The 57,671-nt window shown below is 55.7% G+C and carries 48 protein-coding genes, 1 pseudogene and 1 riboswitch (1 of these 50 running past the window's edge); of the genes and pseudogenes, 26 read left to right on the top strand and 23 right to left on the bottom strand.

The window, feature by feature from the left end; all coding sequences use genetic code 11:
• Positions 1 to 497, bottom strand: the 5' portion of a protein-coding gene (locus RMR24_RS06070) for an aminopeptidase P N-terminal domain-containing protein (RefSeq protein ID WP_310614187.1). 904 nt of this gene lie to the left of the window's left edge; 497 of the gene's 1,401 nt are visible here — the first part of the coding sequence; its start codon is at positions 495 to 497; the stop codon falls past the left edge of the window.
• Between the two features lie 16 nt (positions 498 to 513).
• Complete coding sequence (locus RMR24_RS06065) at positions 514 to 1,332, bottom strand: sugar phosphate nucleotidyltransferase (RefSeq protein WP_310614186.1); 819 nt, start codon at positions 1,330 to 1,332, stop codon at positions 514 to 516.
• A 127-nt stretch (positions 1,333 to 1,459) separates the two neighbouring features.
• Here RMR24_RS06065 and tkt point away from each other — a divergent pair, with 127 nt between their 5' ends.
• From tkt to gap (RMR24_RS06050), 3 genes are all read left to right on the top strand, one after another.
• The gene (gene tkt, locus RMR24_RS06060; protein WP_310614185.1) at positions 1,460 to 3,565 is read left to right on the top strand and encodes a transketolase; all 2,106 of its coding nucleotides are present in this window, start codon (positions 1,460 to 1,462) and stop codon (positions 3,563 to 3,565) included.
• Positions 3,566 to 3,602: 37 nt separating this feature from the next.
• Positions 3,603 to 4,610, top strand: a complete 1,008-nt coding sequence (gap, locus tag RMR24_RS06055; protein WP_310614184.1) for a type I glyceraldehyde-3-phosphate dehydrogenase — start codon at positions 3,603 to 3,605, stop codon at positions 4,608 to 4,610.
• A 118-nt stretch (positions 4,611 to 4,728) separates the two neighbouring features.
• The gene (gap, locus tag RMR24_RS06050) at positions 4,729 to 5,727 is read left to right on the top strand and encodes a type I glyceraldehyde-3-phosphate dehydrogenase (RefSeq protein ID WP_310614183.1); all 999 of its coding nucleotides are present in this window, start codon (positions 4,729 to 4,731) and stop codon (positions 5,725 to 5,727) included.
• A 1-nt stretch (position 5,728) separates the two neighbouring features.
• Here gap (RMR24_RS06050) and RMR24_RS06045 read toward each other — a convergent pair whose 3' ends face one another.
• On the bottom strand, positions 5,729 to 6,352 hold the full coding sequence (locus RMR24_RS06045; RefSeq protein WP_310614182.1) for a TMEM165/GDT1 family protein: 624 nt from the start codon (positions 6,350 to 6,352) through the stop codon (positions 5,729 to 5,731).
• 186 nt (positions 6,353 to 6,538) lie between these two features.
• Between RMR24_RS06045 and RMR24_RS06040 the strand changes: the two genes are divergently transcribed.
• On the top strand, positions 6,539 to 7,741 hold the full coding sequence (locus RMR24_RS06040) for an ammonium transporter (RefSeq protein WP_310614181.1): 1,203 nt from the start codon (positions 6,539 to 6,541) through the stop codon (positions 7,739 to 7,741).
• A gap of 193 nt (positions 7,742 to 7,934) precedes the next feature.
• Positions 7,935 to 8,441: an RNA-binding protein gene (locus RMR24_RS06035; RefSeq protein ID WP_310614180.1), complete on the top strand. Its 507-nt coding sequence runs from the start codon at positions 7,935 to 7,937 to the stop codon at positions 8,439 to 8,441.
• A 46-nt stretch (positions 8,442 to 8,487) separates the two neighbouring features.
• Here the strand turns inward: RMR24_RS06035 and lptC are convergent, their stop codons facing one another.
• The 8 genes from lptC to rpmH all read right to left on the bottom strand — a co-directional run bounded on the left by lptC (position 8,488) and on the right by rpmH (position 14,800).
• Entirely contained in the window at positions 8,488 to 9,144 is a 657-nt protein-coding gene (gene lptC, locus RMR24_RS06030) for an LPS export ABC transporter periplasmic protein LptC (RefSeq protein WP_310614179.1), read from the bottom strand.
• Entirely contained in the window at positions 9,141 to 9,689 is a 549-nt protein-coding gene (locus RMR24_RS06025; protein ID WP_310614178.1) for an HAD hydrolase family protein, read from the bottom strand. Before RMR24_RS06025 ends, lptC begins: the two co-directional genes overlap by 4 nt.
• Positions 9,689 to 10,702, bottom strand: a complete 1,014-nt coding sequence (locus tag RMR24_RS06020) for a KpsF/GutQ family sugar-phosphate isomerase (RefSeq protein WP_310614177.1) — start codon at positions 10,700 to 10,702, stop codon at positions 9,689 to 9,691. The genes RMR24_RS06025 and RMR24_RS06020 overlap by 1 nt, the downstream gene beginning before the upstream one ends.
• 26 nt (positions 10,703 to 10,728) lie before the next feature.
• Positions 10,729 to 12,192 (bottom strand): tRNA uridine-5-carboxymethylaminomethyl(34) synthesis GTPase MnmE, encoded by a 1,464-nt coding sequence (gene mnmE / locus RMR24_RS06015; protein WP_310614176.1) that lies wholly within the window; start codon positions 12,190 to 12,192, stop codon positions 10,729 to 10,731.
• A 69-nt stretch (positions 12,193 to 12,261) separates the two neighbouring features.
• Entirely contained in the window at positions 12,262 to 13,971 is a 1,710-nt protein-coding gene (yidC, locus tag RMR24_RS06010; protein WP_310614175.1) for a membrane protein insertase YidC, read from the bottom strand.
• Positions 13,968 to 14,231, bottom strand: a complete 264-nt coding sequence (gene yidD, locus RMR24_RS06005) for a membrane protein insertion efficiency factor YidD (protein ID WP_310614174.1) — start codon at positions 14,229 to 14,231, stop codon at positions 13,968 to 13,970. The genes yidC and yidD overlap by 4 nt, the downstream gene beginning before the upstream one ends.
• The gene (locus RMR24_RS06000) at positions 14,228 to 14,662 is read right to left on the bottom strand and encodes a ribonuclease P protein component (RefSeq protein WP_310614173.1); all 435 of its coding nucleotides are present in this window, start codon (positions 14,660 to 14,662) and stop codon (positions 14,228 to 14,230) included. The genes yidD and RMR24_RS06000 overlap by 4 nt, the downstream gene beginning before the upstream one ends.
• Before the next feature lie 3 nt (positions 14,663 to 14,665).
• Positions 14,666 to 14,800 (bottom strand): 50S ribosomal protein L34, encoded by a 135-nt coding sequence (rpmH, locus tag RMR24_RS05995; protein ID WP_005798102.1) that lies wholly within the window; start codon positions 14,798 to 14,800, stop codon positions 14,666 to 14,668.
• A 203-nt stretch (positions 14,801 to 15,003) separates the two neighbouring features.
• On the opposite strand from rpmH, the gene dnaA reads away from it, so the two are divergent.
• The 3 genes from dnaA to gyrB all read left to right on the top strand — a co-directional run bounded on the left by dnaA (position 15,004) and on the right by gyrB (position 20,389).
• Positions 15,004 to 16,416, top strand: a complete 1,413-nt coding sequence (dnaA, locus tag RMR24_RS05990; protein ID WP_310614172.1) for a chromosomal replication initiator protein DnaA — start codon at positions 15,004 to 15,006, stop codon at positions 16,414 to 16,416.
• A gap of 232 nt (positions 16,417 to 16,648) precedes the next feature.
• A complete protein-coding gene (gene dnaN, locus RMR24_RS05985) occupies positions 16,649 to 17,755 on the top strand; it encodes a DNA polymerase III subunit beta (RefSeq protein WP_108283649.1) in 1,107 nt (368 codons plus the stop codon).
• A 69-nt stretch (positions 17,756 to 17,824) separates the two neighbouring features.
• Positions 17,825 to 20,389 carry a DNA topoisomerase (ATP-hydrolyzing) subunit B gene (gene gyrB / locus RMR24_RS05980; RefSeq protein WP_310614171.1) on the top strand — a complete coding sequence of 855 codons (2,565 nt, stop codon included), beginning with the start codon at positions 17,825 to 17,827 and terminating at the stop codon, positions 20,387 to 20,389.
• An 11-nt stretch (positions 20,390 to 20,400) separates the two neighbouring features.
• Here gyrB and RMR24_RS05975 read toward each other — a convergent pair whose 3' ends face one another.
• On the bottom strand, positions 20,401 to 21,264 hold the full coding sequence (locus tag RMR24_RS05975) for a pirin family protein (RefSeq protein ID WP_310614170.1): 864 nt from the start codon (positions 21,262 to 21,264) through the stop codon (positions 20,401 to 20,403).
• Positions 21,261 to 21,455, bottom strand: a complete 195-nt coding sequence (locus RMR24_RS05970; RefSeq protein WP_310614169.1) for a cation transporter — start codon at positions 21,453 to 21,455, stop codon at positions 21,261 to 21,263. The genes RMR24_RS05975 and RMR24_RS05970 overlap by 4 nt, the downstream gene beginning before the upstream one ends.
• Before the next feature lie 33 nt (positions 21,456 to 21,488).
• Between RMR24_RS05970 and RMR24_RS05965 the strand changes: the two genes are divergently transcribed.
• Positions 21,489 to 23,768: a heavy metal translocating P-type ATPase gene (locus tag RMR24_RS05965; protein WP_310614168.1), complete on the top strand. Its 2,280-nt coding sequence runs from the start codon at positions 21,489 to 21,491 to the stop codon at positions 23,766 to 23,768.
• Positions 23,769 to 23,830: 62 nt separating this feature from the next.
• Here RMR24_RS05965 and RMR24_RS05960 read toward each other — a convergent pair whose 3' ends face one another.
• The gene (locus RMR24_RS05960) at positions 23,831 to 24,205 is read right to left on the bottom strand and encodes a c-type cytochrome (RefSeq protein ID WP_310614167.1); all 375 of its coding nucleotides are present in this window, start codon (positions 24,203 to 24,205) and stop codon (positions 23,831 to 23,833) included.
• A gap of 154 nt (positions 24,206 to 24,359) precedes the next feature.
• Between RMR24_RS05960 and mnmG the strand changes: the two genes are divergently transcribed.
• From mnmG to RMR24_RS05920, 8 genes are read left to right on the top strand one after another with little or no spacing between them, the layout of a single operon-like run.
• Complete coding sequence (gene mnmG / locus RMR24_RS05955) at positions 24,360 to 26,399, top strand: tRNA uridine-5-carboxymethylaminomethyl(34) synthesis enzyme MnmG (RefSeq protein WP_310614166.1); 2,040 nt, start codon at positions 24,360 to 24,362, stop codon at positions 26,397 to 26,399.
• Positions 26,399 to 27,109 carry a 16S rRNA (guanine(527)-N(7))-methyltransferase RsmG gene (gene rsmG / locus RMR24_RS05950; protein ID WP_310614165.1) on the top strand — a complete coding sequence of 237 codons (711 nt, stop codon included), beginning with the start codon at positions 26,399 to 26,401 and terminating at the stop codon, positions 27,107 to 27,109. Before mnmG ends, rsmG begins: the two co-directional genes overlap by 1 nt.
• 30 nt (positions 27,110 to 27,139) lie before the next feature.
• On the top strand, positions 27,140 to 27,751 hold the full coding sequence (locus tag RMR24_RS05945) for a LysE family transporter (RefSeq protein ID WP_310614164.1): 612 nt from the start codon (positions 27,140 to 27,142) through the stop codon (positions 27,749 to 27,751).
• A gap of 30 nt (positions 27,752 to 27,781) precedes the next feature.
• A complete protein-coding gene (locus tag RMR24_RS05940) occupies positions 27,782 to 28,579 on the top strand; it encodes an AAA family ATPase (protein ID WP_310614163.1) in 798 nt (265 codons plus the stop codon).
• Between the two features lie 8 nt (positions 28,580 to 28,587).
• Positions 28,588 to 29,139 (top strand): alpha/beta hydrolase, encoded by a 552-nt coding sequence (locus RMR24_RS05935; protein ID WP_310614162.1) that lies wholly within the window; start codon positions 28,588 to 28,590, stop codon positions 29,137 to 29,139.
• Positions 29,129 to 30,049 carry a ParB/RepB/Spo0J family partition protein gene (locus RMR24_RS05930; RefSeq protein WP_310614161.1) on the top strand — a complete coding sequence of 307 codons (921 nt, stop codon included), beginning with the start codon at positions 29,129 to 29,131 and terminating at the stop codon, positions 30,047 to 30,049. Before RMR24_RS05935 ends, RMR24_RS05930 begins: the two co-directional genes overlap by 11 nt.
• 7 nt (positions 30,050 to 30,056) lie before the next feature.
• The gene (locus RMR24_RS05925; protein WP_310614160.1) at positions 30,057 to 31,811 is read left to right on the top strand and encodes an ATP-binding protein; all 1,755 of its coding nucleotides are present in this window, start codon (positions 30,057 to 30,059) and stop codon (positions 31,809 to 31,811) included.
• Positions 31,812 to 31,819: 8 nt separating this feature from the next.
• Complete coding sequence (locus RMR24_RS05920; protein WP_310614159.1) at positions 31,820 to 33,571, top strand: ATP-binding protein; 1,752 nt, start codon at positions 31,820 to 31,822, stop codon at positions 33,569 to 33,571.
• Here the strand turns inward: RMR24_RS05920 and RMR24_RS05915 are convergent.
• On the bottom strand, positions 33,540 to 34,967 hold the full coding sequence (locus tag RMR24_RS05915; protein ID WP_310614158.1) for an FAD-linked oxidase C-terminal domain-containing protein: 1,428 nt from the start codon (positions 34,965 to 34,967) through the stop codon (positions 33,540 to 33,542). The genes RMR24_RS05920 and RMR24_RS05915 overlap by 32 nt on opposite strands.
• Before the next feature lie 105 nt (positions 34,968 to 35,072).
• On the opposite strand from RMR24_RS05915, the gene RMR24_RS05910 reads away from it, so the two are divergent.
• The 5 genes from RMR24_RS05910 (at position 35,073) to RMR24_RS05890 (ending at position 42,188) form a co-directional block, all read left to right on the top strand.
• Positions 35,073 to 35,651 carry a cob(I)yrinic acid a,c-diamide adenosyltransferase gene (locus tag RMR24_RS05910; RefSeq protein WP_310614157.1) on the top strand — a complete coding sequence of 193 codons (579 nt, stop codon included), beginning with the start codon at positions 35,073 to 35,075 and terminating at the stop codon, positions 35,649 to 35,651.
• Between the two features lie 194 nt (positions 35,652 to 35,845).
• Positions 35,846 to 37,138: a TolC family protein gene (locus tag RMR24_RS05905; protein WP_310614156.1), complete on the top strand. Its 1,293-nt coding sequence runs from the start codon at positions 35,846 to 35,848 to the stop codon at positions 37,136 to 37,138.
• A gap of 3 nt (positions 37,139 to 37,141) precedes the next feature.
• Entirely contained in the window at positions 37,142 to 39,295 is a 2,154-nt protein-coding gene (locus RMR24_RS05900) for a type I secretion system permease/ATPase (protein WP_310614155.1), read from the top strand.
• The gene (locus tag RMR24_RS05895) at positions 39,292 to 40,572 is read left to right on the top strand and encodes an HlyD family type I secretion periplasmic adaptor subunit (protein ID WP_310614154.1); all 1,281 of its coding nucleotides are present in this window, start codon (positions 39,292 to 39,294) and stop codon (positions 40,570 to 40,572) included. Before RMR24_RS05900 ends, RMR24_RS05895 begins: the two co-directional genes overlap by 4 nt.
• A gap of 59 nt (positions 40,573 to 40,631) precedes the next feature.
• Complete coding sequence (locus RMR24_RS05890) at positions 40,632 to 42,188, top strand: alkaline phosphatase D family protein (protein ID WP_310614153.1); 1,557 nt, start codon at positions 40,632 to 40,634, stop codon at positions 42,186 to 42,188.
• Positions 42,189 to 42,191: 3 nt separating this feature from the next.
• On the opposite strand, the gene RMR24_RS05885 is transcribed toward RMR24_RS05890, so the two are convergent.
• From RMR24_RS05885 to recQ, 6 genes are all read right to left on the bottom strand, one after another.
• On the bottom strand, positions 42,192 to 43,694 hold the full coding sequence (locus RMR24_RS05885; protein ID WP_310614152.1) for an ATP-binding cassette domain-containing protein: 1,503 nt from the start codon (positions 43,692 to 43,694) through the stop codon (positions 42,192 to 42,194).
• Positions 43,691 to 45,628 carry an ABC transporter permease gene (locus RMR24_RS05880; RefSeq protein ID WP_310614151.1) on the bottom strand — a complete coding sequence of 646 codons (1,938 nt, stop codon included), beginning with the start codon at positions 45,626 to 45,628 and terminating at the stop codon, positions 43,691 to 43,693. The genes RMR24_RS05885 and RMR24_RS05880 overlap by 4 nt, the downstream gene beginning before the upstream one ends.
• 68 nt (positions 45,629 to 45,696) lie before the next feature.
• On the bottom strand, positions 45,697 to 46,878 hold the full coding sequence (locus RMR24_RS05875; RefSeq protein WP_310614335.1) for an ABC transporter substrate-binding protein: 1,182 nt from the start codon (positions 46,876 to 46,878) through the stop codon (positions 45,697 to 45,699).
• A gap of 251 nt (positions 46,879 to 47,129) precedes the next feature.
• Positions 47,130 to 48,968, bottom strand: coding sequence for a phosphoenolpyruvate carboxykinase (GTP) (locus RMR24_RS05870; protein ID WP_310614150.1), 1,839 nt, complete (start codon positions 48,966 to 48,968; stop codon positions 47,130 to 47,132).
• A 294-nt stretch (positions 48,969 to 49,262) separates the two neighbouring features.
• Positions 49,263 to 49,400 carry a hypothetical protein gene (locus RMR24_RS05865; RefSeq protein ID WP_310614149.1) on the bottom strand — a complete coding sequence of 46 codons (138 nt, stop codon included), beginning with the start codon at positions 49,398 to 49,400 and terminating at the stop codon, positions 49,263 to 49,265.
• Positions 49,401 to 49,502: 102 nt separating this feature from the next.
• Positions 49,503 to 51,410 carry a DNA helicase RecQ gene (recQ, locus tag RMR24_RS05860; protein ID WP_310614148.1) on the bottom strand — a complete coding sequence of 636 codons (1,908 nt, stop codon included), beginning with the start codon at positions 51,408 to 51,410 and terminating at the stop codon, positions 49,503 to 49,505.
• A gap of 98 nt (positions 51,411 to 51,508) precedes the next feature.
• Here recQ and RMR24_RS05855 point away from each other — a divergent pair, with 98 nt between their 5' ends.
• The 4 genes from RMR24_RS05855 (at position 51,509) to metH (ending at position 57,289) form a co-directional block, all read left to right on the top strand.
• Positions 51,509 to 52,552 (top strand): homocysteine S-methyltransferase family protein, encoded by a 1,044-nt coding sequence (locus RMR24_RS05855; RefSeq protein WP_310614147.1) that lies wholly within the window; start codon positions 51,509 to 51,511, stop codon positions 52,550 to 52,552.
• A 50-nt stretch (positions 52,553 to 52,602) separates the two neighbouring features.
• Complete coding sequence (locus RMR24_RS05850) at positions 52,603 to 53,904, top strand: amidase (protein ID WP_310614146.1); 1,302 nt, start codon at positions 52,603 to 52,605, stop codon at positions 53,902 to 53,904.
• 122 nt (positions 53,905 to 54,026) lie between these two features.
• Positions 54,027 to 54,272, top strand: coding sequence for a hypothetical protein (locus RMR24_RS05845; protein ID WP_310614145.1), 246 nt, complete (start codon positions 54,027 to 54,029; stop codon positions 54,270 to 54,272).
• A gap of 150 nt (positions 54,273 to 54,422) precedes the next feature.
• Positions 54,423 to 54,515, top strand: a riboswitch (S-adenosyl-L-homocysteine riboswitch).
• 50 nt (positions 54,516 to 54,565) lie between these two features.
• Complete coding sequence (gene metH, locus RMR24_RS05840) at positions 54,566 to 57,289, top strand: methionine synthase (RefSeq protein ID WP_405023315.1); 2,724 nt, start codon at positions 54,566 to 54,568, stop codon at positions 57,287 to 57,289.
• Here metH and RMR24_RS05835 read toward each other — a convergent pair.
• Together RMR24_RS05835 and RMR24_RS05830 are read right to left on the bottom strand one after the other, a co-directional pair.
• Entirely contained in the window at positions 57,286 to 57,513 is a 228-nt protein-coding gene (locus RMR24_RS05835; protein ID WP_310614143.1) for a PsiF family protein, read from the bottom strand. The two genes, metH and RMR24_RS05835, sit on opposite strands and share 4 nt — an antisense overlap.
• 28 nt (positions 57,514 to 57,541) lie before the next feature.
• Positions 57,542 to 57,671: pseudogene (locus tag RMR24_RS05830) on the bottom strand (IS30 family transposase); the annotation flags it as partial.

The following is a 57,671-nucleotide window of genomic DNA, read 5'->3' as shown; positions in this document are numbered from 1 at the left end:
CCGCAGGCGTCGCGCTGCTGCGCAGGGCATTGCGCGCCGAATCGCACACGGGCGCGCACGGCATTGAGCCAGCCGTCCAGGCGTGTTTCTAAACCTTTATGAGTCGCAAACGGGTACCAAACGGTGTGTTGGTTCTCCAGCAATTTGGGCAACTGCTTGTCTAACTCAACCACCGAGACCGCAGCGGTCACGCCCAGCGCGGCCACGGCGGCGTCTGGCCCCAAACGAAAGCCATCCCAAATTTCGCGTTCCAAATCTTTGGGCTGGCAAAACAGCGTGCTGCGGCCTGTGGCGTCGAGCACCAACCACGCATTGGGCTCGGTAAAACCCGTCAGGTAATAAAAGTAGCTGTCATGGCGGTACGCAAAGTCGCTGTCACGGTTACGTGCATGTTCTGGTGCGGTGGGAATGATGGCCACGCCGCCATCGCCCAAGAGTGCGGCCAAACGCGCGCGACGTGCGGCGTAAATTTGGGCGTGTGCTATCGCTTGTGTCATGTCTTGCCTTGTGTGTTCAGGTGACGTTGAGTTGCGCCAAACGTTCGGGCGTGCCCACGTCGGTCCACGCGCCACTGTAGAGCGACGCACTCACCGCGCCATTGTCCATGGCGGCTCGCAACATGGCGGCCAGTGGGGCTTTCACGCCCGCTGGGTTACCGGCTGGTATGTCACACCAAGCGGCCTCGAAGAAGGCACGCTTGTAAAGCGCGATGGTGCTGAAGGTGTAACGCGGCGGCTCTTGATTTGCAGCGACGGCGGAAACATTCGTCGCATCAGCAACTGTTTCAACAACCAACTTCGGCAAGTTCAATGCCAAACCATCCGCCGACAAACCAAAGTCGCCGCTCAAATTGTGCTCAGGGTTGGGCACCAGCCAAATGTGGGCTAGTTGTGGGCTGGCATTGAATCGTTCATAAGCCTCGGGGGCAAACACAAAATCTGGCGCAAACACATCGCCCGCCGCGACCCAAAACACATCGGCCAACTGAGGCAATGCCCGCGCAATGCCCCCAGCGGTTTCTAAAGCGCCGCCAAAGTCCACGCCTTCTTGCGAGTAGTGCAGGTGCACGGGGACTTGGCCATCCGTTTCAAAGACAGCGCCAAATCGCTGAGGAATTTGTTCGCCCAGCCACGCCGTGTTGATGACCAAGTGAGAAACGCCGCCGCGCTGCAAGCCTTGCATGGCCCATTGCATCAGCGGCTGACCACGCACAGGCAACAGCGGTTTAGGCGTGCCATCCGTCAGCGGCCGCATGCGCTCGCCGCGACCTGCGGCCAAAAGCAGGGCCGTGGCAAGGGCGGGTGAGGAGGCAGAAATGAGGCGTTTTGTCATCACGTGTCAGTGTAGCTAGCCAGCGGTGCTGGCTATTTGCAAAACATCTGTCACGCGCGGTTAGCCAAAGGGGGGCTGGCTCGCTAAAATCGTGGTTTTCCCTCATTACCCACCGGAGCCGCCTGACATGGCAAACACCCAACAAATGGCCAGCGCAATTCGCGCCTTGGCAATGGACGCTGTACAACAAGCCAACTCAGGCCACCCCGGCGCGCCCATGGGCATGGCCGACATGGCTGTCGCTTTGTGGGGCGACCACCTGCGTCACAACCCCAAGAACCCCCATTGGTTGAACCGCGACCGTTTTGTGCTGTCCAACGGCCACGGCTCGATGTTGATTTACGCGCTGTTGCACCTCACCGGCTACGACTTGCCCATGAGCGAGTTGAAGAACTTCCGCGTGCTGCACAGCAAAACAGCAGGACACCCCGAAGTGGGCGTGACGCCTGGCGTCGAGACCACCACAGGCCCCTTGGGCCAAGGCATCACCAACGCGGTGGGCATGGCGTTGGCTGAAAAGCTGTTGGCCTCTGAGTTCAACCGCAAAGGCCACGACATCGTCGACCACCACACCTACGCCTTCATGGGCGACGGTTGTTTGATGGAAGGCATCAGCCACGAAGCGTGCTCGTTGGCCGGCGCATGGAAGCTGAACAAACTCATCGCTTTGTACGACGACAACGGCATTTCTATCGACGGCCAAGTGGCCCCTTGGTTTGCCGACAACACGCCCGAGCGCTTCAAGTCATACGGCTGGAACGTGATTGGCCCCATCAACGGCCACGACGCCGCAGTGGTCAGCCAAGCCATTGCATCCGCCAAACTGAGCACAAACAAGCCCACGCTGATTGTGTGCAAAACCAGCATCGGCAAAGGCAGCCCCAACCGCGCTGACACGGCCAAGGCCCACGGCGAACCTTTGGGTGCTGAAGAAATTGCACTCACACGCGCAGCCATCCATTGGAACCACGCGCCGTTTGAAATGCCCAAAGAGGTGTACGCCGATTGGAATGCCGCCGCTAAAGGCAAAGCCCAAGAAGCCGAGTGGAAAACTGCTTTCGCCGCCTACAAGGCCGCGCACCCCGCCTTGGCCAAAGAACTGCTGCGCCGCATGGCCGGCGAGTTGCCCAAGAACTTTGCACAAATCGTGGTCGACACCGTCATCGGTGCCCACACCAAAGCCGAAACCGTGGCCAGCCGCAAGGCCAGCCAATTGGCCTTGGAAGCCTTCACCGCCGCCTTGCCCGAACTCTTGGGTGGCAGCGCTGACTTGACCGGCTCTAACCTGACCAACACCAAATCCACCCCCAACCTGCGCTTTGACGCGGCAGGCCATGTATTGAAGAACGAAGCAGGCGTCGGTGGCCGTCACATCAACTACGGCGTGCGCGAATTCGGCATGGCCGCCATCATGAACGGCGTGGCTTTGCACGGCGGCTTCATCCCTTACGGCGGCACGTTCCTCACCTTCAGTGACTACTCGCGCAACGCCATTCGCATGGCCGCGCTGATGAAGCAACGCATCATCCATGTGTTCACCCACGACTCCATTGGTTTGGGCGAAGACGGCCCGACGCACCAGTCCATCGAACACGCTGCCTCGCTGCGCTTGATCCCCAACCTCGACGTGTGGCGCCCTGCAGACACAGCTGAAACCGCTGTGGCTTGGGCCGTGGCTTTGCAAAACAAAAACAAACCCACCGCTTTGTTGTTGAGCCGCCAAAACTTGCCTTACCTGCCTAAAGGTGACGCGCATAGTGATGCACGGGGCAAAGCCGTGCACAGCAAGGCCACCTTGGCCGCTGGCGACATCTCTGGCCTTGACGCCATCAACAAAGGGGCTTATGTGTTGGCAGAGCCAAGCGAGGTTGGCCTCAAGAAGAAGTCGCAAGCTGTCATCTTGGCCACTGGCTCTGAAGTGCAACTGGCCATGAAAGCCCAAGCTTTGTTGGCCGAGCGCCAGATTGCCGTTCGCGTGGTGTCTGTGCCCAGCACGACTACCTTTGACCGCCAAAGCATGGCCTACAAATCCGCTGTGCTGCCAGCTGGCCTGCCCCGCATTGCGGTGGAAATGGGCTCGACGGACGGCTGGTGGAAATACGGTGTGTCCGCCGTGGTCGGCATCGACACCTACGGCGAGTCAGCACCCGCACCCATTTTGTTCAAACACTTCGGATTCACGCCTGAGAACGTGGCCGACACGGTTGAAACAGCGCTGCAAAAGCAGGCTTGAACAACACAAGTTTTTAACTTCCTCCTCAAGGCTCCACATGACCATCAAATTAGGCATCAACGGTTTCGGCCGTATCGGTCGCTTGGCTTTGCGCGCTGCGCTCAAGCACGGCTATACCGACATCCAAATCGTCGGCATCAACGACCCCAAGCCCGCAGACTACTTGGCTTACATGCTCAAGTACGACAGCGTGCACGGCCGCTTTGATGGCACCGTGGAGCACACCGAAGACGCCCTGATCGTCAACGGCAAAAAAATCAAACTCACCCATGAGCGCGATGCACACAACTTGCAATGGGGCGCCTTAGGCGTGGACATCGTGTTGGAATGCACCGGCCACTATCTGACCGAACCCACCAGCCAAATGCACATCGCGGCAGGTGCCAAAAAAGTGGTCATTTCTGCTCCGTCCAAAGACAGTATTCCGATGTTTGTGTATGGCGTGAACCACAAGAAATACGCGGGCGAAGCCATCGTGTCCAACGCGTCTTGCACCACCAACTGCTTGGCTCCTGTAGTCAAGGTTTTGAACGACAAATGGGGCATCAAGCGTGGTTTGATGACGACCGTGCACGCCGCGACCGCAAGCCAAGCCACCGTGGACAGCTCGTCTCGCAAAGACTGGCGCGGCGGCCGCGGCATCTTAGAAAACATCATTCCTTCTAGCACTGGTGCTGCCAAAGCGGTGGGCGTGGTGATTCCGGAAATCAAGGGCAAGATCACTGGCATGGCCTTTCGCGTGCCCACGTCAGATGTGTCCGTGATTGACCTGACGGTGGAACTCACCAATGAGGCCAGCTATGCCGAGATTTGCGCCGAAATGAAAGCGCAAAGCGAAGGCGCCATGAAGGGCGTGCTGGGCTACACCGACGAAAAAGTGGTGTCCACCGATTTCCGCGGCGAGCCATGTGCCAGCGTATTTGACGCCACAGCAGGTATCGCTTTGGACAAAAACTTCGTCAAGATCGTCGCTTGGTACGACAACGAATGGGGCTATGCCAAGCAGTGCTTGGAGATGGTTCGTGTGGTGGCCAAGAAGAAATAAACCTCTTCGTTTCTCTACTGAATAGCGCCCACACGTTTGCAGTTGGTAAAAAAAATACACGTATTTTCGTTAAATCATGTAACAAAGTTTCATAGAATCAAGCATCAAGGAGACTGACATGACCATCAAAATTGGTATCAACGGTTTTGGCCGCATCGGACGCATGGTGTTTCGCGCCGCCATTCAAAACTTCCACGACATCGAAGTTGTCGGCATCAACGATCTGTTAGAGCCCGATTACTTGGCCTACATGCTCAAGTTCGACAGCGTGCATGGCCGCTTCCAAGGCGAGGTGTCGGTAGACAACGGACACTTGGTGGTCAACGGCAAGAAAATTCGCCTGAGCCAAGAGCGCGACCCCTCTGCTTTGAAGTGGAACGAAATAGGCGCAGAGGTGGTGGTGGAAGCCACAGGCCTATTCCTGGACCAAGCCACTGCTGAAAAACACTTGGCTGCCGGCGCTAAAAAAGTGCTGTTGTCAGCGCCGTCGAAAGACGACACGCCCATGTTTGTGTTTGGCGTCAACCACGACACCTATGCGGGTCAAGCCATCGTCTCGAACGCGTCTTGCACCACCAACTGCTTGGCTCCCATTGCCAAAGTGCTGAACGACAAGTGGGGCATCAAGCGCGGCCTGATGACCACCGTGCACGCCACCACGGCCACGCAAAAAACCGTGGACGGCCCAAGCAACAAAGACTGGCGTGGCGGTCGTGGCATTTTGGAAAACATCATCCCCTCCAGCACAGGCGCGGCTAAGGCTGTGGGCGTGGTGATTCCAGAAGTCAAGGGCAAGCTCACGGGCATGGCATTTCGCGTGCCCACCTCTGACGTCTCGGTCGTGGACTTGACGGTCGAGCTCAGCAGCGAAGCTACTTACAAAGAAATTTGCGCTGAGATGAAAGCGCAAAGCTTGGGCGCGTTGAAAGGCGTGCTGGGTTACACCGAAGAAAAAGTGGTGTCCACTGACTTCCGCGGCGAGCCCTGCACCTCGGTGTTTGACGCGGATGCGGGCTTGGCATTGGACAGCACCTTCATCAAAGTCGTCAGTTGGTATGACAACGAATGGGGCTACTCCAACAAGTGTTTGGAGATGGTGCGCGTGATCGCCAAATAACTCAGTTGGATGCAGCGGGTGCCGCCTGCTCGGCAGGCACGGACTCGTTCGGCGCCTGGGGTTCATTGCCGCCCAACAGCACCAGCAAGCCCAGCACCACAAACACCGCTGCGCTGATGCGGTGCACCCAAGTGAGCGGCACCAAGCGCGTGATGCGCTCGCCAAACCACACCACCGGCGCGTTGGCCAACATCATGCCCAGCGTAGTGCCTGCCACCACCCACAACCACGACTGGTATTCGGCGGCCAACATGACGGTGGCAATTTGTGTTTTGTCGCCCATCTCAGCCAAGAAGAAGGCGATGACGGTGGTGCCAAACACACCGAACTTCGGCGCCACATTGGCATCTTCATCGTCCAACTTGTCCGGTACCAACATCCATGCGGCCATAGCCAAAAACGAGACGCCTAGCACCCAGCGCAAAACCGTCGGGCCCATGAAATTTGTAATCCACGCGCCAAAACCACCGGCCAAGGCGTGGTTGGCCAATGTCGCCACCAAAATGCCCCACACGATGGGCCAAGGCTTGCGAAATCGCGCGGCCAAAACGAGCGATAAAAGTTGCGTCTTGTCGCCCATTTCAGCGAGGGCGACGATGCCCGTTGAGATCAAAAAAGCTTCCATGGGCGCATCCTACCGTGCACCCATTCAGACCCTGTGGTAATCCCTGATGTCATTCGAATTCACTGTGGGCCGTCCTCTGCTTTGGTTTCAATTTGATTTGGTGCATTTTTTGCTTACATCTGGTGCGATTCAAAAGAACTGCGTAAAAACGCACCAAAATAAAACAAACTTTCCAAGGGTACATATATGGATGCACACAAACAGGGCGCAGATGCTTTGTTCATTCTGTTGGGAGCCATCATGGTGCTTGCCATGCATGCGGGCTTCGCGTTTTTAGAACTGGGCACGGTTCGCCGTAAAAACCAAGTCAATGCACTGGTGAAAATTTTGGTCGACTTCTGCGTATCTACCCTCGCCTACTTTGTGGTGGGCTACGGCGTGGCGTATGGCGCAAGCTTCATGATCGGCGCAGAGTCCTTGGCAGATAAAAACGGCTACGAACTGGTGAAGTTTTTCTTCTTGTTGACCTTCGCCGCCGCTATTCCCGCCATCATCTCGGGCGGTATTGCTGAACGCGCCAAGTTTTGGCCGCAACTGATTGCCACGGCTGTGATCGTTGGCTTCGTTTACCCGTTCTTCGAGGGCATTGCCTGGAACCAACATTTCGGTTTTCAAGCATGGCTCAAAGAAGTAACCGGCGATGAGTTCCACGACTTCGCGGGCTCTGTCGTGGTTCATGCCGTAGGCGGCTGGATTGCGTTGCCTGCCGTCTTGCTACTGGGCGCACGAAGCAACCGCTACCGCAAAGACGGTGCCATTTCTGCGCACCCGCCTTCGAGCATTCCTTTCCTCGCTTTGGGCGCATGGATTTTGATCGTGGGCTGGTTTGGCTTCAATGTGATGAGTGCACAAACCCTCGACAAAATTTCTGGCCTCGTGGCTGTCAACTCGCTGATGGCGATGGTGGGCGGCACTTTGGTGGCGCTGATTGCTGGCAAAAATGACCCAGGCTTTGTGCACAACGGCCCTTTGGCTGGGTTAGTGGCGGTGTGCGCGGGATCTGACTTGATGCACCCCATGGGCGCGTTCGTGGTGGGCGCTGTGGCGGGGGGTATTTTCGTCGTGATGTTCACACTCACACAAAACAAGTGGCGCATTGACGACGTGTTGGGCGTATGGCCTTTGCACGGTCTGTGCGGCACTTGGGGCGGCATTGCGGCTGGTATTTTTGGCACGCAAGCGCTGGGCGGCATGGGTGGCATCAACCCCACGGCGCAATTAGCTGGAACCGCGCTGGGTGTGGTGTGGGCTTTGGTCGGTGGCTTTGTGGTCTATGGCGTCTTGAAAATGACGATGGGTTTGCGCATGAGCCAAGAAGAAGAGTTCGAAGGTGCCGATCTGACCATCCACAAAATCACATCCTCACCTGACCGCGAAGCAAGTTGGTAAGCCACACCAAGTGTGGTTTTTCGGCCATAAGTTACGTCATATACAGGTAAACGCTTGGATGTTTGGCAATCTCGTGCTCCATAATGATTGCGACTTTATAAATGCACGTCATTTAAAAGGTTGTGTTTGGTGATTGGTCAGTTTCGCTTCGGGACTCCATCGCTTTGTTTTTGTGTTTTAAGGAGTCCCTTTCATGGGCAATAAACTGTACGTCGGCAATTTGCCATATTCAGTGCGCGACAGCGATCTCGAGCAGTCATTTGGACAGTTCGGTACTGTGACCAGCGCTAAAGTCATGATGGAGCGTGACACGGGCCGCTCTAAAGGTTTTGGTTTTGTCGAGATGGGCAGCGATGCCGAAGCTCTGGCAGCAGTCGAAGGCATGAACGGCGCACCTTTGGGTGGTCGTAGCCTGGTGGTGAACGAAGCTCGCCCCATGGAGCCACGTCCTCCTCGCTCGGGCGGCTTCGGCGGCCGCGAAGGCGGTGGTGGTTATGGTGGTGGCCGTGAAGGTGGCGGCGGCGGATACGGTGGCGGTGGTCGCGAAGGCGGCGGTGGCGGCTACGGTGGTGGCGGTCGCGAAGGTGGCGGTGGTGGCTTTCGTAGCCCCTACGGTGGCGGCGGTGCTGGCGGTGGTCGTCGTGAAGGTGGCGGCGGCGGCGGTCGTGGCGGCTTCGGTGGCGGTGGCAATAGCTACTAACCGATCTGCTTCGCTGCACATCAAAAGGCTCCCTCGGGAGCCTTTTTCATTTCTTCTCTTTGTCTTTTGGCGGAAGCAAGGTTCCTCGCACGCGACCGGTGAGCTGCATGAGACGGTCTAAATTGTTGTAGTCCATGCCCTCTTGTGAGGTGAAGCGGTCACCCGCACCGCGCACCAAAACCACGGGCATGTGTGAGCGCACTTGTTCAGTGTTGGCAAACAAGTGCAAAAAGTCGCTGTGCATTTCACTGCGCGGCGTTTGCACTCCTTGTGCATTGATACTGGCTTCGCGAACCACGACCGCCTTGTCAAACAGCTGAGCTTCTGAACCATCCGCATTGATCAACCCACGCACAGCAACCGCTGTTGTCACGCGCCCTTCTGTACCTAAGATTCGAATTCGCGGCTGATCAACTTCCAACGTATCGGTGTCGGGATAGTGGCGTCCCTCTATGCCGACCATTTCACTTTTCAGACGACCGTCTTCGGCAAACACTTTGACCGAAAAGTCGCGCATGAAGTAATCGGGCACATGTCGCGGCGGCGCTTCTTGTTCGATCTCGCCCATCACCGGTGAATTGCGCACCAACCAATACGTGCCCATGGCCATGAGCCCCATGAGTAGCAAAGGCAGGTAAACCGCCAAGCGATCAAACACGCGCCGTACGCGCATCAACATGGACAGCGGCGCAACTGCGCTCATCTGACATAACCCCGCAACAACTCGGCATAACGGCCGCTGGCCACAAGCAGCAAATCACAAAACTCTCGAACGGCGCCGTGGCCACCTTCGCGCTCGGTCACGTAATGCGAGATGGCTTTGACCTCGATGTGTGCATTGCTGGGTGCGCACGCAATTGCAGTGCGCGTCATCACGGCCATGTCGGGCCAATCGTCACCCATGTGCGAAGCCTGTGACCAGTCAAGGCCCAACTCATTGAGTATTTCTTGGGCCGCAGGGGCTTTGTCTTCAGTTCCGTAGCGCACATGGGTAATGCCCAAGGCTTTAAGTCGAGCACGTAAAGGCGCACTGTCGCGACCCGTGATGACTGCAGGCGTGATGCCTGCTTTTTGCAGCATCTTCAAACCATGACCGTCGAGGGTACAAAAGCGTTTGATGGTTTCGCCACTCTCTGTAAACAAGAGGCCGCCATCGGTGAGCACGCCGTCGACATCGAAGAAAGCCACGCGCACGCCTTGTGCTTTCAGTAGTAAGGCGGGGTCAAAGTTCAAAGCGGGTGTGTGCATCAAATGACTTTCGCGCGCATGAGGTCGTTGGTGTTGATCGCGCCGCACAAAATGCCGTGTTCATCCACCACCAGAACACTGGTGATGCGATAGAGCTCCATCAACTCAGCCGCTTCGGCGGCCAAGGCGCTGGCGCGCACAGTGCGCGGATTGGCGTGCATCACTTGCTCAGCGCTGAGTTGGCGCATGTCGGTGCCGGTTTCGATGAGGCGACGCAAATCGCCGTCGGTGAAGATGCCCAGCACTTTTTGATTCGCGTCCACGATGGCTGATGCACCCAAGCCTTTGGCGCTCATCTCGCGCATCAAGTCACTAAAGCTGGCTGTAGGCAGAACGCTGGGCACGTCGTTGCCGCTGCGCATGACATCGCTCACATGCGTCAACAGTCGGCGGCCTAAAGAGCCGCCTGGGTGTGAGCGTGCAAAGTCCTCCGCCTTGAAGCCACGCGCATCCAGCAGGGCCACAGCCAAGGCATCGCCCATGGCCATTTGCGCGGTTGTGCTGGCAGTGGGCGCTAAGTTGAGTGGGCAGGCTTCTTTGAGCACGCCGGTGTTGAGCACGATGTCGGCATGCTTGGCCAGCGTCGATTGCGGGCCTCCTGTAAGCGCCACCAATGGCACGCCTTGGCGCTTGAGCACTGGCAAGATGGCGGCGAGTTCATCGCTCTCGCCACTGTTAGAAATAGCAATCACAAGGTCGGTGTCTTTGACCATACCTAGGTCACCATGGCTGGCTTCTGCAGGGTGCACAAACATGGCGGGGGTCCCCGTAGACGCCAAGGTGGCCGTGATCTTGCGGCCTACATGGCCGCTCTTGCCCATGCCCATCACGACGACGCGACCGGTGACTTTGAGAATGGCGTGCACCGCTTGCACAAAGCTCGGTGACAAACCGCTGCGCAAATGGCGCACGGCGTCGGCCTCGATCTCAAGGGTGTCGTGGGCCAACTGCAATATGCGCTGGTCGTCCACCTGCGCAGCGGGGCTGGCGGTGTGAGCATGGTTTTGGGTCATGCGGTCATTTTATCGGTGGGGTGAGCTTATTTGCCGATACAAAAGCTTGAGAAGATCACACCCAACAAATCGTCAGACGAAAACTCGCCCGTGATGGTGTTGAGTGCGTTTTGGCTCAGGCGCAGCTCTTCGGCCAACAAGTCGAGTGCCGGCACTTGCGCTTGTAGGCTGGCGTTGGCCATCATCAAATGCTCGGCGACCTCGTGCAAGGCTTGTACATGTCGCTCGCGGGCCATAAACATTCCCTCTGCGCTTGCGCCTTGCCAGCCGACTAGGTGCAACAGATGTTGACGCAAGGCTGGTAGGCCATCGCCGGTTTTGGCCGACAAGGTGATGTGTGTTGTTTGATTAACGTTAGCTTGTGCCGCTGAAACGGCTGGCGTTGTTGCGTTTGACGTTGTCGCTTCGCTGTACGCATCGGCTTTGTTCCACAGATGCAACACAGGAACATGGCTGTTGAGCTTTTCGTGCAAGCTTTGCTGAATGTGCGCATCGGCTGCGTCATAGGCCGCATCGTCTTTGCGAGTGAGGTCATGCAAAAACAGCACGGCGTCGGCTTGGCCAATTTGGTCCCATGCGCGGGCAATGCCAATGCGCTCGACCTCGTCCACATCGGGGTGTTCGCGCAAACCTGCGGTATCCACCACATGCAAGGGCACGCCTTCAATTTGAATGGTTTGCTGCACCACATCGCGCGTGGTGCCGGCAATGGGCGTGACGATGGCCAACTCTGCACCGGCCAGCGCATTGAGCAACGAGCTCTTGCCCGCGTTGGGTTGACCTGCGATCACCACGCGAATGCCTTCGCGCAGCAACGCGCCTTGCTTGGTTTGCACCATCACGCGTGCGAGGTTTTGCTGCAAGCGGTCGAGCTGGCCTTGCGCGTCGGCTTGCTTTAAAAAGTCAATGTCTTCTTCTGGAAAATCCAACGTCGCTTCTACCAACATGCGCAGGTGAATCAGCGCATCGCGCAGTTGATGAATTTCATTCGAGAAAGCACCTGCCAGCGAGCGACTAGCGCCGCGTGCAGCGGCTTCGGTGCTGGCGTCAATCAAATCAGCCACCGCTTCCGCCTGAGCCAAATCGAGCTTGTGGTTCATAAATGCGCGTTGCGTGAACTCACCCGGCTGCGCCAAGCGCAAGCCACTGAGCAGCGGCTTGTTTTGTTCGTTCAACACAGCCGCAACGCGCATGCAGCGTGCGACGATCAGCTGCAACACCACGGGGCCGCCATGCGCTTGCAGTTCCAACACATCTTCACCTGTGTAACTGTTGGGGCCGGGAAAGTGCAGGGCCAGCACATGGTCAATGGGTGCGCCTGTTTCGTCGGGCAGCGGCAGGTAGGTGGCTTCGCGTGATTTGAGCGCTCGCCCACACAGGGCCAGCACCAATGCGCCTAAGTTTTTGCCGCTCACGCGCACGATGCCCACCGCCCCTCGACCGGGTGCTGTGGCTATGGCAATGATGGGGGCGTCGTGAAGAGCAAGCATGGGGTGATTGTCCAGAAAAAAACCCGCCATCCGAGGGTGGCGGGTTTTTGGATTGTCCAAATGTCGACGTTAGAACTTGGGCAAGTTGAATTGCGGTGGCACACCCATGCGCACGTTGATGAGCCATTGCTGAGCAATCGACAACACGTTGTTGGTGATCCAGTACAGCACCAAACCGGCAGGGAAGAAGAAGAACATCACGCTGAAGGCCAGCGGCATGATCCACATCATCTTGGCTTGCATGGGGTCTGGTGGCGCGGGGTTCAATGCGGTTTGTAGCAACGTGGTGAGCGTCATGAACAGTGGCAAGATAAAGAACGGGTCGGGTGCCGACAAGTCGTGAATCCAACCCACCCATGGGGCATTGCGGATTTCAACGGTCGACAACAACACCCAATACAAGGCAATGAAGACGGGGATTTGCAACGCGATAGGAACGCAGCCACCCATGGGGTTGACCTTTTCTTCTCGGTAAATTTTCATCATTTCTGTTTGCATTTGTTGCGGATTGTCTTTGAGACGCTCGCGCATTTCCATGATTTTGGGATTGATGGCTTTCATCTTGGCCATGCTTTGGTAAGCGTGAGCGTTCAACCAATAGAAACCGGCCTTGAGCAAGACCACCAGGGCCACGATAGACCAGCCCCAATTGCCCAAAATCTTGAACAGTTGATCGAGCAACCAAAAGAGCGGCTTAGCCAAGATGGTCAACCAACCGTAGTCTTTGACCAGCTCCAAACCTGGATAAAGGGCTTCGAGTTTTTTCTCTTCTTGTGGACCTGCGTACAAGGTGGCAGCAATGCTCTTTGTCTGGCCAGGTTTGATGGCTTCTAAAGGAGAAATCATGGTCACGCGGTAGCAGCAATCGGGCATCGTGGATCCAATGTCCACGGCATCGATAGAGATGTCGCGGTTCACGCCTTCAGGCAAGATCCAAGCGCTTGCAAAGTAATGCTGCACCATGGCGATGTAGCCCGTAGTGGATTGCTTTTCAACATCTACTTTTTTCTTTTTGATGTCGGCAAACTCCACTTTTTGGTACTTCTTGGCTTCTGTGTAAATCGCAGGGCCGGTGAAGGTGGAGTAGAACGAAGATTCGCCAGCAGGTTTGTTGCCATCACGCACCAATTGGTAATACAACTGAGGCACCACATCTTGTGAGCTTGTGTTCACGATGTCGTGCTTCACAGCCATGTCGTAAGCACCGCGCTTGACGGTGTATGTCTTGATCAGTTTCACGCCGCCTTGTGCAGCAGATTCAAACGTGATGGACAACTCGTTATCACCGTCTTTGAGTTTGCGTGCGCCTGGACGAACCGTCATCACTGATTTATGTGTGGGCAATGCAATACCAGGAACGCTGGAAATCAACCCCGTTTGTGCCGTGTAAATGCGGTCTTTGCTGTCGTCTAACAACACGATGTGGTTGCCAGGCTTTTGCTCGTCCTCGTGCTTCAATAACTCAACACGCACCAAAGTGCCGCCTTCGGTGTCAAAACTAAGCTTAGCCACGTCGGTTTCAATTTGAACCAATTCTTTTGTAGCTGCTCGCGTTTCAACCGCAGGAACCGCTGCTGCCGTACCTTGTGGCAAAACTGGCGTTGGCACACCTGCCGCTTGCGGCACAGCAGAAGCTGCGTCTGTTGCTACCTTGACCGGTTGTGCAGGCGTTGGGAAGAAGGTGGCCTTGTGTCCGTTGTGAACTTGCCATTGGTCCCACAAAAGAACCATGGAGAAACCAAAGATCACCCACAAAATGGTGCGGCGAATGTCATTCATGAAGTTTTCTTTCCGGAGTTGGAAGAGGTCAAAGAGCTAAACAAAGCAGGCGGCACGGGATCATGCCCGCCAACACACCAAGGATGGCAACGCGCTAACCGGTGCAAAGTCAAATAGCTACCCCGTGCAGCACCATACAGCTCTAAAGCTTGCAGTGAATACACAGAACACGTAGGTTCAAACCGACACGAAGAACCAAGCCAAGGGCTAAGTAGCAAACGATAACCACGCACCAGCGTCATTAAGAATGACTGCATCATGCGGCGCTCACTCGGCTAAACAACTGTTTGAGCTCTTCGCGAACGGTTTGCTTAAGCACATCTGACGAAGCACTCACAAAACTTGAGGGGTTAAACGCTGCTCGCAATCGAACCACGTAGGCGGTCGGCGTCAAGCCTTTTTCAAATTCGCGCGAAACCGCGTGAATTTGTCGTCGGATTAAATTGCGCGTGACGGCTCGTTTGGCCCACCGTTTTGGGGTGAGTGCGCCCATCATCAACACACCATCGACAAACAGGGTCGGGGTTTCTTCAAACCCAGACCCTGTAGAGGCTTTGGCCGGAGGTTGCCACTGGTGCAACACAAAATGCGGCGTACGTGCCACAGATCCTGCCGACATGACCGCTTGAAATTCTGACCACTGATGCAGACGTTCCACGGCGCTTGGGTCGCGGGTCTGGTCAACGGTCAAAAATTAGACAGCCAGACGTTTGCGACCTTTGGCGCGACGTGCGTTAATCACAGCGCGGCCACCGCGTGTTTTCATGCGGACCAAAAAGCCATGGGTACGGGCGCGACGGGTTTTAGAAGGCTGGTAAGTGCGTTTCATGATTTTTCCAAAAAGCTAAGCCCTGAGAGATCAGGGAAACCAACGATTATCTCAAATTTTTGGGACACTTGCAGACTTTTATCCACACTCTTTTAGCGAAGTCTTTTAAAAAAGACTTTCTTGTTTAACCAAGCTGTGGATAATTTTTGATAAAGTGCTCTATTGCCTGCCTTTTAAAAGCATCTATCCACAGAAAAATTTTCATGAATCAGGGTCTTCCTTCCTCTGCCGCTGACGGCCCTTCACCCCCTTCGGGTGATGGTTTGTGGCAAGCCTGCGTTGATCAATTGGCGCAAGAGCTGCCAGAACAACAGTTCAATACGTGGATCAAACCTCTCGTTGCCAACGTCGCAGCCGACCTCAGCAAAGTCGTTATTTTTGTTGGTAACCGCTTCAAATTGGACTGGATCCGTGCCCAATATGCCAATCGGTTAGCGGGTTTGCTGCAACAACTTCATGGCCAACCCATTCAAGTTGAGTTAGCGATCACTCCTAAAGAAACGCCCGTCAGAATTAAGCCTGTGTCGTTTTCTCAAGAACTTGAGTCATTGCCTGAAAGCTTTGTCGGCTTAGAAGAGGGCATTCCTAGCGGCCCCCGCACACGCCTCAACACGGCCTTGACTTTTGATACCTTGGTTGAAGGCACCGCCAACCGCATGGCGCGCGCTGCAGCGATGCATGTCGCGACGATGCCGGGTCAGCTATACAACCCTTTGTTCATTTACGGTGGTGTGGGTTTGGGTAAGACCCACTTGATGCATGCTGTCGGTAACAAACTGTTGTCAGAACGCCCAGATGCCAAAGTTCTCTACATCCATGCAGAACAGTTTGTTTCAGATGTGGTTAAAGCGTACCAGCGTAAAACTTTTGATGAATTCAAAGAGCGTTATCACTCACTCGATCTTCTTTTGATCGACGATGTGCAATTTTTTGCAAACAAAGAACGCACGCAAGAGGAGTTTTTCAACGCCTTTGAGGCTCTGCTGGCGAAAAAGTCACACATCATCATGACGAGTGATACCTATCCCAAAGGTCTCACCGACATCCATGAGCGCTTGGTATCTCGCTTTGATGCAGGGTTGACCGTGGCCATTGAGCCGCCCGAGCTTGAAATGCGTGTGGCAATTTTGATCAGCAAATCACGCGCTGAAGGCTCTGAAATGCCAGAAGAAGTTGCTTTCTTCGTGGCCAAGAACGTGCGTTCGAACGTCCGCGAGCTAGAAGGCGCCTTGCGAAAAATCTTGGCTTACTCGCGCTTTAACCAAAAAGAAATTTCGATTCAATTGGCACGCGATGCCCTACGCGACTTACTTTCTATCCAAAATCGTCAGATTTCTGTAGAGAACATCCAAAAGACCGTGGCCGACTATTACAAGATCAAAGTAGCGGACATGTACTCTAAGAAACGTCCTGCATCGATTGCAAGACCCCGCCAAATTGCCATGTATTTAGCCAAGGAACTCACACAAAAGAGTCTTCCTGAGATCGGTGAGCTGTTTGGTGGGCGTGATCACACCACGGTGCTGCATGCAGTTCGCAAAATCACAGCTGAACGCCAACAAATGGCTGATTTGAACCAACAGCTGCACGTCCTAGAGCAAACACTCAAAGGTTAAACAGCAAAAAGAACAACCTTGTGGATAGTTTCGGGACAACACCAGAGTTATCCACAGATATGTAGGAATTAAGAAGTTATCCCCGTTTGAACGACAGTAGAAAAGCAAGCTTACCAACACCTTCCCGGTGAATCCAAGTGCTTGAAAAAAAAGAGGAAAATGCTGTTGTCCACAGAAAGATGCTTTGCTTATCTACTACTACTAATTTAAATAAAGAAAACAAGAGGAAGAGATGATCGTACTGAAAGCAACACAAGACAAGGTTTTGTCAGTTCTGCAATCTGTTGCAGGTATCGTTGAACGTCGTCATACATTGCCAATCTTGGCAAACGTGTTGATTCGAAAAACTGGTAGTTCTTTGCAACTAACCACCAGCGACTTAGAGATTCAAATTCGCACAACAGCCGAGCTCGACGGAGATGCAGGCAACTTTACGACCACAGTTGGCGCACGTAAGCTGATTGACATTTTGCGGACCATGCCTTCAGATCAAACTGTGAGTTTGGAATCGAATCAAAATAAATTGATTTTGAAAGGTGGCAAAAGCCGCTTTACTTTACAAAGTTTGCCTGCAGAAGATTTTCCGTTGGTGCAAGAAGCAGCCAACTTTGGTCCCTCATTCAGCGTGCCGCAGAAAACTTTGAAAGAGTTGTTGCACCAAGTGTCATTTGCCATGGCTGTGCATGACATACGCTACTACTTGAACGGTATCTTGTTTGTCGCTGAAGGCAAGCAACTGAGCTTGGTTGCCACAGACGGTCACCGTCTCGCTTTTTCTTCTGCTACCTTGGATGTGGAAGTGCCACGCCAAGAAGTTATCTTGCCGCGAAAAACAGTGTTGGAAATGCAGCGTTTGTTGAGCGACAAAGAAGGCGCGATAGAAATGCAATTTGCTGGTAACCAAGCCAAGTTCACATTTGACGGCATGGAGTTTGTGACAAAGCTGGTTGAAGGTAAGTTTCCAGATTACAACCGTGTGATTCCAAAGAACCACAAGAACACCATCACCATGGGTCGTACGGCTTTATTGGCAACTTTGCAACGCACAGCGATTTTGACCAGTGAAAAGTTCAAGGGTGTGCGCCTGAACTTGGAGCCCGGTGTGTTGCGCGTAGCGTCGAGCAATGCAGAGCAAGAAGAAGCCGTGGACGAACTTGAAATTGACTACAACGGTGATGCGATTGAAATTGGCTTCAACGTCACGTACTTGATCGATGCTTTGACCAATATGGATCAAGACATGGTTCAAGTTGACTTGGCTGATTCCAACAGTTCAGCCCTCATCACAATTCCTGAAAACACCACCTTTAAATATGTGGTGATGCCAATGCGTATCTAACGCCTTGCTGTTTCCCTTTTTTCTGATTGAAACCGTGGGGTGCTTATGCCTCACGCACGAAGACTTGCTATGACCGAACCCACTCAAACCCCTGAAACCCCTATGACGCCTCCAGCCGGCGAAGGCTATGGTGAGGGGTCAATTCAAATTTTGGAAGGCCTTGAAGCGGTTCGTAAGCGCCCTGGCATGTACATCGGTGATACATCCGACGGTTCAGGTCTGCACCACTTAGTATTTGAGGTGGTCGATAACTCAATTGACGAAGCCTTGGCTGGTCATTGCGATGACATTGTGGTCACCATTCACAGCGATAACTCCATCAGCGTGACCGACAACGGTCGTGGTATTCCTACTGGCGTGAAGATGGATGACAAACATGAACCCAAGCGCAGTGCTGCCGAAATCGCTCTAACTGAATTGCATGCAGGCGGTAAATTCAACCAGAACAGCTACAAAGTGTCAGGTGGTTTGCACGGTGTCGGTGTGTCATGTGTGAACGCATTATCTAAATCCTTGCGTTTGGTAGTTCGCCGCGAAGGCAAGGTGCATACCTTAGAGTTTTCTAAAGGTTTTGTGCAAAATCGTTTGATCGAAGTGGTGAACGGCGTTGAAGTTTCCCCTATGCGCATCACGGGTGATACCGAAAAGCGCGGCACAGAAGTTCACTTCTTGCCTGACACAGAAATCTTCACGCAAAACACAGATTTTCATTACGAAATTTTGAGCAAGCGTTTGCGAGAACTCAGCTTCTTGAACAACGGTGTGCGTATTCGCCTGTTGGATGAACGTACAGGCAAAGAAGACGACTTTTCTGGCGCCGGTGGCGTGAAGGGTTTTGTAGACTTCATTAACTCTGGCAAGAAGGTGCTGCACCCCAATGCGTTTTATGCCGAAGGCGATCGTCCTGCTGAAACCTATGGTGGCATCCCAGGCACCAACATTGGTGTAGAAGTGTCCATGCAGTGGAACGATGGTTACAACGAAAACGTTTTGTGTTTTACCAACAATATTCCACAGCGGGATGGAGGTACCCACTTGACCGGTTTACGTGCTGCGATGACGCGTGTCATCAACAAGTACATCGAAGAAAACGAATTTGCCAAGAAAGCCAAAGTTGAAGTGACAGGTGACGACATGCGCGAAGGCTTGTGTTGCGTCTTGTCTGTCAAAGTGCCTGAACCAAAATTCAGTAGCCAGACCAAAGACAAACTGGTCTCCAGTGAGGTGCGAGCACCCGTGGAAGACATCGTCGCCAAAACACTGACCGACTATTTGCAAGAGCGTCCCAATGACGCCAAGATCATTTGCGGCAAGATTGTGGAAGCAGCGCGTGCACGTGAAGCTGCCCGTAAGGCCCGTGAGATGACACGCCGTAAAGGTGTGCTAGATGGCATGGGCTTGCCAGGTAAATTGGCCGATTGCCAAGAAAAAGACCCAGCTTTGTGCGAAATCTACATCGTAGAGGGTGACTCCGCTGGCGGTTCAGCCAAACAGGGCCGTGACCGTAAATTCCAAGCGATCTTGCCTCTGCGCGGCAAAATTTTGAACGTTGAAAAAGCACGTTATGAAAAGCTGTTGACCAGCAACGAAATTTTGACGCTCATCACCGCTTTGGGCACCGGCATAGGCAAAGCCAGTGCAGAGTCTGGCAAGTCTGCCACCGATGACTTCAATGTGGACAAGCTGCGCTACCACCGCATCATCATCATGACGGACGCTGACGTTGACGGTGCACACATTCGCACACTGTTGCTCACGTTTTTCTATCGCCAAATGCCGGAATTGGTGGAGCGTGGTCACATCTACATTGCTCAGCCGCCTTTGTATAAAGTGAAGGCAGGCAAAGAGGAGCTGTACCTCAAAGATGCATCCGCTTTGGATGGTTTCTTGCTGCGCATTGCCATGAAAGACGCCAGCATCACCACAGGTGGTGCTAATTCTCAGGTGTTGAGTGGCGACACGTTGAACGAATTGGCGCGCAAGCACCAAGTGGCTGAAGCTGTCATTGCACGTTTGAGCGGTTTCATGGATGCCGAAGCGTTGCGCGCCATGGCTGACGGTGTGTCGGTCAACCTTGACACCGTGGCCGATGCAGAAAAATCTGCAGTGGCGATGCAAGAAAAATTGCGTGAACTCGGCAGCGGCTCAGAAGCCACGGGCGAGTTCGACGTGCGCACCGACAAACCGATTTTGCGCATCAGCCGCCGCCACCATGGCAATGTCAAAAGCAGCGTGATTACCCAAGATTTTGTGCATGGTGCCGATTACGCAGCATTGGCCGAAGCAGCCCTAACCTTCCGTGATTTGGTGGGCGAGGGCTCAAAAGTGCACCGTGGTGAAGGCGAGAAGGCCAAAGAAGAAAAAGTCTCTGACTTCCGCCAAGCCATGAAGTGGTTGATTGGCCAGGCCGAAAACGCCACCGCCCGTCAACGTTACAAAGGTTTGGGTGAGATGAACCCAGCCCAGTTGTGGGAAACCACGATGGACCCAACAGTGCGTCGCTTGCTTCGTGTGCAGATTGACGACGCCATTGAAGCCGACCGCGTGTTCACCATGTTGATGGGTGACGAGGTGGAGCCTCGCCGCAACTTCATCGAAAGCAACGCCCTGCGCGCTGCCAACATCGATATTTAATCGATCCTCGTTTAGCCCATCAAGCCTGCACGAAAGTCGTCCACGGCTTGCACCAGTTCTTCGCGCGTGTTCATCACAAAGGGGCCGTATTGAGCGATGGGCTCGTTGAGTGGTTTGCCCGCAATCACGATGGCGCGCGTGTTGGCTTGGGCGCGTAGCACCAAACCCTCGCCACTGTTGGTGAGCACGGCCATACGTTTGATTGGCACGGTTGTGCTTGTGCCGCCTTGCATCACATCTAAGCCGCCGCGATATACATACACAAACGCGTTGTGCGTGGTCTGCAATGGTTGTTCAAATATCACGTCCGCTGTCGCAGGGAAGTGCAGGTCCAAATACAAAGGGTCGGTGTGTTCGCGCTGGATCGCACCATCTGTGCCGTGTGAGTGACCAGCAATCACACGCACCAACACGCCGTTTGCTGTCGTGACTTCTGGAATGTCTTCGCTTTGAATGTCGCTGTACCAAGGTTCACACAGTTTGTTTTTGGCAGGCAAGTTAAGCCACAGCTGAAACCCTTCCATCACGCCTTCTTCTTGTTCGGGCATTTCGCTGTGGGTCAGCCCGCGTCCAGCGGTCATCCATTGCACGCCGCCGTTTTGCAGCAAACCTTCGTGTCCGCCACTGTCTTTGTGGCGCATGCGGCCGGCAATCATGTAAGTCACCGTCTCAAAGCCGCGGTGTGGGTGGTTGGGAAAGCCTGCAATGTAGTCGCCGGGGTTGTCGCTGCCAAACGCATCGAGCATCAGAAACGGGTCTAAGCGTTCTTGCAAATCATGGCTCAATACGCGGGTTAGGCGCACACCTGCACCGTCTTGGGTGTCTTGGCCTTGCACCAAGAGCTCAACGCTGCGAGCTTCTTGTATCTTGCTCATGCCACTTGGTAACCTTCCTCAGCAATGGCGTGCGCGATGTCTTCACGCTTCTGGTTGCTTTGCACATCGACCTTGCCGGTGCTGCGGTCAATCTCAACTTTGGCCTCTGGGTCTAAGCGGGCAATGGCTTTTTTGACGGCCATTTCGCAGTGGCCGCAAGTCATGCCTTGCACTTGAAATGAGTTGTCCATGTAGCGTTCCTTTGAAAGATGTAACCTTAACCCATGTCTGAATTGTCTAGCGATATTGGTATTGGTGGAATGACCTGTGCCTCATGTGTGGCCCGCGTGGAACGCGCCATTGCCAAACTGCCCGGCGTTGAATCAGTGAGCGTGAACCTGGCCACTGAAACCGCCCGAGTGACGTGGGCAGCTTCGCAAGCTCAAGAGGAGGGCCAAACGCAGCAAGCTCGCTTGCGCCGTGCTGTGCGTGAGGCTGGTTATGAGCCACTTGCAGCAGAACATTTAGAACGAGCGCCAGAGGGCGCATGGGCTGGCTTCATGCCCGTGGCCATTGGTCTCATGCTTAGCGCTCCTTTGGTCTTGCCCATGTTGGGTGATGCACTGGGCCAGCACTGGATGCTGCCCGCTCTGTGGCAGTTTGTGTTGGCTACGCCCGTGCAGTTTGTGTTGGGTGCACGTTTTTACAAAGCCGGGTGGCATGCCTTGCTGGCTGGCAGCGGCAACATGGATTTGTTGGTAGCTTTGGGCACCAGCGCCGGTTGGGCTTTGTCGGTGTGGTTGTGGCTTAGCGCCCCTGCTGGAGCCATGGTGCATTTGTATTTCGAAGGCTCAGCGGTGGTCATCACCTTGGTGTTGTTGGGCAAATGGCTAGAGGCCCGCGCGAAGCGGCAAACCACCGATGCCATTCGCGCCTTACATGCGTTGCGTCCGGCTCGCGCACGCGTCATCACCTTAGACGGTGAGGTTGAAATTCCGATAGAAGAGCTGCTTGTTGGCGACCGTTTGGTGGTGCTTCCCGGTGAACGCTTTGCGGCTGACGGCGTTGTGTCGGAAGGCCAAACGCAGGTCGATGAAGCCATGCTCACCGGCGAGCCGTTGCCTGTTCACAAGGACGTTGATTCACGCGTAACGGGCGGCAGCATCAATGGCGAAGGTCGTTTGGTGGTCCGCGTTAGCGCCACGGGCACCACCACGGTGCTGGCTAACATCATCCGCTTGGTGGAAGACGCACAAGCGGCCAAGGCGCCTATTCAGCGCATGGTTGACCAAGTGTCAGCTGTCTTTGTGCCAGTGGTCTTTGTGCTGGCTTTGGTGACCTTGCTGGTTTGGTGGTTCACGGGCCATAGCCTAGAGGTGTCGCTCATTCATTGCGTCGCAGTTTTGGTCATTGCGTGTCCGTGTGCTTTGGGTTTGGCCACACCGGCGGCCATCATGGCGGGCACGGGTGTGGCCGCCAAGCACGGTATTTTGATCAAAGATGCGCAAGCGCTTGAGGTGGCGCACAAGGTGGACACGGTCGCTTTTGATAAGACCGGCACGCTCACCTTGGGCCAGCCACGCTTGTTGTCATTAAACGCAGTTGCAGCGCAGCCATGTATTGCATCTCTTTCGGTGAAATCAATCGCAATGAGCCCCGATGAACAAGCCTTGCTCGCCTTGGCCGCCAGCTTGCAAAGTGGCAGCGAACATCCTTTGGCGCACGCCGTGGTGCAAGCGGCTAAAGCGCAGCACCTTCACTTGGATCCATCTAAAGACGTCAAAGCGGTGCCTGGTTTTGGGAGTGAAGGCAGTGTGCAAGGTCGCCAATTGCTGTTGGGCAGCTTGCGCTGGATGGCAACGCTCCAACTTATGAATGGCGAATGGCAAGCCAACGCAGAGGCTTTGCAGGCGCAGGGTGCTACGGTGTCGGTCTTGGCCGAACGAACGCCGCAAGGGGTGCTTGCGCTTGCCGTGTTGGCTTTCGGAGATGAACCCAAGCCGGGTGTCCAAGATGCCCTCGCCAAACTGCGCGCACGCGGTTTGCGTTTGGTCATGATCTCTGGCGACAACGTGGGTGCCGCACAAACCATGGCCGCACGTTTGGGACTGCATGCTGACGAAGTACACCCTGATGTGATGCCAGGCGAGAAAGCGGCATTGGTGAAAAGCCTGCAACTCAACCCACACGGCGCAGCGCATGTGCTGGCCTTTGTGGGTGACGGCATCAACGATGCTCCCGCGCTAGCCGCTGCTGATGTGGGTCTTGCCATGGCCAATCTCAATGCCGACGGTCAACGTGGTGGTACCGATGTGGCAATGCAGGCGGCGGGTATCACGCTCATGCGCGGCGATGTGGCGTTGGTGGCTGGTTCGCTCGATATCTCAGCGCGTACGGTTGCCAAGATCCGTCAAAACTTGTTTTGGGCGTTTGCCTATAACGCGGCAGGTATTCCACTTGCCGCTATGGGCTACTTAAGCCCAGTGGTTGCTGGTGCGGCCATGGCGCTCAGCTCCGTGAGCGTGATGACCAACGCTTTGCTGCTCAAACGCTGGAAGCCGTAATCTTCACGCTTTGTTTTTTAGCGTTGTGAGCGCGCGCTGCTGCGCATACCAGGGCGTGCGTCTTATTTCTTCACTGCGTTGCGTTTCTCGATGCGTGCGTTGATTTTCTTCAGCATGGCTTCATCGGGGTCTTGCCAGTTGGCACCCGATTGGTTGGCCATGTAGACCACGGCAGCACCAAAGTCGGCAACCGTTAATTCTGAGCGACCGCCACGTGCGGGCATGCTGCGTACCCCGTTGTAGCCGTCGGCTGTGATGTGGGCTTGGCCTTCTTTGATCAGCTTGCCCCACACCTTGGTGTCGCCCACCTTGGGCGATCCCGCCAGGCCTTGTGCGTGGCAAGAGGCACATACGGATTTGTATGTGTCTTCGCCAGAGGCGGCCCATGCGCCAGTCGTTGTCACAGCAAAGAGGAGGGCCCAAACTGTTTTGTTCATGCGTTCACCTTGTGTTTTTAATGGTCGTGATTTTGGCTTAGAAACCGCACACGCTTCATCGGCAAGATCGGCCTTGTAAAATTGTCTGCTGCTAAGCAGAGCGACGAACAGCCCCTGCGCATTTGTGCTCCTGCACATTCAAAGATTGGTTTTTATGTTGTACCCCCAAGAGTTTGATGTCATCGTTGTAGGCGGTGGTCATGCCGGCACAGAGGCTGCGCTGGCTTCTGCACGCATGGGCGCTAAAACTTTACTCTTAAGCCACAACATCGAAACCTTGGGTCAGATGAGTTGCAACCCGTCCATCGGTGGCATTGGTAAGGGCCATTTGGTCAAAGAGGTAGACGCTTTGGGTGGTGCCATGGCCTTGGCCACGGACGAGTCGGGTATTCAGTTTCGTATTCTCAACAGCTCCAAAGGCCCAGCCGTGCGAGCTACCCGCGCTCAGGCCGATCGCATTTTGTACAAAGCTGCTGTTCGCCGCATGCTCGAAAACCAACCCAACTTGTGGCTGTTTCAGCAAGCGGTGGATGACCTGATGGTGGAGGGTGATCGCGTGGTCGGCGCCTGTACGCAAGCTGGCATTCGATTCCGTAGCCGTACCGTGGTGTTGACCGCGGGCACCTTCTTAGACGGCAAGATCCATGTGGGCTTGAACAACTACGCCGGAGGCCGCGCCGGTGACCCGCCCGCAGCAAGTTTGTCAGCGCGTCTCAAAGAACTCAAGTTGCCACAGGGCCGTTTGAAAACCGGCACGCCCCCGCGCATTGACGGACGCACGATTGACTTCAGCCAATGCACCGAACAACCGGGTGACGGCGTGGCCAACCAAACCGAAACCGGCGCACGTTCGGCGGGCGTGTTGGGCGAAGTGCCTGTGTTCAGTTTCATGGGCCGCGCGTCCATGCATCCGCAACACATGCCCTGTTGGATCACCCACACCAACGAGCGCACCCACGACATCATTCGCTCCGGCTTTGACCGTAGCCCCATGTTCACCGGCAAGATTGAGGGCGTTGGCCCACGCTACTGCCCGAGCGTGGAAGACAAGATCAATCGCTTTGCTGACAAAGACAGCCACCAAATTTTCTTAGAGCCCGAAGGCTTGACTACGCACGAGTATTACCCCAACGGCATCAGCACCAGCTTGCCGTTTGACATTCAGTACGACTTGGTTCGCTCTATGAAGGGCTTGGAAAACGCCCACATCATTCGCCCAGGTTACGCCATTGAGTACGACTACTTTGACCCGCGTGAGTTGAAGCGCAGTTTTGAAACCCGAGCCATCGGCGGTTTGTTTTTTGCGGGTCAAATCAACGGCACCACCGGTTACGAAGAGGCCGCCGCTCAAGGCCTGTTCGCCGGCATCAACGCCGCATTGCAATGCCGCAGTTTGGCCGGCGCGGCCAACGACTTTGGCGGTGCATGGACGCCGGGCCGTGACCAAGCCTACTTGGGCGTGTTGGTTGATGACCTCACCACCAAGGGGGTGACCGAGCCGTACCGCATGTTTACCAGTCGAGCCGAGTTTCGTTTGCAGCTGCGCGAAGATAACGCTGATGTGCGCCTGACCGAAATTGGCCGACAAATGGGCTTGGTCGATGACGCTCGTTGGGAAGCCTTCAGCCGCAAACAAGAAGCTGTTTCACGTGAAACAGAACGCCTCAAATCTATCTGGGTCAGTCCGCGCAACTTGCCTGCCGCTGAGTCAGAGCGCGTCATGGGCAAGGCCATCGACCGCGAATACAACTTGGCTGATTTGCTTCGTCGCCCCGATGTGAGTTACCAAGGCTTGATGTCTTTGGATGGCGCCAAGTACCAAAACCAAGAGGTGACGGATGGCTTTGCGGGTGACGATGTTTCACGTGAAACAACCCGAGCCATCATCGAACAGATTGAAATCGCAGCCAAATACTCGGGTTACATCGACCGCCAGCGCGAAGAAGTGGTGCGCGCAGCGCATTACGAAAATCTCAAGTTGCCCGAGGACTTGGATTACAACCAAGTCACCGCTTTGTCGATTGAGTCGCGTCAGCGCCTGAGCCGCCAGCGCCCCGAAACGTTGGGTCAGGCCTCGCGCATGTCCGGTATCACGCCAGCGGCAATTTCTTTGTTGCTCATTCATTTGAAGCGCTCACGCGTCAAAGGCTTTGCCCAAGATGCGGCGGCCAACAATCCGGCCGAGGCTGTTTAATGCATCCGCTGTTGCCCGCTTTGCAAAAAGGCTTGAACGGTTTGGGTTTGTCTTTGGCCGATGAGCAGCAAGCCCAGTTGCTTGCCTACATGGACTTGATTGGCAAATGGACCAAGGTCTACAACTTGACAGCCGTTCGTGATGCCAACGAAATGCTCACCCATCACCTACTCGACAGTTTGGCGGTCATTGCGCCGCTGCGCCGTGAGTTGGCTAAGCTGAGTTTGCCCATCATAAGTTTTGCAGATGGGGTAACAAATGTTGAGGCGCAGGTTGCGGGAAAGTCGGCGCAAGCCAATTTCAGCCTGCTCGATGTGGGTGCGGGCGCAGGCCTACCCGGTATTGTCATTGCTATCACGTGCCCCGAAGTGTCGGTCACATGCGTGGACACGGTGGCAAAAAAAGCCGCCTTTATCCAGCAAGTGGCGGCCACACTCAAGCTGCCCAACCTCAAAGGTTTGCATGCCCGAGTTGAAAGCTTGACTCAGCCTTATGACGTGGTGTGCTCACGCGCCTTTGCTTCGCTGATCGATTTCACTACGTGGTCCAAATCCGCCTTGTCCAGCCACGGCGTGTGGATGGCGATGAAGGGCAAGCACCCAGACCAAGAGCTGGCGGTATTGCCCGAAAGCGTCAAAGTGTTTCACGTGGAACAGCTTCAAGTGCCAGGCCTGGACGCCGAGCGCTGCATCATTTGGATGCGCGGTTAAACTTCCCTCAGTTTTACATCTGAGTCATCTATGTTCGGTATCGCGGACTACGGCGCTTTCGTCGTGGCCATCATTGTCTTTTTGGCCATTCCCGGCCCCGGTAACTTGGCCTTGCTCACCGCAACAGGCAAGGGTGGGGTGCGTGCGGGCATGGCTGCCACGCTGGGTGTGATTGGCGGTGACCAAGTGCTGTTGTGGTTAGCCGTGGCTGGTTTGTCTGCGGTGTTAATTAACTATCCAAGCTTATACAGCTCGGTCAAATGGGCGGGCGCCGCTTATTTGATTGGTTTGGGTTATTCCTTGTTCAATGCCAAACCGGGCGACGCGCCAGTGCTGGACATGAAGCCCGACCATTACTTTCGTCAAGGTTTGTTCATTACCGTGCTCAATCCCAAAGCGATTGTGTTTTACATGGCGTTCTTTCCCTTGTTTGTCGATCCAAAGATTCACATGGGCTTGATCACATTTGGGTTCATGGCGCTGACCATTGCAGCGTTGACTTTTGTCTATGGTTTGGTTGTCGTCATGTTGGCCCACCACTTGGCTGAGCGTGTGCGCGCCAACCCGCTGGCTACCGTCATGCTCAACAAAGTTGCGGGTGCTTTGCTGATTGGTTTTGGTCTGAAACTGGCCTTGTTTTAATTATTTTTCCGTCTCTTTCGAAAGCTCTGTATGGCCCAAATTTTCTGCGTAGCCAACCAAAAAGGTGGTGTTGGCAAGACCACCACCACCGTCAACTTGGCGGCTGGCTTGGCGTTTGTGGGTCAGCGTGTGTTGATGGTTGACCTCGACCCGCAGGGCAATGCCACCATGAGCTCGGGTGTCGACAAGCGCGAGATGGAGCTTTCGGTGTATGACGTATTGCTAGAAGAAGCCACCATTGCCGAGGCACGCATTCGCAGCAACTGGGGTACTGATGGCGTGCGCGCCAAAATTCCTACCTATGACGTGTTGGGGGCTAATCGCGACTTGGCAGGAGCCGAGGTTGAGCTCGTGTCTTTAGAGCGCCGCGAAAACCGCCTCAAGCAAGCCTTGGCTGCGGTGGACGCCGAGTACGACTTTGTGCTTATAGATTGCCCCCCGTCCTTGTCCATGCTCACGCTCAATGGCTTGTGTTCTGCACACGGTGTCATCGTGCCCATGCAATGTGAATATTTTGCGTTGGAAGGTCTGACCGACTTGGTCAACACCATCAAGCAAGTGCACGCCAACCTCAACCGTGACCTCAAAATTATTGGCCTGTTGCGCGTCATGTTTGACCCGCGCATCACCTTGCAGCAGCAAGTGAGCGAGCAGCTCAAAGACCACTTTGGTGACAAAGTGTTTGCTGCCGTCATTCCCCGCAACGTGCGTTTGGCCGAAGCGCCCAGCTACGGTTTGCCAGGTGTGGTGTTTGACCCATCGGCCAAGGGCAGTCACGCCTTTGTGGACTTTGCGCAGGAAATGGTCGAGCGCGTCAAAACGCTTTAAGCCCCCACGTGACTCCCACCGTTCTCATTCTTCCTGGTTGGCATAACAGCGACCCTGGCCACTGGCAAAGCCTGTGGCAGAACGCGCACGACTTCACCCGGGTCGAGCAGCACAACTGGGATTTCCCACTGCGCGGCGACTGGATGATGCAACTTGAAGAGGCGGTACTGACACACCCAAGCGTTGTGTTGGTGGCACACAGTTTAAGTTGCGTGTTGGTGGCCGCCTGGGCCGCTCATTCACAGCATGTACACAAAGTCAAAGGCGCTTTGCTGGTGGCCCCCGCCGATGTCGAGCGCCCCGAAATGCAACATTTGCTGCACAGCTGGAGCCCCATCGTGCGTGCGCGTTTGCCGTTTCAAAGCATCACAGCGGTCAGCCGCAATGACCCTTATTGCACCCTCATGCGCGCCAGTGTGTTGGCTCACGCCTGGGGCTCACGCTTGGTCGATTGCGGCATGAGCGGTCACATCAACACCGATTCACGCCTGGGCGATTGGCCTGAAGGCTTTGCCTTGTTACAAGATTTATTGAAAGAAGAAGCACATCATGGTCACTAAAAAAACAAAAGGTCTAGGCCGTGGTTTGGAGGCCTTGCTCGGCCCCAAAGTCGACGACAGCATTGCCGCACAAAATGCCGCAGCCGATGGCTTGCCCAGTACTCTGCTGTTGACACAAATGGTGCCCGGCATGTATCAGCCACGCACTCGCATGGACGAGGGCGCTTTGTATGAGCTGGCCGAAAGCATCAAGGCCCAAGGCATCATGCAGCCTATTCTTGTGCGTCAGCTCACCGATGGCCCCAACGCTGGCAAATACGAAATCATCGCCGGTGAACGCCGCAGCCGAGCTGCCAAACTTGCCGGCCTAGACACCGTGCCTGTGCTGGTGCGTAACGTACCCAACGAAGCCGCTGCGGCCATGGCGCTGATTGAAAACATCCAGCGCGAAGACCTCAACCCGCTCGAAGAAGCCCAAGGCTTGCAGCGCCTCATCAAAGAGTTTGGCCTCACGCACGAACTGGCCGCACAAGCGGTGGGCCGCTCACGCAGCGCCGCTAGCAACTTGCTGCGTTTGCTCAACTTGGCCGACCCTGTGCAGTCCATGCTCATGGCGGGGGACATCGACATGGGCCACGCCCGCGCGTTGTTGGCGCTCGACCGCGGTACGCAAATCACAGCGGCCAATCAAATCAGTGCCAAGAAAATGTCGGTGCGTGAAGCAGAGAGCTTGGTCAAAAAACTCAGCGCTGAGTTCAATCTCGTCCCGCAAAAACCTAAGAGCGAAAAGTCACGCGACATCAAACGTGTTGAGGAAGAACTCTCGGACTTGCTCACCGCACAAGTGGAAGTGCGCGTAAAAAAACGCGTCAAGCGTCATGGCAGAGTTGAGGAAATGGGTGAGCTGGCGATCCAGTTTGGTTCCATAGATGAACTCAACGGATTCATTGACAAATTGCGCAAGCACTAAATAAAGAATGCTGAAAAAGCTGCAAAACATTGTCTTGCCGCAGGGCTTTTTCAAAGGCTCTCAGCTTGAACGACGTCGCAGCTTATTGATTTACAAGCTGTTCTTGGTGGGCACCTGTTCGTTGCCGTTTTACTTTTTGCACCACCCTGACTACGACCACATTGCCAATTTAGTCGGCACCGCAGGATTCTGGGGGTTATTGGTTTTACTTTTGCAGGGTGCGCCCTATTTGTGGGTGGCTCACGGTGCCTTGTTTTGGTCTATCAGTTTTGTCGCCTATCTTGCGGCCATGACCGGTGGCATCAACTCGCCCGTCATGGTGTGGATGACGGCAGCTGTGTTGCCCGCTATTTTGTTGCTGGATCGTGCGGGTGCTTTGTTCTGGTTCATGGGTGTTTTTGTTGCCAACTTGGTGTTGTTGATCATCAGTCAATATGACTTGGTCAACAGCAATATCAACATGGCCAACGACGTCATGGCGTGGACCGTGGTCAGCAAGTTCATGGTGCTGAGCCTGGCCATGTTTGTGGTGTTCTTGACCGAACGGATGCACCGAAGCCAAGTTGCCGATATGGATCAAAGCAATGCGGAGTTAGAGCAAACACATCACGCACTTATCCGTGCGCAAGCGCACAAAGATGAATTCATCGCCTCCGTCGGTCACGAGTTGCGTACACCGATGAATGCGATTTTGGGGCTCAATGGCATCTTGCGTACTGAGCTGGCGGAACACGCCGAAGATGCGGAAGTGGTCGACCACATTCGCCGTTCGACCGAACAACTGCTGCAAGTCGTCAACGACATCTTGGACTTCTCACAACTTCAAGTTGGCCGTCTCACGCTGCAGGAAGAAAAATTTGCCCTGCACGAAACCTTGCTAGAAACGATCGCGTCTTATCGTGCCAAAGTACAAGCCAAAGGATTGACGCTGACCCTAGATGCCAGTGCCGTTCATCAAATGTGGATCAAAGGCGATCGCCGTCGACTCATTCAGGTGCTGACCTACTTGCTCGACAACGCTTTCAAATTCACGGCCGTAGGGGGCATTCATGTGCGCGCGCAAGGTGTGGGCGGTGGTGTGTTGTTTGAGGTGCAAGACACAGGCATTGGCATTGCTGTCGATCGACAAAAACAAATCTTCAATGGTTTTGAGCATGCCGACGTTCAAACCAACCGCCAATACGGTGGCACAGGCTTGGGCCTTTCCATTTGCGAGCGTTTGGTTAGCCTGCAAGGCGGCACCATCGGTGTGAGCAGTGTGCAAGGGCAGGGTGCACGGTTTTGGTTTCAGCTTCCCATGCGCAGCGTCGCGGTGCAAGAGGCGAAAGCGGCAGCAGAGATGGCGCGCATGTTGGTTGACAAAGCGCTGCAAATTTTGCTTGTCGACGACAACGCGGTGAACTTGTTGGTCGCCCGCATGATGCTGAAAAAATGTTTTCCCAAAGCCCACATTGTTGAAGTCAGCAGCGGCCCTTTGGCGCTAGACAAACTAGCCGCTCAACGTTTTGATTTGGTGTTGATGGACATGGTCATGCCTGATATGGATGGCATGCAAGCTACCCAAGCTTTGCGCCAAAACTTTTCCGCACCGGTGTGTCACACGCCAGTCCTTGCACTGACCGCCAGCGCTAATCCCGTCGACCAAGACCGTTGCCTAGCTTCAGGTATGAACGATGTGTTGCACAAACCGTTGGATGAGCAGCAACTGATTTCCAAAATTTCAAATGCGCTGGCTGTGCATGCCGCTAGAACACAGCCATGAACCCAAGCATGCTTGACCAATTCACCGCTTGGGCCGTACCGCGATTGCCCAAACGCTTTCAAGAAGGGCGCCTGCCGTATCTCTTTTTTGTGGCTTGGCTGTTGATTTTTGTCATGACCATCTTGGCCGTGATCACACCCTATCCCAATGGTGTGCCTGTACCGCTGGTGTTTGCTGCGGTCGTATTTGTGCTGATGGTCTTGTTCACCTGGGGGCTGCCTTTGCAGTGGGCGGTAAATATAGGGCTGCTTGCGGCTTTGCTGCAAGTCAGCTATGCCGCGTGGATGTCAGGTGGCATCTTCTCTCCGCGCATGGCGTGGATGACCGCTATTCCGCTCGTGCCTTTTTATGCGGTCAGTCGCTTCTCAGGTTTGGTGTGGTTGCTCATTGTGTTGCTTGATGAGGCAGTCATGACCTACATCACCTGGCATGCATGGTTGCCAGATAACCCCACGCTGGGGGCGGCTCAGATCATGTCGTCATTTGCCAGTTATACGGTGGTCACACTCATCGTCATCACTGTGCCGCTTTTGTATGACAGCTTGTTTCGTCGCGCTTACGCGGCCAGCGCCCAGCGCAATTTGGAACTGGAAGACAAGCGCAAAGAACTCTTGCGCACAGCGGCTTTGCGCGAACAATTCATTGCCACCGTCAGCCACGAATTGCGCACGCCCATGAATGCGATTTTGGGCTTCAACAACATGCTGTTGGCGCGCGTGTCAGACAATCCACAAGCGTTGAAAATTCTCAATCACACACGCCAGTCGGCAGACCACTTGCTGACCGTGATCAACGACGTGCTCGACTACTCACAGCTGCAAGCAGGCAAGATCAATGTGCAAGCCGAAACATTTGCGTTGCGCGATACCGTCAACACCGCATTTGATTTATTTGCACAGCGCGTCGAAAGCATGCATCTGAAATACCTCTGCACCATTGATGACAACGTACCGCACTGGGTGTGCGCAGACCGTCATCGTTTGATGCAAATTTTGGTGAACTTGTTGGGCAACGCCATCAAGTTCACTCACTTAGGGCATGTCACTTTGGCCGTGCGTCGTCAGCCCTTGTGCGTTCATTTTTCTGTGCGCGACACTGGCATTGGCATTCCCGAAGCGCAACAACCCAAAATCTTCCAGCGCTTTGTGCAAGCTGAAGATGACACGCAATCACGCTACGGTGGCAATGGTTTGGGCTTGTCCATCACGCAGCGCTTGGTGGAGTTGATGGGCGGGCACATTGGCTTTGAAAGCATGCCAGGGCAAGGCTCTATGTTTTGGTTCACGTTGCCACTGGTTGAGGTGGCGGCGCCAAAAGAAGAAACGCCAAAAGTAAAAATTACCTTCACCGCCACACAAACGGTGCAGCGCTTTTTGGTGGTGGATGACCACCCCATCAACCGCTTGTTGGTCCGTCAAATTCTTAAAAATAATTGGAAAAACTGTGAACTGGTCGAAGCTGAGAATGGTGTCAAAGCCTTAGAGGCATTGCGTCAACAAGACTTTGATGTGATTTTGATGGACATGGTGATGCCTGAAATGGACGGCATTGAGGCCACCACGGCGCTGCGTTCGAGCTTTGCGCAGCCGACGTGCGATACGCCAGTGTTGGGCCTGACGGCCAACGTCAACCCGATCGATTTAGAGCGCTTCGCGGCTGCGGGCGTGAATGCCGTGGTGCTGAAACCCTTTGATGCCGCCAAAGTCTGCGCTCAAGTGGTGCAGATGCTCACAGAGAAAAAATCTTGCCTGGATTCATGATGTTGTGCGGGTCTAGCGCCTGCTTGATGGTACGCATCAAGTTCACCGCACCTTCGCCGGTTTCGGCCAGCAAGAAATCCATCTTGTGCAAACCAATGCCATGCTCACCTGTGCAGGTGCCGCCCAAACTCAATGCGCGGTTCACCAGTTTGTGGTTCAGGTCTTCGGCCAACGCGTGTTCGTCTGGGTTGTTGGGGTCAATCAAATACCCCACATGAAAATTGCCATCGCCCACATGGCCTACCAAGAAGTAGGGCAGGCCAGACGCATCGGCCTCAGCAATCGAATCTAGCATCGCATCTGCCAAACGGCTGATGGGCACACAGGTGTCGGTGGTTACCGCACGGCAACCGGGCCGGCTTTGAATGGCGGCAAAGTATGCGTTGTGTCGCGCCGTCCACAAGCGGGTGCGCTCCTCGGGTGTGGTGGCCCATTCAAAGGCCACGCCGCCATATTCAGAGGCTATTTCTTGCACCGTTTCTGCTTGCTCTTTCACACCGGCGGGCGAGCCGTGAAACTCCATCAACAACAAAGGCGTTTCAGCCAAACTTAATTTGGCATAGTTGTTCACGATGCGCACCGAGCCACCGTCGAGTAGCTCTACACGCGCAATCGGCACCCCCATTTGAATGGTGGCAATCGTCGTGTGCACCGCCGCTTCAATGCTGGGGAACGAACACACCGCGGCCAATACCGCTTCGGGCAATGGGTAAATACGCAGCGTCATTTCGGTCATCACTCCCAGCGTGCCCTCGCTGCCCACAAACAGGCGCGTCAGGTCGTAGCCTGCGGCCGACTTTTTGGCGCGCGTGCCTGTGCGAATCACCTCACCACTGGCGGTCACCACCTCTAGCGTCAGCACGTTTTCACGCATCGTGCCGTAGCGCACCGCATTGGTACCACTCGCCCGCGTTGCGCACATGCCGCCGATGGACGCATCTGCGCCGGGGTCAATGGGAAAGAACAGGCCCGTACTTTTGATTTCTTCGTTCAACTGTTTGCGCGTCACGCCGGGTTGCACCGTCACCGTCAAGTCTTCGGCGTTGATGCTCAGCACTTTGTTCATTCGGCTCACATCCACGCTGATGCCGCCTTGCACCGCCAGCAAATGACCTTCTAAAGAAGAGCCCACACCAAACGGAATCACTGGCACTTTGTATTGCGCTGCCAACGTCACTGCATCTGATACATCTTGCGTGCTCTCGGCAAACACCACCGCGGCAGGCGGTGGCACATGTGTGAAGGGCGACTCATCACGGCCATGCTGCTCGCGCACCACCAACGCCGTGGAACAGTTCGTGCCAAATCGGGCTTGTAGCGCGGCAATCATTTCGGCAGGCACCTCGCGTTGTGACACAGCAGGGGTGAGGTGTTGGTGATGGGTGGGGGCGTTCATGTGGGATCTCCTGAGCAATGCCCAATTCTAAGAAGATGACCCTGTCAGCCAGAGAACGTGCGTGACAGGCAAAATAAGCCAAACCAAAACACTGAGGCAAGGCACATGGGCAATCGACTTTCACAAATCGCCACCCGCACGGGTGACGCTGGCACGACCGGCTTGGGCAACAACCAGCGCGTTTCTAAAAACAGCTTGCGCGTGCATGCCATGGGCGAGGTGGACGAACTCAACTCACACCTCGGCGTGTTGCTTTGCGAAGACATCCCTCAAGATGTGCGCGATGTGCTGGTTGACATTCAGCATCAACTCTTCAATCTCGGAGGCGAGTTGTCTATTCCTGGCTTTGAGTTGCTCAAAGACGAGGCCGTGCAAGCCCTAGATACCGCGTTGGAAACCTACAACGCCAAGTTGCCCAAACTCGAAGAATTCATCCTGCCTGCAGGCATCCGTGGCGCTGCACTTGCCCATGTGTGCCGAACCGTGGCGCGGCGTGCCGAACGCGCGGTGGTGGCCTTGGGCAACGAAGAGGCCATTGGCGAAGCGCCTCGCCAGTATCTCAACCGTTTAAGCGACCTCATGTTTGTGTTGGCTCGCGTGCTCAACCGCATGAATGGCGGAGACGATGTGTATTGGAAAAGCGAACGCATGTCGCGAAGCCAGACAGAAAATCACTCGCGCTGAAGACACGTGAGCCGCTGCAAACCCCGCCCATACGCTCGTTGGCGTATAGACGGGCGAATCGCCATCATTTACGCTAAAGGAATAAGCCCTATTTAATGTTTTCGCGATTTGTTGTTATGGATAGAAATTTAAAGAGTTCAATTGGTTTACAAGTTTTAATATTTCGAATCATATATTGATAGAAACTATCAAATATGAAAACAAAACAACAACAAATCAATTTGGTTTGCGTTGCTTCAGCCATGCTGGTTTTTGGCTTGCAAGCTCAGGCGCAGTCATTCACAGACGTGGTTCAAAACGCATTGGCCATGTATCCCAGCATGCTGGCGGCTAAGGCCAAGACCGATGCGCAGCGCTCAGACATTGACCGTGCCCGTGCCGCGCACATGCCCCAAGTCAGCTACGGCTTGGCGCGCAGCCAATATGCCAACAGCAATTTGCCCGCATCTATTAAGCCCAAGACAAGCACACCGTCGGTACGCTTGAATGTTTGGTCAGGCGGCCGCATTGAGTCCGATGCGCGTAAGGCCGAGGCTTTGACGCAAAGCAGCGAGTTTCAAGAGGCGCTCACCCGCGACGACGTGGCCTTGTTGGCAGCCGAGGCTTATATCAACTGGGCCCGTGCGCTGGAAATGTTCGAGTTGGCTTCTAAGAACCTAGATTCACATCGCATCACCTTAGATGACATTCAAAAGATTGTGAATGTCGACACAGGCCGCCGCATCGATTTAGAGCAAGCCCAAGTGCGCATGGACAACGCCTCGTTGGTCAAATTGCAACGACAAACCGAACTGCATCAAGCTCGCCAGCGCCTGAGCCGTTTTTGGCAAGGCACACTGCCAGCCAAGCCCAATGGTTTGCAAGAAACAACCCATTCTGGGGGCCGCTTAGGGCAAGTGCCTCAAAGCATAGAGCAGGTGATGGACGGTGTGTCGGATGAGCTGCCCTCTATTGCGCTACAAAAATATCAAGTCGAAGCCGCAGAGGCGGCGGTGAGTTTGGCCAGGGGGCAGTACTGGCCAACCGTTGATTTAACGGCGACGCGTCAACTCAATCCCATCACCTCTGGTTCTATAACAACGTACAAAGAAGATACCTTTACACAGTTGCAACTGAACATGCCACTCTACAGTGGGGGAGCTACCTCGGCCGGGGTGCGAACAGCAGTCAGTCAACTCACGACGGCACAAAATAGTTTAGAAGAAACACGCTTATTGGCCCGCGAAAAAGCGAGTGTGGCATATCAAGAGTGTGTCAACGCCCAAGGGCGAGCTGTTCAAGGCGAAAGCCAAGCCCGCGTGGGCGACAAGGTGGTCGAAGGCTATCGCCAGCAGTTCCGTTTGGCGCGTCGCCAACTCTTGGATTTACTCAACATTCAAGCCGAGGCGTTTGGTTACCAAAGCGCTGCAAAAACGGCGCAATATGACGAATACATTGCCCGCGCCCGTCTGTTGGCCGCGATGGGTGATTTGGCCAAAAGGTTTTAAGCGATGAGAGCTCTTGAACAAGCGGATGGTTCCGCGGACGCACTGTTGGTGTGTCTGGCCTTGGTGGCCAAGCAATTGGGCCAACCGTTGCATGTGCCGGCGATGCGACAAGGCTTTGCGTTAGATGATGCAGGGCGTATTCCTTTAGAGGCTTATCCAGATTTGGCGCACCAGCATGGTTTGTTGGCCGGCTGGTCAAGGAAAAAATTGTCCGATATCCCAAGCTATGTGATGCCCGTACTGGTGTCGCTGGTGGATGGCCGCGCTTGCGTGTTGCGCGCGATCGAGGGCAGCACCGCAGTGGTTCGGTGGGCAGAGTCGGGTGCGCAAGATGACCGTGTGTCGCTTGAACAATTGCAAGGTTTGTCACGCGAAGAAATTCTGATTGTGAAGTTGCCGCCTAAACGCAACGACCAAACTTTGGCGCCTATGCAAGGCGCGGCGTTCAGTTGGTTTTGGGGCACGCTGTGGCGCTTCCGTCACTTTTACGTCGAGTCCATGATTGCCACGGTGGTGGCCAACATCCTCACACTGGCAAGCGTCTTTTTCACCATGAACGTGTATGACCGCGTGGTGCCCACACAAGCCTATGCGTCGTTGTGGACCTTGGCTATTGGTACGTCGGTGGCCATTGTGATGGAGTTCATCATGCGTTGGCTCAAAGCGCGCTTGGTGGACTTGGGCGGTAAAAAAGCCGATCTCGCTATCAACGCCACGTTGTTGCGCGAGGTGATGGGCATTCGCCTTGAAAACCGCCCGCAATCGGTGGGCATCTTTGCCAGTTCCATGCGTGACTTTGAGTCATTGCGCGATTTTTTCTCTTCCGCTTCGTTGGTCGTTTTGGCTGACATGCCATTCGTCTTGATGTATCTGTTGCTGATTGTCCTGGTCAGTGGGCCGTTGGCGTGGATTCCTGGTTTGGCTGTGCCTATCTTGGTGTTGCAGGGCTTGTGGGCACAAAAGCCTCTCATGAAAGCGATGCGCGCCAACATGAAAGAAGCGGGCGACAAGCAAAGCGTGCTGGTTGAGTCCGTGTTGAATTTAGAGCTGCTGAAAGCGCATAACGCTGAAAATTATTTGCAACGACGCTGGGAAGCGTCTAACAAAGCAGGCTCAGACTCATACAAAGAAATTCGCTCAATTACCAACTGGATCATGGGATGCACCACGGCCGTGACGCAATTGGTGACCGTGATCATGGTGGTGGCCGGCGTGTACATGATTCATGCAAACCAGCTGACCTTGGGCGGTTTGATCGCCTCTGTTATTTTGGCTGGCCGCGCGTTGGGCCCATTGGGTGCGGTGATGTCACTGGCTTCGCGTTATCAACAAGCAGTGTCATCGCTCGAAACCTTAGATGGTTTGTTAAAGCGGCCACGCGACCGTGTGGCCGGGCGCACCTACGTGGTGCCTGAGCACATCGCGGGTGGCCTAGAAGCGCAAGCGGTGGACTTTGGTTACCCCGGCGAGCACGCCATTGCGGTGATCAAGCGCCTGTCGATCAAGGTTGAACCAGGCCAGCACGTGGCTCTGTTGGGACGCGTGGGCAGCGGCAAAAGCACGCTGCTGCGTTTGATGGCGGGCTTGTACACACCGCAGGGTGGCAGCGTTCGTCTTGATGGTGTGGAGATGCAGCAAATCGAACCCGCCGAGGTGCGCAGCTGCATGGGCTACGTGGGCCAAGAGTCCCAGCTGTTCATGGGTACGTTGCGCGAGAACATGGTGCTGTCCGAGACATGGATCAGCGACACCAAGATCATGGATGTGCTCAGAACTTTGAACCTGTATGAGATGGTTGCAGCACACCCGCGTGGCTTAGACATGCCCATCACCGAAGCTGGCGGTGGTTTGTCTGGCGGCCAGCGTCAGCTGTTGTCTATCGCGCGCATGATGCTGCGCGACCCACAGTTGGTGTTCATGGACGAGCCAACAGCCAACATGGACGGCAACACCGAAGCGCATGTGATTGCCGTGCTCACAGAGTGGCTCAAGGGCCGGACCTTGATGATGTCAACGCATCGCCCCCAGCTGCTGGAGTGGGCTGATGTGGTGGCGGTGATTGAAGCGGGTCAATGCGTGATGCTCGGACCCAAGCAAGAAATGATTGACAAGTTGTCGCGTGGCATCGACGTGAAGGTGGCCGGAGCACAAGCATGAATGAAAAAGAAACGTCTTACTGGGCGAAGGCCCATGTGGTGTGCGCCAGATGGGCTGAACTGTGGCAAGACGACAAAAAAGCAGCAGGGTTTGGTGTGCGCACCGTCGAAGACGATGAGCGCAAAGCCAGCCGAATCTTGGTGTGGTCTACAGCCGCCACTTTGTTTTTTGGATTGATTTGGGCTGGGTTTTTCAGCTTGGATGAAATCACGCGAGGTCAGGGAAAAATTATTCCCTCCAGCCGTGAACAAATCATTCAAAGTTTGGACTCAGGTGTGTTGCGGGAAATGCTGGTTCGCGAAGGCGACGTGGTGGAAAAAGACCAAGTGTTACTGCAAATGGACGATGCACGCTCAGGCGCTGGCTACCGCGAGGCGAATGAAAAGTACTTGTCATTGTTGGCCATTGCTGCGCGTTTGCGTGCCGAGTCCAGCGACTCAGCGCTGCAATTTCCGCCGCAACTAAAAGATGAGCCTCAACTCGTGACGCAAGAAACGCAGGCCTACCAAGCGCGAAAAAAGGCATTGATGGAGTCGTTGGCAGCCTTGGACGCTTCGTTGGCTGCGATCACCCGTGAGATCACGCTGACGGCGCCTTTGGTCAAGGGTGGTGTGATGTCTGAGGTGGAGTTGTTGCGCTTGAAGCGTCAACAAGCCGACCTGATGGGCCAACGTGCTGAACGTAAAAATCGCTACATCACCGATGCCAATACTGAGTTGACACGTGTGTCCTCCGAGTTGTCGCAAACCAAAGAAAACGCGTCAGCGCGTGAAGATGCTTATTTGCACACCACCATCAAATCACCCATGAAGGGCGTTGTGAAAAATGTGCAAGTCACCACCTTGGGTGGCGTGATTCAAGCGGGACAGCCGATTTTGGAAATTGTGCCGACCGAAGACGAAATGATGGTCGAAGCCTACGTGAAACCATCCGAGGTCGCCTTCTTGAAGGTGGGTCAAAAAGCGGTGGTCAAGTTGTCGTCGTACGACTTCAACAAATACGGCGGTTTGGATGGCGAGTTGGAGCATCTAAGCCCAGACACGCTGAAGGACGAACGTCAGCAACGCAAACCAGGCGCAAACCCCGCAGACATGGAAGAAGGTTATTACCGCATCATGGTGCGTATCAAGGACCCCAACCTGGTGCGCAAGGGCATGAAGATAGAGCCAACACCTGGCATGACAGCCACGGTTGAAATTCGTACGGGTCAAAAGACCGTGCTTGAATACCTGTTCCGACCCTTGCAAAACGTGTCCCAAGCGCTGCGCGAGCGTTAAGTCTGGAGGCCTCAGATGTTGGGCGATTAACATGATCGCCTCCACCAGTGAGCCCATCCATGCAACGACGCGAATTTAACCAACATCTGCAACGCAGCGCCATCGCTTTGGCGCTGGCTCCATGGCTGCGTGCAGTCGCAGCGCCGGCAGACAAGCCGCGCGTTTGGCGCAGCAACCCTTTTGCATTGGGCGTGGCCAGTGGCAGACCCCGTGCCGATTCGGTGGTGTTGTGGACACGTTTGCTCTTTGGTGAGGAAGACCGCGCCACAGGCGCCGAAGCCTTGCGTGTGAAGGTGGAGGTGTTTGCCGATGCTGCGCTGAAACGCCGCGTGCAAAAAACGGAAATCATGACCGACGACGCGCGCGGTCACAGCGTGCATGTGCACTTGCAAAATTTGCAGCCTAGTACCGATTATTGGTACCGCTTCACCCAAGGCGATGCATGCAGCACCGTGGGCCACACGCGCACGGCACCCGCGCTGAATGCCGATGTGCGTCAACTGCGCATCGCGCTCTCGTCGTGCCAGCATTACGAGCAAGGGCAGTTCACCGCGCACGCCGAGATTGCCAAACAAGCACTCGATTTTGTGTTGTTCATGGGCGACTACATCTATGAAAGTAGCAACTCGCAATACGCCATTCGCAAACACAGCGGTGAAGAGCCCAAAACATTGCCGCAGTACCGTGAGCGTTACGAACAATACAAGCGTGACCCGATGTTGCAGGCCGCGCATGCCGCACATCCATGGGTGTTGATGTGGGACGACCACGAAGTGGTCAACGACTATGCCAACGACATGGATCGCAATTACTCCGACCCGCAGCAGTTTTTGTTGCGCCGCGCGGCAGCGTACCAAGCGTATTTTGAACACCAACCCGTGTTGCTTGGGCCTGATGCGAACAACCCGGCCAACATGCATTTGTATGACCAACTCAGCTGGGGCAAGTTGGCCGATGTGTGGACGCTCGATTGCCGCCAATACCGCAGCGCTCAAGCCTGCCGAGACCCCGTGCGCGGCGGTGGCCGTATGGTGATGCAGTGCGATGAGCTCAACGACCCCGCGCGCACCATGCTGGGTGCAACGCAAGAGCGGTGGCTCGGCGACAGCTTGAGTCAATCCAAACGTCAATGGAAACTGGTGGCCCAAGCCACACAAATTAGCCCCACCAATGTGCCTGCGCCCGTGGGTCGCAGCTATTGGAACGAGGCGTGGGACGGCTACCCCGAGGCGCGCAAACGCCTGTTGCAAACAGTGGTCGATGCCAAGCTGAACAACGTGGTCACCCTAGGCGGTGATGTGCACTGCAATGTGGCGGCCAATTTGCGGCTAGAGCCAAACAACCCACAGTCGCCCATTGTGGCCAGCGAGTTTGTGACCACCTCCATCACCTCACGCGGTTTGGGCGACAAGCCTGCGGCGGTGATTCGCGAGAGCAACCCCGACTTGCTGCATTACCGTTCCGATGAACGGGGCTTCAGCTTGATCACCGTCACACCCAAAGAAGTGCGCTGTGACTTTAGAACCACCAAGTTTCCAGCGGGCGTAGAGACCGGTTTTAAAACGCAGGCCAGTTATAGGGTGAAGAGCGGCAAGCCAGGGCCGCAAGCGGTTTAACGTTTAGGCCGACAGCACACCGCGGTCTAGTGTGTAGCTGCGGTCACTCACCCACTGCGCGAAGTGCGTGTTTTGTTCGGACAGCAGCACGCTCACACCTTGGCGTTTGAGCGCCAAAATCATTTCGCCCATTTGTTCGACGATGACAGGCGCCACGCCCTCAGAAGGCTCATCTAGCAACACCATCAGCGGGTTGCCCATGAGGGTGCGGGCGACGGTGAGCATTTGCTGTTCACCGCCGCTCATGTGGCTGGCGGGGCGTTGTTGCATGTCCGCCAAGTTAGGAAACAGCGCAAAGATTTGCTCGAGCGACCAAGATGGTGGCGTGTGCTCACTAAGGTCTGCGTCAGTCAACGCGTTGGCTGACAAATGCGCCAAATTGCGCTTGGTGTTCACTGCGAGTTGTAAATTTTCCAGCACAGTGAGATCGGTGAAGATGCGGCGGTCTTCTGGCACATAGCCAAGCCTCAACTGTGCCGCTTGATAGGGCTTAGCCTGTGAGATGTCATGTCCCGAAAAAATCACGCGGCCTGAGCTGCGCGGCATCAGGCCCATGATGGCTTTGAGCACACTGGACTTGCCTGCACCATTGCGTCCAATCAGCGCGACCACTTCGCCGCGTTGCACTTGCAGTTTTGCATCGAACACCACTTGGGCAGCCCCGTACCAAGCGCTCAAGCCGTGAACGTCTAGCAGTGGTGTGTCATGGCTCGGTGCGATGCGTGTCGTTGATGTCCCTTGTAGCTTTTCCGAAGTACCCAACGCTTTGCCACTGCCGAAGTACACGGCTTGCACATGCGGGTCGGCTTGAATTTTCGCGGGTGAGCCCTCTGCGATCAGTGCGCCACGCGCCATCACCAGCACGCGGTCGGCATGTTCAAACACCACGTCCATGCTGTGTTCGGTAAACAGCACGGCCACGCCGCGTTGGTTCACCAGGCTGCGTGTGAGCGACATCAGAGCCCGGCGCTCATCGGGGGCCATGCCAGCGGTGGGTTCGTCCATCAGCAATAAGCGCGGTTCGTTGGCCAACGCCATCGCGAGTTCAAGGCGTTTCACATCGCCGTAGGCGAGTTCGCTGCAAGGGCGTTTAGCTTGTGTGTCTAGCTGCACGCTTTCTAAAAGCTGTAGCGCATCTGCACGGCGGTAGTGCGTGGCGCGTTGCCAAGGAGAAAGCGAATGGCCATCGGCTGACAGCAACGCCATTTGCACGTTCTCAGCGACCGTGAGCGAACCAAACGTTTGTGCCATTTGAAACGTACGGCTCACGCCCATGCGCCACAGCTCGTGCGGTTTGCGACCTAGCAGCGATACACCGTCCAAGGTGATGCTGCCGTTGTCAGGCGCGAGCTGGCCGTTGACCAAATTGAAGGTGGTCGATTTGCCTGCGCCGTTGGGGCCGATGAGAGCCAGCAGTTCGCCGGCTTGCAAACTGAACGACACATCGTTCACGGCATGGTTGCCTCCGAAGGCTTTGTTTAGATGGTGAACGTTTAACAAGCTCATGTGGATGCACCTCGCACACGCCACCACAAAGCCTGAACTGACCCCGCAATGCCTTGCGGAAACACCAGCACCAATAGCAACATGCTGGCACCTAGCACTGCACGCCAATAATCAGTGCTGCGGGCCAAACTGTCTTGCAACGCCGTGAAGGTCACCGCACCCACCAGAGGGCCAACGAGCGTGTGCACGCCGCCGAGCATGACCATGACCAAACCATCGACCGATTTGCTCACGCCCAACACATCGGGGGAGATGCTGCCTTTCGAGAACGCAAACAAAGCACCTGCCAGACCTGCAAAGCCTGCAGCCACCACAAAGCCCAACCACTGCACATGCGCCACATCAAGGCCCATCGCTTCGGCACGACCCACCGAGTCACGGCTGGCACGCAGCGCGTAACCGAGGGGCGACATCAGCACACGGCGCAGCGCCAATACGCTGGCAGCCACCAAAGCCAAGGTGAGCCAGTAATACATGGCCTTGTCTTGTAACCAACCACCAGGCCACACCCCCGTGATGCCGTTGCTACCGCCCGTGAAGTCGTCCCACTGAAAACAAATAGACCACACAATTTGTGCAAACGCCAAAGTCAGCATGGCCAAGTACACGCCAGACAAACGCACCGCAAACCACGCGATGGGCGCTGCGACCAAAGCGCTGACGAGCGGTGCCAACAACAACGCGGCTTCGCTAGACACACCCGCACGCAACACCAGCAGCGCCGCCGCATACGCGCCTACGCCAAAGTAAGCGGCATGGCCAAACGAGTGCATGCCCGCAGGCCCCATGATGAAGTGCAAGCTGGCCGCGAACAAGGCAGCTATGAGCAGGTCAATGCCCAACACCAGCGTGTACGGCGAGTCCGCAGTGAACAAAGGCAACGCCAACAACGCAGCACCCACGCACAGCCATACCTGCTGTGAGCGAACACCGCCCAAAGCAAGTGGGCTTTCTTGTTCTGAGTTTGCACGCAGCGCACTTTGCGCTTGGCCCATCAAACCCCAAGGACGCACCATCAACACCGCAGCCATCACCAAAAATTCCGCGACGAGTGTGAGCTTGGAAAATGCCAACGACACACCTAAAATTTCCACCGTGCCCACGGCGATGCACAGCGCTTTGATTTCGGCAATCAACAAAGCCGCCACAAACGCGCCCGAGATGGAGCCCATGCCACCCACCACGACCACCACAAACGCGTCACCAATGGTGACCATGTCTAGCCCCAAGTGCGCGGGCTCGCGTGGCAGTTGCAGTGCGCCGCCCAAGCCCGCCAGTGCGCAGCCCAGGGCAAACACTGCGGTGAACAAGTGGCGGGGGTTCACGCCCAAGGCCCCCAATATCTCGCGGTCTTGCGTGGCAGCCCGAACCAACACGCCAAAGCGCGTGCGCTGCAAGCACCACCACAGCACGCCCAACACCAATGGGCCCATGGCAATTAGAAACAGGTCATAGGTGGGAAAACGGCGGCCCAAAATGTCCACTGCACCGCTCAGTCCTGGTGCGCGTGGCCCCAGCAAATCTTCTGCGCCCCAAAACATCAGCGTGCCGTCTTGAATGACCAACACCAAGGCAAAGGTGGCGAGCAATTGAAACAACTCTGGCGCTTTGTAAATGCGGCGCAGCACCAGCACCTCGACCAATGCGCCCAACACACCCGTGACGAGTGCTGCGCACAGCATGAGCAAAAAGTAGGCGGTGGTTTGGCTGGCTGCACCGCCAAGCACAACGCTCAAAGCCGACGACACCATCGGCGCAGCGTGTGACACGAGCGAGTAAGCCACATACACACCCAGCATGAAGAACGAGCCATGTGCAAAGTTGACGATGCGCGTCACGCCAAAGATGAGCGACAAACCCGCCGCCACCAAGAACAAAGACGACGCGCTGGCCAACCCGTTGAGGGCTTGTACAAAGAGACTGGCGGCGTCCATCAGGTGTGTCGGTTTGAAATTAAAACGCCCGCAAGAGGCGGGCGTTGTGGGTTCGGTTTGAACGGCGTTTAATTGCTCGGTCTGAGTTTTTTCACAACGTCATCGCTGGGTTGCACAGTGGCGCCATCGATGTAGCGGTAGTCTACCAACACGCCCTTGCCATTCTCGTTTTTGGTGCGTCCCAAGAACGCGCCCATGGTGGACTGGTTGTCTTGTTTGCGGAAGGTGGCTTTGCCAAATGGTGTGGTGAAGTTCAAGCCGCTGAACGCCGTGACCAGTTTTTCAGTCTCAGTGCTCTTGGCCTTACCAATGCCTGCAGCCAAAGCCTGAATCATGCTGTAGCCTACGACCGAGCCTAAGCGAGGATGGTCGTTGTACTTGCGGTGGTAGGCCAAGTAAAAAGCTTTGTGCTCGGGTGTTTGCACGCCGTACCACGGATAGCCGGTCACGATCCAGCCATTGGGCGTTTCGTCTTTGAGCGGTTCCAAATACTCGGGCTCGCCGGTCAAGAGGCTCACCACCTCGCGGCCCTGGAACAGCCCGCGTGTGTTGCCTTCGCGCACAAACTTGGACAGGTCGGTGGCAAACAACACGTTGAAGATGGCGTCGGGTTTGGCGTCGGCCAGAGCTTGCGTCACCGAGCCTGCATCAATTTTTCCGAGTGCTGGCGCTTGCTCGCCCACAAACTCCACATCAGGCTGCGCAGCCTTCAACAGTTGTTTGAAGGTGGCGGCAGCCGACTGGCCGTATTCGTAGTTGGGGTACACCACGGCCCAGCGTTTTTTCTTGAGCTTGGCGGCTTCGGGCACCAACATGGCCACTTGCATGTAAGTGCTGGCGCGCAGGCGGTAGGTGTAGCGGTTGCCGTTTTGCCACACCAATTTGTCGGTCAGCGGCTCACCCGCGAGGAAGAACACCTTGCGCTGCTTGGCAAAGTCGCCCAGCGCCAAACCGATGTGCGACAGGAAAGCGCCCGAGAGCACATCGACCTTCTCGCGGCTCAGCAGTTCTTCGGCGGCACGCACAGCGTCGCCGGGAGAGGCGTTGTCGTCACGGGTGATGAGTTGCAGCGGCTTGCCGTTCACGCCACCCGCGGCGTTGATTTCTTCCACCGCCAACTCCATGCCCTTTTTGTAGGGGTCAAGGAAAGCAGGCTGGGCTTTGTAGCTGTTGATCTCACCGATTTTGATAATGTTTTGCGCGAAGGCGGGCAAGGCGGCCACGCCGAAGATCAGGGCAGCGGTACGCAGGGCAGATGCGAGGGTGGTGTTCACGACAGAGGCCTTTGAAAGCGGTCGCTGGCTTGAGCAGCCAGCGTTAAAAACAGTGAAGAATGGATTGTCTTGTAAAAGGCAAAGCCCTTTGCATACGAACAGCATGAATTGCCGCGCAAACAGGAGTGCCAAACAAGAAGCCCCGCAAGCTTTGCAGCTTGCGGGGCTATGGCCTTGAACGGTCAACGCGCACAGCACACAGCCAGGGCTGTGTGCCGATGCAGCTGTTAGGCCTCCAAACGAGCAGCCAGAGCCGCCTTGGTGGTCGTCATCTCTGCGGGCAAGTGGTAAGCCAACTGCGTGAACAATTCTTCGTGCAGTTTCAACTCAGCCACCCAAGCGGCTTTGTCGATGTTGGTGACGGTGTTGAATTGTTCCGATGTGAAGTTCAAACCAGTCCAGTTGATTTCTTCATACGTGGGGCTCACGCCGAACACGTTTTCTTTGCCCTTGGCTTGACCTTCGATGCGGTCAATCATCCACTTCAAGACGCGCATGTTTTCGCCGTAGCCTGGCCACACAAATTTGCCGTCGTCGCCTTTACGGAACCAGTTGACGCAGTAAATCGATGGCACTTTGGCGCCGCCCGCTTTGAGCTTGTCGCCCATGTCGAGCCAATGCTGGAAGTAGTCGCTCATGTTGTAGCCCATGAAAGGCAACATGGCAAAGGGGTCACGGCGCACCACGCCCTGTTGGCCAGCGGCGGCAGCGGTGGTCTCAGAGCCCATGGTCGCAGCCATGTAAACGCCTTCGGTCCAGTTGCGTGCTTCGGTGACCAAAGGCACTGTGGTGGAGCGGCGGCCGCCGAAGATGAACGCGTCAATCGCCACGCCGTTGGCGTCGTCCCACTGGCTGTCTAAGGCTGGGTTGTTGGTGGCAGCCACAGTAAAGCGCGCGTTGGGGTGGGCTGCTTTGGCGCCAGTTTCTTTGGCGATGGCAGGGGTCCAGTCTTTGCCTTGCCAGTCGATCAAGTGGTCTGGCAACTGGCCGGTGTCTTTTTCCATGCCTTCCCACCACACGTCGCCGTCGTCGGTCAACGCGACGTTGGTGTAAATGACGTTTTTGTCCAAGCTGGCCATGCAGTTGGGGTTGGTGTGGAAGTTGGTGCCAGGGGCGACGCCAAAGTAGCCGGCCTCTGGGTTGATGGCGTACAACTTGCCGTCAGCGTTGGGCTTGATCCAAGCAATGTCGTCACCGATGGTGGTGACTTTCCAACCATCGAAGCCTTCAGGCGGCACCAACATAGAGAAGTTGGTTTTGCCACAAGCGCTGGGGAAAGCGGCTGCGACGTGGTACTTCTTGCCTTGTGGGTTGGTCACGCCCAAGATGAGCATGTGCTCGGCCAACCATCCTTGGTCGCGGCCCATGTTGGACGCGATGCGCAAAGCAAAGCACTTCTTGCCCAACAAAGCGTTGCCGCCGTAGCCTGAGCCGTAAGACCAGATTTCGCGGGTCTCTGGGTAGTGCACGATGTATTTGGTTTTGTTGCATGGCCACTTCACGTCGGCTTCGCCGGCTGTCAAAGGTGCGCCCACGGTGTGCACGCAAGGCACGAATGAACCATCTGTACCGATGACGTCGTACACAGCTTTGCCCATGCGGGTCATGATTTTTTGGCTCACGGCAACGTAGGGGCTGTCGGACAACTCAATGCCAACGTGCGCAATGTGTGAGCCCATGGGGCCCATGCTGAAAGGAATCACATACATGGTGCGGCCCTTCATGCAGCCGTCAAACAATGGTTGCAAGGTGGTGCGCATTTCGGCGGGGGCCATCCAATTGTTGGTGGGGCCGGCGTTTTCTTTTTTCTCTGAACAGATGTAGGTGCGGTCTTCCACGCGCGCCACGTCAGTTGGGTCAGAGCAAGCCAAGAACGAATTAGGGCGCTTGGCGGGGTTGAGCTTTTTGAAGGTGCCGTTGTCAACCAGCAATTGGCACAAGCGCTCGTATTCTTCTTGGCTACCGTCACACCAGTAAACGGTGTCGGGTTTGCATAAGGCTGCCATCTCGCCGACCCAAGCGACCAGCTTGGGGTTTTTTACAAATGCGGGTGCATGGATGTTCATGAAAAGCTCCTAAGTCAAAAAATTGAGGTCAGAGCCCTGCGCGTTGCTGCGAGGCGCTGACCTCAATTCATTGCCGCTGGCCTACACCGAGCGAATGTCTATTTTATGAAACTCTGGCCTGTCCCAAGCTTGCAAAAACCCTAAGAGTTACATGAAAACCTCAAAAAGTATTACTTAGTAGGTTGTTTTGTGTAACTTCTAGAGTAAGGCCCTAGGTGTAAGTTACAAAGAAAAAGCGCCTAAAAAGGCGCTTTTGATGGGTGAGGCCGACAAGCCGTAGGCCCCATCAAGACTTTAAGCCATGAACATGGCGATGAAGATCATCAAAAACATGAGTACGCCGCCAGCCAGCGGAAGCACGATGGGCATCATCGGCACGATGGCTTCAACAACGTCTTGCTCGCTGCTGTGTGCGTGTTGGTGTTCGGACATGTGTTGACTCCTAAAGAGGGATTTGTGTTGTGTGAGATTCTAGGGGACTTATGCCGTAAGTCTGTCCTTGCCGCGACAGAGTCAACCCGGCATGCCGATGTTTTAAGCCGGCAGGGCCACCACGCGTAGCACTTCGTCGCCATACGCTTCGAGTTTTTTGGCCCCGATGCCAGCAATGCCTTGCAGGGCTTCCAGGTCTTGCGGTTCGGCTTGCGCAATGGCTGCCAATGTGGCGTCGTGGAAGATGACATAGGCGGGCAAGTTGTGCGAACGTGCCACCTCGGCACGCCAGGCTTTGAGGGCGTCGTAGCGTTGTTGGCCTGCATCGTCCAGCGCAATGGGGGCGGGTTTGGAGGTGCCGCTGGCACCCTTGGCTTTGCGGTCGCCTTTGCGGTCCGCGGGGGTGGACACCGAGGCACGCAGCCGCACCGACACATCGCCTTTCAGGACGGCGCGTGAGGCCTCGGTCAAATACAAGGTGTTGAAGGCTTGCGCGTCCACGCCCAAAGCCCCCAAGGCAATCAGTTGGCGCAGCACACCGCGCAGCTGCACCTCGCTGAAATGCGCGCCAATGCCAAAGGTGCTGAGTTTCTCGTGACCATATTGGCTCACCTTCTCGGTGGCTTTGCCACGCAAGATGTCCATCATGTGGCCCGCGCCAAACGACATGCCGCTTTGCTGCTTGACGCGGTAAATGGTGGATAGCAACATGCGGGCGGCTTCTGTGCCGTCCCAAATGTCTGGGGGCTGTAGGCAGTTGTCGCAGTTGCCACAAGTCAACCGAACTTGCCCGTCCTCGGCTGATTTGTAGGTCTCATCGAAATAGCCCAGCAGTCGCACCCGTCTGCAGTCCGTGGCTTCGGCCAAGGCCAGCAGCGCATCTAGCTTGCCGCGCATGGCTTGTTTGAAATCTTCGGCTGCAGGGCTTTCGTCGATCATGCGGCGTTGGTTCACCACGTCGTTCAAGCCGTAGGCCATCCACGCATGGGCGGCTTGGCCGTCGCGGCCGCCACGGCCGGTTTCTTGGTAATAGCCTTCGATGTTTTTGGGCATGTCCAAGTGCGCCACAAAGCGCACATCCGGCTTGTCGATGCCCATGCCAAATGCGATGGTGGCCACCATCACCAAACCTTCTTCACGCAAAAAGCGGTTCTGGTGTTTCTGTCGAATGGCACTGTCCAAGCCCGCGTGATACGGCAGGGCGGCGATGCCTGCGTCGCACAAATTCTTGGCCACTTCTTCTACGCGTTTGCGCGATTGGCAATACACGATGCCGCTGTCTTGCCAGTCGGGGCCTGTGTGTTCGCGCTGGATGAAACGCAGCAGTTGCAGCGAAGCATCTTTTTTCTCAACGATGGTGTAACGGATGTTCGGGCGGTCAAAGCTGCTGACGAACTGTTCCGCGTCTTCGAGCTGCAAGCGCTCCACAATGTCGGCCCGCGTGAGCGCGTCAGCGGTGGCGGTCAGCGCCATACGCGGCACACCCGCGTAGCGTTCGTGCAGCACGGTGAGTGCGCGGTATTCGGGGCGGAAGTCGTGGCCCCATTGGCTCACGCAATGCGCTTCGTCAATCGCGAAAAGGCTGAGCTGGCCTTGCTCGTGCAGGGCATCGAGTTGCGCCAAAAACCGCGGCGTGGTGATGCGTTCGGGCGCGGCGTACAGCAGGGTGATGTCGCCTCGGCGCAGGCGTTGTTCCACCGCGTTGGCTTCTTCACCGCTGAGGCTGGAATTTAAAAATGCGGCTTCCACACCCGCTTCGTGCAACGCACCCACTTGGTCGTGCATGAGCGCAATGAGCGGCGACACCACGATGGTGATGCCGTGTCCGGCGCGTTGACGCGCAATGGCCGGAATTTGGTAACACAGCGATTTGCCGCCACCCGTGGGCATGAGCACCAGCGCATCGCCGCCACCGCACACGTGGTTGACGATGGCTTCTTGGGGGCCGCGAAAGGCGTTGTAGCCAAAGACTTCGTGCAGGATGTCTTGAGGGTTCACCGGTGTGGACACAGCAGCTTTCGTCTTGCGCAGACATCGCTGGCGTGTGGATATAAGGGTGTGAACGAGGGCATGAGCCGCCTATTGTCTCTGCTTCTTACAATGGTCGGATGACTCAAGCCTACACACGCGCAAAAGAATTACCCGCCATCTTGGCCAAACGCATCGCCATCCTTGACGGGGCGATGGGCACCATGATTCAGCGTTTCAAATTAGACGAAACGCAATACAGGGGCGAGCGCTTCAAAGACTTTCACAAAGACGTGAAGGGCAACAACGAATTACTCAGCCTCACGCGCCCCGACGTGATTCGTGACATCCACGAGCGCTACTTGGCTGCGGGTGCTGACCTGATCGAGACGAACACCTTTGGCGCCACCACCATTGCCCAGGCCGACTACGACATGGCCGACCTGGCCTACGAGATGAACCTGGCCTCAGCGCGCATTGCACGCGCAGCCTGCGACAAATACAGCACGCCCGACAAGCCTCGCTTCGTGGCAGGTGCCGTCGGCCCCACGCCCAAAACTGCCAGCATCAGCCCCGATGTGAACGATGCAGGCGCGCGCAATGTGAACTTTGAAGAACTACGCGCCGCCTATTACGACCAAGTCAAAGCTTTGGTTGAAGGCGGCTCAGACGTGTTGCTGGTCGAAACTATTTTTGACACGCTCAACGCCAAAGCTGCACTGTTTGCGATTGAAGAATTTTTTGAAGCCTCGGGCGAGCGCCTGCCTCTGATCATCAGCGGCACGGTGACCGATGCTTCAGGCCGCATCTTGAGCGGTCAAACCGTGACTGCGTTTTGGCATAGCGTGCGCCACTCACAACCGCTGGCCATCGGCCTGAACTGCGCCTTGGGTGCGACGCTGATGCGCCCCTATATCCAAGAGCTCAACAAAGTCGCGGGCGACACCTTCATCAGCTGTTACCCCAACGCGGGCTTGCCCAACCCTATGAGCGACACCGGCTTTGACGAAACGCCGGATGTGACCAGCCGCTTGCTGCACGAGTTTGCGGCTGAAGGCTTGGTCAACATCGTGGGCGGCTGCTGCGGCACCACGCCCGAGCACATCGCGGCCATTGGCAGCGCAGTAGCTGACCAAAAGGCACGTGCTTTGAGCGCGGGGCCTTTTTACCGCGAAGCAGCGTAAACGCACGTGACTGCGGCTGAACATCAGCCATAAACCGGAGACTCCCCCCTATGTCAAAGCTTCCCTTGAGCGCCTGCGAGGCCGCACATCAATTGGCTCAACGCACCTTGCGTGCTGAAGACTTGGTGCGCGATTGCCTAGAGCGCATCGATGCCCGCGAGCCGCAAGTGCAAGCCTGGACCCATGTGGCGCGTGAGGCTGCCTTGGCAAGGGCGAAAGCTTTGGACCAAGGCGCGCATCAAGGTTTGCTGCATGGCTTGCCGATTGCCGTGAAAGACCTCATTGCCACTGCCGACATGCCCACGTCGTATGGCTCGCCCATTTATGCCGGCCATCAACCCGCGAATGACGCCACCTGCGTGGCCTTGGCACGAGAGGCAGGTGCGGTGGTGTTGGGCAAAACCGTGACCACCGAGTTCGCCACCTTTCAACCCAACCAAACTCGCAACCCGTACAACCTCGCGCACACGCCCGGTGGCTCGTCCTCAGGCTCTGCCGCTGCCGTGGCCGATGGCATGGTGCCGCTGGCTTTGGGCACACAAACCGCAGGCTCGCTCATGCGGCCTGCGGCTTATTGCGGTGTGGTGGCGTTCAAGCCCAGCTTTGGCGGCATCAATCGCGCGGGCGCCAAGCCCTTGTCTGACACCTTGGACACCGTGGGCACCATCGCCCGCAGCGTGCCCGATGCCGCTTTGTTTGCGGCGGCATTAACGGGTCGCTCGACGTGGCTTGTGCGCCCCTTGGTAGAGCATGTGTCGCGCCCTTTGCGTGTGGGCATTTGCCACACCTACGAATGGGCGCAGGCATTGCCCGAAACACAGGCTGCCATGCAAAACGCGGCTGATGTCATTCGGGGCAATGCAGGCATGGCGCTTCGCGACGTGCAGTTGCCCGTGGACTACCAACAGTTGGCGCAAGCGCAAACCTACATCCAGTTGGCAGAGCAAGCTCAGTGTTTTGCGTCTGAGCGCTTGAACCATTGGGCGCAACTGAGCCCATGTTTGCAGGGCATCGTGCAGGCAGGTTTGGCTGTGACGGTTGAGCAATACGACCAAGCCCAAGCGCTGGTGGCGCGTTGCCGCGCGCAATTGGCCAATGTGTTTCAAGAGGTCGATGTGCTGTTGGCACCGAGCGCCCCTGGTGCTGCGCCGCTTGGGCTAGACAACACGGGTGACCCCGTGTTTTGCCGCATATGGACGGTGTTGCACACACCCACCGTCAACATTCCTGCTGGCTTTGCGCCCAATGGCATGCCCGTGGGTTTGCAGGTGGTCGGGCCACTTGGGGCGGATGCGTTCACCTTGTCGGCGGCGCATGCTTTGCACGCCTGCTTGGACGCTTCGTACAAGTGAGGCGAGTTTGCTTTTCACTCGCAACAAATGTGAGTGGAAAGAGGGGCGTATACGCCAGTTGGCGGATTTACAGCGGGCAGTCAAATTATGAGAATTCGTGAAATTGAAAAAATTGTCACGACATGTCAGAAGCAACATTTATTGAAACCCCAGCCGGCCGTCACCTCAAGAGCCGTGTCGATGCCGTCATGGCCATTTACAAAGAACACGGCCATGTGAACCGTTCGCTGATCTCCGAAAAGTTGGCGCTTAGCAAGCTGCAATCTAGCCAATTGCTGCGCGAATTTTTAAGCGCCCACGCGCCTGTGCTGGCGTGGGACAACTTCAAAAACGGCTACAAAGCCCACAGCAAATTCAAAGCTCACTGAGCCGGTTTTTGCGATACGACGCGTACCAAAAAACGCATTCCACCCCTTGCGTGAGGGTGAAACCTGCGATGGGGTCGCAAGATTTTTGGTGTGTGCGGCATTTTCGGTGGCCTGTGGGGTCTGCTGCAGTGCAGCGGTTAAAATACAACCTTCCCCAAGGAGCGTTGCAGCTTCACCCGTCCTTTAGGACTCGCGCGTGAAGTCAGGCTTGGGGCAAATTTTTTGCAACGACGCTCACCTGTTTTGTCAGCCCCCAGGTGAGTACCCCCATGAATTCCACTGCAGTTCCCCCCATGAAGTTGTCTGGCCTTGAGCCAGTCTCCATCGGCGAGGGCAGTTTGTTTGTCAACGTTGGCGAGCGCACCAACGTCACGGGCTCCAAAGCCTTTGCGCGCATGATTTTGAACGGCGAGTACGAACAAGCTCTGGCTGTGGCGCGTCAGCAAGTGGAAAACGGCGCACAGGTGATTGACGTCAACATGGACGAAGCCATGCTCGACAGCCAAGCCGCGATGGTGCGCTTTCTTAACCTGATGGCGGGCGAGCCCGACATTGCACGTGTGCCGGTGATGGTGGATTCATCCAAGTGGTCGGTCATCGAAGCGGGCTTGCGTTGCATCCAAGGCAAGGGCATCGTCAACTCCATCAGCATGAAAGAAGGCTTGGACGAGTTCAAGCGTCAAGCCACGCTGGTCAAGCGCTACGGCGCAGCAGCGGTGGTGATGGCGTTTGACGAAAAAGGCCAAGCCGACACCTATGCGCGCAAGATTGAAATTTGCGAACGCGCCTACCGCGTGTTGGTAGACGAAGTGGGCTTTCCACCCGAAGACATCATCTTCGACCCCAACATCTTCGCGATTGCCACCGGCATCGAAGAGCACGACAACTACGCGGTGGACTTCATCGAAGCCACGCGTTGGATCAAACAAAACCTGCCCGGCGCGAAGGTGAGTGGCGGTGTGTCCAACGTGAGCTTTTCATTCCGCGGCAACGACCCTGTGCGCGAAGCCATTCACACCGTGTTTCTGTACCACGCCATCCAAGCAGGCATGGACATGGGCATCGTCAACGCAGGCATGGTGGGCGTGTATGACGACCTCGAACCCACACTGCGCGAGCGCGTGGAAGACGTGGTGCTGAACCGTGTGCCCCAATACAAAGACGGCGAAGCGCACCTGACCCCAGGCGAGCGCCTGATTGAAGTGGCGGAAACCGCCAAAGGCGCCGCCAAAGACGACAGCCAAAAACTCGCTTGGCGCGGCACACCTGACGCGTCAGTGAGTGTGGCGCAGCGACTGTCGCATTCGCTGGTGCACGGCATCACCGACTTCATCAACGACGACACCGAAGAGGCGTATCGCGAGATTTTGTCCAAGGGTGGTCGCCCTTTGCATGTCATCGAAGGTCCGTTGATGGACGGCATGAACGTGGTGGGTGATTTGTTTGGCCAAGGCAAGATGTTCTTGCCGCAGGTGGTTAAGAGTGCCCGCGTGATGAAGCAGGCGGTGGCGCATTTGCTGCCCTACATCGAAGCCGAAAAACTCGCGCAAGAAGCGGCAGGCGAAGACGTGAAAGCCAAGGGCAAGATCGTGATCGCCACGGTCAAGGGCGACGTGCACGACATTGGCAAAAACATCGTCACCGTGGTCTTGCAGTGCAACAACTACGAAGTGGTCAACATGGGCGTGATGGTGCCTTGCCACGAAATTTTGGCCAAAGCCAAAGAAGAAAACGCAGACATCATTGGCTTGTCGGGCCTCATCACACCGTCGCTGGAAGAAATGCAATACGTGGCCAGCGAGATGGAGAAAGACCCGTATTTCCGTGACCGTCAAATACCATTGCTGATTGGTGGCGCCACTTGCAGCCGCGTCCACACCGCTGTGAAGATTGCCCCCAACTACAGCGGCCCCGTGGTGTACGTGCCCGATGCCTCTCGCAGCGTGAGCGTGGCCCAAGGTTTGTTGTCGGACCTTGCTGCCAAATACATTGCCGAGCTCAATGCCGATTACGCCAATGTGCGCGAACAACACGCCAACAAAAAGCAAACACCTTTGGTGACCTTGGCCCAAGCGCGCGCCAACGCCACGATCATCAGCTGGGACAACTACACACCCGCCAAGCCCAAGTTCATTGGCCGCCGTGTGTTCAAAAACTTTGACCTCGCTGAGCTTGAGAAATACATCGACTGGGCCCCGTTCTTCCAAACCTGGGATTTGGCAGGTCCATTCCCCGCCATCTTGGACGACGAAATCGTGGGCGTGGAAGCCAAAAAGGTGTACGCCGACGGCCAAGCGATGCTGAAAAAAATCATCGCCAACCGCTGGCTCACGGCCAACGCGGTGGTGGGCTTGTACCCTGCACAGCGCGTGGGCGACGACATTGTTTTGTACGCCGATGAATCCCGCCAGCAGCAGGTGATGACCTGGCACGGTTTGCGCCAACAAACGGTCAAACCAAACAACAACCCCAACCGTTGTTTGGCCGACTTTGTGGCCGACCAAACTCAAGCTGCCGACTATGTGGGATTGTTTGCGGTCACCGCAGGCCTAGGCGCAGAGAAGCAAGAAAAGCGTTTCATCGAAGCGCACGACGACTACTCGGCCATTTTGTTCAAAGCCTTGGCCGACCGCTTGGCCGAAGCCTTTGCCGAGTGCATGCACCACCGCGTGCGCACCGACTTGTGGGGCTACGCGGCAGATGAGGCCTTGAGCAACCAAGACCTGATCCAAGAAAAATACCAAGGCATTCGCCCCGCACCGGGCTACCCCGCTTGCCCAGACCACAGTGCTAAGAAAGACATGTTTGCGTTGCTGCAGTGCGAGGACATCGACATGGGCTTGACCAGCAGCTTGGCCATGACACCCGCTGCCAGCGTGAGTGGTTTTTACTTGGCGCACCCCGAGGCGACGTACTTTAACGTGGGCCGAATTGGCGACGATCAAGTGCACGACTTGGCACAGCGCCAAGTCGTGCCCGTGAAAGACTTAGAACGCTTGCTGGCGCCTAACCTTTAGCCCTTCAAGCACGCACTCATTTTTGTTTTGCGGTCGTCGCCTTTCATGCCTTTGGCTTCGGCATTGCAACGCTTCATCTTGTCTTGTTGTGTGCCTTTGGGTTTTTTCTCCTCCATGGTCTTGGCGGGCGTTTTGTTGGCTTGCGTTACTTTTTCGTCTTGAGCTTGGACTTGAGCCGTGACCAAGCAAAACCCAAGAGCGGCGATGTGTAAGAGCTTTTTCATAAATTTCTTTCTAAAAGAGAAGGCGGATTCAAGGACGAAGTGCAACACGCTTTAACGAGGCATGGAATACCTCGTGAGGTGTCTTGAATCCTAGTCGCTTTCTGGGGCGGTGATTCAATCGGTTTTCAATCATAGTCAATTCCTCATCCGTCACGGTT

Source organism: Limnohabitans sp. (assembly GCF_031539105.1).
Classification (GTDB): Bacteria; Pseudomonadota; Gammaproteobacteria; order Burkholderiales; family Burkholderiaceae_C; genus Limnohabitans.
The sequence above is the reverse complement of the archived record's forward strand: the minus strand, read 5'-3'. Positions and strand labels throughout refer to the sequence as shown.

Bases quoted from the DNA above. Each gene is read 5' to 3' on its own strand.
- RMR24_RS05920 (WP_310614159.1), top strand. From the start codon at position 31,820: ATGCTTGACCAATTCACCGCTTGGGCCGTACCGCGATTGCCCAAACGC.
- yidC (WP_310614175.1), bottom strand. From the start codon at position 13,971: ATGAATGACATTCGCCGCACCATTTTGTGGGTGATCTTTGGTTTCTCC.
- RMR24_RS06025 (WP_310614178.1), bottom strand. From the start codon at position 9,689: ATGCACACACCCGCTTTGAACTTTGACCCCGCCTTACTACTGAAAGCA.
- RMR24_RS05930 (WP_310614161.1), top strand. From the start codon at position 29,129: ATGGTCACTAAAAAAACAAAAGGTCTAGGCCGTGGTTTGGAGGCCTTG.
- RMR24_RS05965 (WP_310614168.1), top strand. From the start codon at position 21,489: ATGTCTGAATTGTCTAGCGATATTGGTATTGGTGGAATGACCTGTGCC.
- RMR24_RS05945 (WP_310614164.1), top strand. From the start codon at position 27,140: ATGTTCGGTATCGCGGACTACGGCGCTTTCGTCGTGGCCATCATTGTC.
- tkt (WP_310614185.1), top strand. From the start codon at position 1,460: ATGGCAAACACCCAACAAATGGCCAGCGCAATTCGCGCCTTGGCAATG.
- dnaA (WP_310614172.1), top strand. From the start codon at position 15,004: ATGAATCAGGGTCTTCCTTCCTCTGCCGCTGACGGCCCTTCACCCCCT.
- lptC (WP_310614179.1), bottom strand. From the start codon at position 9,144: ATGAGCGCAGTTGCGCCGCTGTCCATGTTGATGCGCGTACGGCGCGTG.
- RMR24_RS05905 (WP_310614156.1), top strand. From the start codon at position 35,846: ATGAAAACAAAACAACAACAAATCAATTTGGTTTGCGTTGCTTCAGCC.
- RMR24_RS06045 (WP_310614182.1), bottom strand. From the start codon at position 6,352: ATGGAAGCTTTTTTGATCTCAACGGGCATCGTCGCCCTCGCTGAAATG.
- RMR24_RS06065 (WP_310614186.1), bottom strand. From the start codon at position 1,332: ATGACAAAACGCCTCATTTCTGCCTCCTCACCCGCCCTTGCCACGGCC.
- yidD (WP_310614174.1), bottom strand. From the start codon at position 14,231: ATGATGCAGTCATTCTTAATGACGCTGGTGCGTGGTTATCGTTTGCTA.
- mnmE (WP_310614176.1), bottom strand. From the start codon at position 12,192: ATGCTTGCTCTTCACGACGCCCCCATCATTGCCATAGCCACAGCACCC.
- RMR24_RS05910 (WP_310614157.1), top strand. From the start codon at position 35,073: ATGGGCAATCGACTTTCACAAATCGCCACCCGCACGGGTGACGCTGGC.
- dnaN (WP_108283649.1), top strand. From the start codon at position 16,649: ATGATCGTACTGAAAGCAACACAAGACAAGGTTTTGTCAGTTCTGCAA.
- RMR24_RS05865 (WP_310614149.1), bottom strand. From the start codon at position 49,400: ATGTCCGAACACCAACACGCACACAGCAGCGAGCAAGACGTTGTTGAA.
- RMR24_RS05870 (WP_310614150.1), bottom strand. From the start codon at position 48,968: ATGAACATCCATGCACCCGCATTTGTAAAAAACCCCAAGCTGGTCGCT.
- rpmH (WP_005798102.1), bottom strand. From the start codon at position 14,800: ATGAAACGCACTTACCAGCCTTCTAAAACCCGTCGCGCCCGTACCCAT.
- RMR24_RS05975 (WP_310614170.1), bottom strand. From the start codon at position 21,264: ATGAGCAAGATACAAGAAGCTCGCAGCGTTGAGCTCTTGGTGCAAGGC.
- RMR24_RS05890 (WP_310614153.1), top strand. From the start codon at position 40,632: ATGCAACGACGCGAATTTAACCAACATCTGCAACGCAGCGCCATCGCT.
- RMR24_RS05925 (WP_310614160.1), top strand. From the start codon at position 30,057: ATGCTGAAAAAGCTGCAAAACATTGTCTTGCCGCAGGGCTTTTTCAAA.
- RMR24_RS06035 (WP_310614180.1), top strand. From the start codon at position 7,935: ATGGGCAATAAACTGTACGTCGGCAATTTGCCATATTCAGTGCGCGAC.
- mnmG (WP_310614166.1), top strand. From the start codon at position 24,360: ATGTTGTACCCCCAAGAGTTTGATGTCATCGTTGTAGGCGGTGGTCAT.
- RMR24_RS06040 (WP_310614181.1), top strand. From the start codon at position 6,539: ATGGATGCACACAAACAGGGCGCAGATGCTTTGTTCATTCTGTTGGGA.
- RMR24_RS05835 (WP_310614143.1), bottom strand. From the start codon at position 57,513: ATGAAAAAGCTCTTACACATCGCCGCTCTTGGGTTTTGCTTGGTCACG.
- gap (WP_310614184.1), top strand. From the start codon at position 3,603: ATGACCATCAAATTAGGCATCAACGGTTTCGGCCGTATCGGTCGCTTG.
- RMR24_RS05850 (WP_310614146.1), top strand. From the start codon at position 52,603: ATGTCAAAGCTTCCCTTGAGCGCCTGCGAGGCCGCACATCAATTGGCT.
- RMR24_RS05855 (WP_310614147.1), top strand. From the start codon at position 51,509: ATGACTCAAGCCTACACACGCGCAAAAGAATTACCCGCCATCTTGGCC.
- RMR24_RS05880 (WP_310614151.1), bottom strand. From the start codon at position 45,628: ATGGACGCCGCCAGTCTCTTTGTACAAGCCCTCAACGGGTTGGCCAGC.
- RMR24_RS05940 (WP_310614163.1), top strand. From the start codon at position 27,782: ATGGCCCAAATTTTCTGCGTAGCCAACCAAAAAGGTGGTGTTGGCAAG.
- RMR24_RS05885 (WP_310614152.1), bottom strand. From the start codon at position 43,694: ATGAGCTTGTTAAACGTTCACCATCTAAACAAAGCCTTCGGAGGCAAC.
- RMR24_RS05845 (WP_310614145.1), top strand. From the start codon at position 54,027: ATGTCAGAAGCAACATTTATTGAAACCCCAGCCGGCCGTCACCTCAAG.
- RMR24_RS06020 (WP_310614177.1), bottom strand. From the start codon at position 10,702: ATGACCCAAAACCATGCTCACACCGCCAGCCCCGCTGCGCAGGTGGAC.
- gyrB (WP_310614171.1), top strand. From the start codon at position 17,825: ATGACCGAACCCACTCAAACCCCTGAAACCCCTATGACGCCTCCAGCC.
- gap (WP_310614183.1), top strand. From the start codon at position 4,729: ATGACCATCAAAATTGGTATCAACGGTTTTGGCCGCATCGGACGCATG.
- RMR24_RS05900 (WP_310614155.1), top strand. From the start codon at position 37,142: ATGAGAGCTCTTGAACAAGCGGATGGTTCCGCGGACGCACTGTTGGTG.
- RMR24_RS05915 (WP_310614158.1), bottom strand. From the start codon at position 34,967: ATGAACGCCCCCACCCATCACCAACACCTCACCCCTGCTGTGTCACAA.
- RMR24_RS05970 (WP_310614169.1), bottom strand. From the start codon at position 21,455: ATGGACAACTCATTTCAAGTGCAAGGCATGACTTGCGGCCACTGCGAA.
- rsmG (WP_310614165.1), top strand. From the start codon at position 26,399: ATGCATCCGCTGTTGCCCGCTTTGCAAAAAGGCTTGAACGGTTTGGGT.
- metH (WP_405023315.1), top strand. From the start codon at position 54,566: ATGAAGTTGTCTGGCCTTGAGCCAGTCTCCATCGGCGAGGGCAGTTTG.
- RMR24_RS05895 (WP_310614154.1), top strand. From the start codon at position 39,292: ATGAATGAAAAAGAAACGTCTTACTGGGCGAAGGCCCATGTGGTGTGC.
- RMR24_RS05960 (WP_310614167.1), bottom strand. From the start codon at position 24,205: ATGAACAAAACAGTTTGGGCCCTCCTCTTTGCTGTGACAACGACTGGC.